56 protein-coding genes and 2 pseudogenes (2 of these 58 cut by a window edge) are annotated in these 54,944 nt (G+C 70.2%); 35 read left to right on the top strand and 23 right to left on the bottom strand.

Annotated elements, in window-relative coordinates; genetic code table 11:
- The 5 genes from AB0M59_RS05605 to AB0M59_RS05585 all read right to left on the bottom strand — a co-directional run.
- Positions 1-515, bottom strand: the 5' end (the start) of a protein-coding gene (locus AB0M59_RS05605; protein ID WP_364609231.1) for a 3-hydroxyacyl-CoA dehydrogenase NAD-binding domain-containing protein. 991 nt of this gene lie to the left of the window's left edge; only the first 515 of its 1,506 coding nucleotides appear in the window; the start codon lies at positions 513-515; its stop codon lies beyond the left edge, outside the window.
- Positions 516-618: 103 nt separating this feature from the next.
- On the bottom strand, positions 619-1,878 hold the full coding sequence (locus tag AB0M59_RS05600) for a CoA transferase (RefSeq protein WP_364609228.1): 1,260 nt from the start codon (positions 1,876-1,878) through the stop codon (positions 619-621).
- Entirely contained in the window at positions 1,878-2,651 is a 774-nt protein-coding gene (locus AB0M59_RS05595) for an SDR family oxidoreductase (RefSeq protein ID WP_364609225.1), read from the bottom strand. The genes AB0M59_RS05600 and AB0M59_RS05595 overlap by 1 nt, the downstream gene beginning before the upstream one ends.
- A 34-nt stretch (positions 2,652-2,685) precedes the next feature.
- Positions 2,686-3,903 carry an acetyl-CoA C-acetyltransferase gene (locus tag AB0M59_RS05590; protein WP_364609222.1) on the bottom strand — a complete coding sequence of 406 codons (1,218 nt, stop codon included), beginning with the start codon at positions 3,901-3,903 and terminating at the stop codon, positions 2,686-2,688.
- A gap of 21 nt (positions 3,904-3,924) precedes the next feature.
- Positions 3,925-4,668, bottom strand: a complete 744-nt coding sequence (locus AB0M59_RS05585; RefSeq protein ID WP_364609220.1) for a 3-oxoacyl-ACP reductase family protein — start codon at positions 4,666-4,668, stop codon at positions 3,925-3,927.
- 336 nt (positions 4,669-5,004) lie between these two features.
- Between AB0M59_RS05585 and AB0M59_RS05580 the strand changes: the two genes are divergently transcribed.
- The 9 genes and pseudogenes from AB0M59_RS05580 to AB0M59_RS05540 all read left to right on the top strand — a co-directional run bounded on the left by AB0M59_RS05580 (position 5,005) and on the right by AB0M59_RS05540 (position 12,730).
- Entirely contained in the window at positions 5,005-5,781 is a 777-nt protein-coding gene (locus AB0M59_RS05580) for an enoyl-CoA hydratase-related protein (protein ID WP_364609217.1), read from the top strand.
- Entirely contained in the window at positions 5,778-6,770 is a 993-nt protein-coding gene (locus tag AB0M59_RS05575) for an acyl-CoA dehydrogenase family protein (protein WP_364609214.1), read from the top strand. Before AB0M59_RS05580 ends, AB0M59_RS05575 begins: the two co-directional genes overlap by 4 nt.
- A gap of 108 nt (positions 6,771-6,878) precedes the next feature.
- Positions 6,879-7,640 (top strand): FadR/GntR family transcriptional regulator, encoded by a 762-nt coding sequence (locus AB0M59_RS05570; protein WP_364609212.1) that lies wholly within the window; start codon positions 6,879-6,881, stop codon positions 7,638-7,640.
- The gene (locus tag AB0M59_RS05565) at positions 7,633-8,838 is read left to right on the top strand and encodes a CoA transferase (protein WP_364609209.1); all 1,206 of its coding nucleotides are present in this window, start codon (positions 7,633-7,635) and stop codon (positions 8,836-8,838) included. The genes AB0M59_RS05570 and AB0M59_RS05565 overlap by 8 nt, the downstream gene beginning before the upstream one ends.
- On the top strand, positions 8,826-9,608 hold the full coding sequence (locus AB0M59_RS05560; RefSeq protein ID WP_364609206.1) for an enoyl-CoA hydratase/isomerase family protein: 783 nt from the start codon (positions 8,826-8,828) through the stop codon (positions 9,606-9,608). The genes AB0M59_RS05565 and AB0M59_RS05560 overlap by 13 nt, the downstream gene beginning before the upstream one ends.
- Positions 9,605-10,765, top strand: a complete 1,161-nt coding sequence (locus tag AB0M59_RS05555; RefSeq protein ID WP_364609202.1) for an acyl-CoA dehydrogenase family protein — start codon at positions 9,605-9,607, stop codon at positions 10,763-10,765. Before AB0M59_RS05560 ends, AB0M59_RS05555 begins: the two co-directional genes overlap by 4 nt.
- A gap of 24 nt (positions 10,766-10,789) precedes the next feature.
- On the top strand, positions 10,790-11,989 hold the full coding sequence (locus AB0M59_RS05550) for an acyl-CoA dehydrogenase family protein (RefSeq protein ID WP_364609199.1): 1,200 nt from the start codon (positions 10,790-10,792) through the stop codon (positions 11,987-11,989).
- A gap of 197 nt (positions 11,990-12,186) precedes the next feature.
- Positions 12,187-12,282: pseudogene (locus tag AB0M59_RS05545) on the top strand (hypothetical protein); the annotation flags it as partial.
- 34 nt (positions 12,283-12,316) lie between these two features.
- The gene (locus AB0M59_RS05540; protein ID WP_364609191.1) at positions 12,317-12,730 is read left to right on the top strand and encodes a hypothetical protein; all 414 of its coding nucleotides are present in this window, start codon (positions 12,317-12,319) and stop codon (positions 12,728-12,730) included.
- 72 nt (positions 12,731-12,802) lie between these two features.
- On the opposite strand, the pseudogene AB0M59_RS05535 reads toward AB0M59_RS05540, so the two are convergent.
- The 6 genes and pseudogenes from AB0M59_RS05535 to AB0M59_RS05510 form a co-directional block, all read right to left on the bottom strand.
- Positions 12,803-12,973: pseudogene (locus tag AB0M59_RS05535) on the bottom strand (hypothetical protein); the annotation flags it as partial.
- A gap of 738 nt (positions 12,974-13,711) precedes the next feature.
- On the bottom strand, positions 13,712-13,891 hold the full coding sequence (locus AB0M59_RS05530; RefSeq protein WP_364609188.1) for a hypothetical protein: 180 nt from the start codon (positions 13,889-13,891) through the stop codon (positions 13,712-13,714).
- Between the two features lie 140 nt (positions 13,892-14,031).
- Positions 14,032-14,766, bottom strand: a complete 735-nt coding sequence (locus AB0M59_RS05525) for a TetR/AcrR family transcriptional regulator (RefSeq protein WP_364609184.1) — start codon at positions 14,764-14,766, stop codon at positions 14,032-14,034.
- The gene (locus tag AB0M59_RS05520; protein WP_364609181.1) at positions 14,750-16,009 is read right to left on the bottom strand and encodes an FAD-dependent monooxygenase; all 1,260 of its coding nucleotides are present in this window, start codon (positions 16,007-16,009) and stop codon (positions 14,750-14,752) included. Before AB0M59_RS05520 ends, AB0M59_RS05525 begins: the two co-directional genes overlap by 17 nt.
- Before the next feature lie 213 nt (positions 16,010-16,222).
- Complete coding sequence (locus AB0M59_RS05515) at positions 16,223-16,594, bottom strand: antibiotic biosynthesis monooxygenase family protein (RefSeq protein ID WP_364609178.1); 372 nt, start codon at positions 16,592-16,594, stop codon at positions 16,223-16,225.
- Between the two features lie 80 nt (positions 16,595-16,674).
- Positions 16,675-17,577 carry an NADP-dependent oxidoreductase gene (locus AB0M59_RS05510; protein WP_364609174.1) on the bottom strand — a complete coding sequence of 301 codons (903 nt, stop codon included), beginning with the start codon at positions 17,575-17,577 and terminating at the stop codon, positions 16,675-16,677.
- 132 nt (positions 17,578-17,709) lie between these two features.
- On the opposite strand from AB0M59_RS05510, the gene AB0M59_RS05505 reads away from it, so the two are divergent.
- The 9 genes from AB0M59_RS05505 to AB0M59_RS05465 all read left to right on the top strand — a co-directional run bounded on the left by AB0M59_RS05505 (position 17,710) and on the right by AB0M59_RS05465 (position 29,168).
- Complete coding sequence (locus AB0M59_RS05505; RefSeq protein ID WP_364609171.1) at positions 17,710-18,984, top strand: LuxR C-terminal-related transcriptional regulator; 1,275 nt, start codon at positions 17,710-17,712, stop codon at positions 18,982-18,984.
- A gap of 146 nt (positions 18,985-19,130) precedes the next feature.
- Entirely contained in the window at positions 19,131-20,249 is a 1,119-nt protein-coding gene (locus AB0M59_RS05500; RefSeq protein WP_364609168.1) for a zinc-binding dehydrogenase, read from the top strand.
- Between the two features lie 60 nt (positions 20,250-20,309).
- Complete coding sequence (locus AB0M59_RS05495) at positions 20,310-21,128, top strand: PaaX family transcriptional regulator C-terminal domain-containing protein (RefSeq protein WP_364609165.1); 819 nt, start codon at positions 20,310-20,312, stop codon at positions 21,126-21,128.
- A gap of 130 nt (positions 21,129-21,258) precedes the next feature.
- Positions 21,259-22,353, top strand: a complete 1,095-nt coding sequence (locus AB0M59_RS05490) for a cupin domain-containing protein (protein WP_364609162.1) — start codon at positions 21,259-21,261, stop codon at positions 22,351-22,353.
- On the top strand, positions 22,350-23,162 hold the full coding sequence (locus AB0M59_RS05485) for a fumarylacetoacetate hydrolase family protein (RefSeq protein ID WP_364609159.1): 813 nt from the start codon (positions 22,350-22,352) through the stop codon (positions 23,160-23,162). Before AB0M59_RS05490 ends, AB0M59_RS05485 begins: the two co-directional genes overlap by 4 nt.
- Positions 23,162-24,709 (top strand): FAD-dependent monooxygenase, encoded by a 1,548-nt coding sequence (locus AB0M59_RS05480; protein ID WP_364609156.1) that lies wholly within the window; start codon positions 23,162-23,164, stop codon positions 24,707-24,709. Before AB0M59_RS05485 ends, AB0M59_RS05480 begins: the two co-directional genes overlap by 1 nt.
- A 70-nt stretch (positions 24,710-24,779) precedes the next feature.
- On the top strand, positions 24,780-26,840 hold the full coding sequence (locus tag AB0M59_RS05475) for an acetate--CoA ligase family protein (RefSeq protein ID WP_364609153.1): 2,061 nt from the start codon (positions 24,780-24,782) through the stop codon (positions 26,838-26,840).
- Complete coding sequence (locus tag AB0M59_RS05470; RefSeq protein ID WP_364609150.1) at positions 26,821-28,476, top strand: AMP-binding protein; 1,656 nt, start codon at positions 26,821-26,823, stop codon at positions 28,474-28,476. Before AB0M59_RS05475 ends, AB0M59_RS05470 begins: the two co-directional genes overlap by 20 nt.
- The gene (locus AB0M59_RS05465) at positions 28,473-29,168 is read left to right on the top strand and encodes a maleylpyruvate isomerase family mycothiol-dependent enzyme (protein ID WP_364609147.1); all 696 of its coding nucleotides are present in this window, start codon (positions 28,473-28,475) and stop codon (positions 29,166-29,168) included. The genes AB0M59_RS05470 and AB0M59_RS05465 overlap by 4 nt, the downstream gene beginning before the upstream one ends.
- A gap of 3 nt (positions 29,169-29,171) precedes the next feature.
- Here the strand turns inward: AB0M59_RS05465 and AB0M59_RS05460 are convergent, their stop codons facing one another.
- Genes AB0M59_RS05460 through AB0M59_RS05450 form a run of 3 tightly spaced genes read right to left on the bottom strand, consistent with a single transcriptional unit; the run spans position 29,172 to position 32,780 of the window.
- Entirely contained in the window at positions 29,172-30,143 is a 972-nt protein-coding gene (locus AB0M59_RS05460; RefSeq protein WP_364609144.1) for an amidohydrolase family protein, read from the bottom strand.
- A gap of 8 nt (positions 30,144-30,151) precedes the next feature.
- The gene (locus AB0M59_RS05455; protein ID WP_364609140.1) at positions 30,152-31,729 is read right to left on the bottom strand and encodes a Na+/H+ antiporter; all 1,578 of its coding nucleotides are present in this window, start codon (positions 31,727-31,729) and stop codon (positions 30,152-30,154) included.
- A gap of 16 nt (positions 31,730-31,745) precedes the next feature.
- Positions 31,746-32,780 (bottom strand): zinc-dependent alcohol dehydrogenase family protein, encoded by a 1,035-nt coding sequence (locus tag AB0M59_RS05450; RefSeq protein ID WP_364609137.1) that lies wholly within the window; start codon positions 32,778-32,780, stop codon positions 31,746-31,748.
- A 180-nt stretch (positions 32,781-32,960) separates the two neighbouring features.
- Between AB0M59_RS05450 and AB0M59_RS05445 the strand changes: the two genes are divergently transcribed.
- Positions 32,961-33,353 (top strand): nuclear transport factor 2 family protein, encoded by a 393-nt coding sequence (locus AB0M59_RS05445; RefSeq protein WP_364609133.1) that lies wholly within the window; start codon positions 32,961-32,963, stop codon positions 33,351-33,353.
- A gap of 16 nt (positions 33,354-33,369) precedes the next feature.
- Positions 33,370-34,068 (top strand): type 1 glutamine amidotransferase domain-containing protein, encoded by a 699-nt coding sequence (locus tag AB0M59_RS05440; protein ID WP_364609130.1) that lies wholly within the window; start codon positions 33,370-33,372, stop codon positions 34,066-34,068.
- A gap of 23 nt (positions 34,069-34,091) precedes the next feature.
- Here the strand turns inward: AB0M59_RS05440 and AB0M59_RS05435 are convergent, their stop codons facing one another.
- Positions 34,092-34,994, bottom strand: a complete 903-nt coding sequence (locus AB0M59_RS05435; RefSeq protein ID WP_364609127.1) for a helix-turn-helix transcriptional regulator — start codon at positions 34,992-34,994, stop codon at positions 34,092-34,094.
- A gap of 167 nt (positions 34,995-35,161) precedes the next feature.
- Between AB0M59_RS05435 and AB0M59_RS05430 the strand changes: the two genes are divergently transcribed.
- From AB0M59_RS05430 to AB0M59_RS05420, 3 genes are all read left to right on the top strand, one after another.
- Positions 35,162-35,584 carry a PPOX class F420-dependent oxidoreductase gene (locus AB0M59_RS05430; RefSeq protein ID WP_364609124.1) on the top strand — a complete coding sequence of 141 codons (423 nt, stop codon included), beginning with the start codon at positions 35,162-35,164 and terminating at the stop codon, positions 35,582-35,584.
- Between the two features lie 47 nt (positions 35,585-35,631).
- Entirely contained in the window at positions 35,632-37,155 is a 1,524-nt protein-coding gene (locus AB0M59_RS05425; RefSeq protein WP_364609121.1) for an FAD-dependent oxidoreductase, read from the top strand.
- A 104-nt stretch (positions 37,156-37,259) separates the two neighbouring features.
- Entirely contained in the window at positions 37,260-37,727 is a 468-nt protein-coding gene (locus AB0M59_RS05420) for a MarR family transcriptional regulator (RefSeq protein WP_364609117.1), read from the top strand.
- 2 nt (positions 37,728-37,729) lie between these two features.
- Here AB0M59_RS05420 and AB0M59_RS05415 read toward each other — a convergent pair whose 3' ends face one another.
- Positions 37,730-38,221: a MarR family winged helix-turn-helix transcriptional regulator gene (locus AB0M59_RS05415; RefSeq protein ID WP_364609114.1), complete on the bottom strand. Its 492-nt coding sequence runs from the start codon at positions 38,219-38,221 to the stop codon at positions 37,730-37,732.
- Between the two features lie 72 nt (positions 38,222-38,293).
- On the opposite strand from AB0M59_RS05415, the gene AB0M59_RS05410 reads away from it, so the two are divergent.
- Together AB0M59_RS05410 and AB0M59_RS05405 are read left to right on the top strand one after the other, a co-directional pair.
- Entirely contained in the window at positions 38,294-39,085 is a 792-nt protein-coding gene (locus AB0M59_RS05410) for an SDR family NAD(P)-dependent oxidoreductase (protein WP_364609111.1), read from the top strand.
- A gap of 34 nt (positions 39,086-39,119) precedes the next feature.
- Positions 39,120-39,689 (top strand): PadR family transcriptional regulator, encoded by a 570-nt coding sequence (locus AB0M59_RS05405; RefSeq protein ID WP_364609104.1) that lies wholly within the window; start codon positions 39,120-39,122, stop codon positions 39,687-39,689.
- Here the strand turns inward: AB0M59_RS05405 and AB0M59_RS05400 are convergent.
- Genes AB0M59_RS05400 through AB0M59_RS05380 form a run of 5 tightly spaced genes read right to left on the bottom strand, consistent with a single transcriptional unit; the run spans position 39,677 to position 43,874 of the window.
- Positions 39,677-40,666: an aldo/keto reductase gene (locus tag AB0M59_RS05400; protein WP_364609101.1), complete on the bottom strand. Its 990-nt coding sequence runs from the start codon at positions 40,664-40,666 to the stop codon at positions 39,677-39,679. The two genes, AB0M59_RS05405 and AB0M59_RS05400, sit on opposite strands and share 13 nt — an antisense overlap.
- A gap of 35 nt (positions 40,667-40,701) precedes the next feature.
- Positions 40,702-41,688, bottom strand: a complete 987-nt coding sequence (locus tag AB0M59_RS05395) for an aldo/keto reductase (RefSeq protein ID WP_364609093.1) — start codon at positions 41,686-41,688, stop codon at positions 40,702-40,704.
- A 17-nt stretch (positions 41,689-41,705) separates the two neighbouring features.
- Positions 41,706-42,029: a carboxymuconolactone decarboxylase family protein gene (locus AB0M59_RS05390; RefSeq protein WP_364609088.1), complete on the bottom strand. Its 324-nt coding sequence runs from the start codon at positions 42,027-42,029 to the stop codon at positions 41,706-41,708.
- Between the two features lie 47 nt (positions 42,030-42,076).
- Entirely contained in the window at positions 42,077-42,451 is a 375-nt protein-coding gene (locus AB0M59_RS05385) for a DUF2255 family protein (protein ID WP_364609081.1), read from the bottom strand.
- Positions 42,452-42,467: 16 nt separating this feature from the next.
- Positions 42,468-43,874, bottom strand: coding sequence for an MFS transporter (locus AB0M59_RS05380; RefSeq protein WP_364609074.1), 1,407 nt, complete (start codon positions 43,872-43,874; stop codon positions 42,468-42,470).
- Between the two features lie 180 nt (positions 43,875-44,054).
- Between AB0M59_RS05380 and AB0M59_RS05375 the strand changes: the two genes are divergently transcribed.
- Positions 44,055-44,933, top strand: a complete 879-nt coding sequence (locus AB0M59_RS05375; protein ID WP_364609067.1) for a helix-turn-helix transcriptional regulator — start codon at positions 44,055-44,057, stop codon at positions 44,931-44,933.
- Between the two features lie 31 nt (positions 44,934-44,964).
- Here AB0M59_RS05375 and AB0M59_RS05370 read toward each other — a convergent pair whose 3' ends face one another.
- Positions 44,965-45,729, bottom strand: a complete 765-nt coding sequence (locus AB0M59_RS05370; RefSeq protein WP_364609061.1) for an SDR family oxidoreductase — start codon at positions 45,727-45,729, stop codon at positions 44,965-44,967.
- Positions 45,730-45,762: 33 nt separating this feature from the next.
- On the opposite strand from AB0M59_RS05370, the gene AB0M59_RS05365 reads away from it, so the two are divergent.
- Positions 45,763-46,236, top strand: a complete 474-nt coding sequence (locus tag AB0M59_RS05365; protein WP_364609053.1) for a helix-turn-helix domain-containing protein — start codon at positions 45,763-45,765, stop codon at positions 46,234-46,236.
- Between the two features lie 9 nt (positions 46,237-46,245).
- On the opposite strand, the gene AB0M59_RS05360 is transcribed toward AB0M59_RS05365, so the two are convergent.
- Entirely contained in the window at positions 46,246-47,040 is a 795-nt protein-coding gene (locus tag AB0M59_RS05360; protein WP_364609045.1) for an IclR family transcriptional regulator, read from the bottom strand.
- A gap of 158 nt (positions 47,041-47,198) precedes the next feature.
- Here AB0M59_RS05360 and AB0M59_RS05355 point away from each other — a divergent pair, with 158 nt between their 5' ends.
- The 8 genes in view from AB0M59_RS05355 to AB0M59_RS05320 are tightly spaced (at most 42 nt apart) and all read left to right on the top strand, a layout consistent with a single transcriptional unit that may run on beyond the window.
- Entirely contained in the window at positions 47,199-48,452 is a 1,254-nt protein-coding gene (locus AB0M59_RS05355; RefSeq protein WP_364609040.1) for an aromatic acid/H+ symport family MFS transporter, read from the top strand.
- A gap of 29 nt (positions 48,453-48,481) precedes the next feature.
- Entirely contained in the window at positions 48,482-50,065 is a 1,584-nt protein-coding gene (locus AB0M59_RS05350) for a bifunctional 3-(3-hydroxy-phenyl)propionate/3-hydroxycinnamic acid hydroxylase (RefSeq protein WP_364609031.1), read from the top strand.
- A 16-nt stretch (positions 50,066-50,081) separates the two neighbouring features.
- Positions 50,082-50,999 (top strand): VOC family protein, encoded by a 918-nt coding sequence (locus AB0M59_RS05345; protein ID WP_364609029.1) that lies wholly within the window; start codon positions 50,082-50,084, stop codon positions 50,997-50,999.
- The gene (locus tag AB0M59_RS05340) at positions 50,996-51,877 is read left to right on the top strand and encodes an AraC family transcriptional regulator (protein WP_364609026.1); all 882 of its coding nucleotides are present in this window, start codon (positions 50,996-50,998) and stop codon (positions 51,875-51,877) included. The genes AB0M59_RS05345 and AB0M59_RS05340 overlap by 4 nt, the downstream gene beginning before the upstream one ends.
- Positions 51,877-52,596: a methyltransferase domain-containing protein gene (locus tag AB0M59_RS05335; protein WP_364609024.1), complete on the top strand. Its 720-nt coding sequence runs from the start codon at positions 51,877-51,879 to the stop codon at positions 52,594-52,596. Before AB0M59_RS05340 ends, AB0M59_RS05335 begins: the two co-directional genes overlap by 1 nt.
- A gap of 42 nt (positions 52,597-52,638) precedes the next feature.
- Positions 52,639-53,631 (top strand): hypothetical protein, encoded by a 993-nt coding sequence (locus tag AB0M59_RS05330; protein ID WP_364609021.1) that lies wholly within the window; start codon positions 52,639-52,641, stop codon positions 53,629-53,631.
- Positions 53,628-54,728, top strand: coding sequence for an alcohol dehydrogenase catalytic domain-containing protein (locus AB0M59_RS05325; protein WP_364609018.1), 1,101 nt, complete (start codon positions 53,628-53,630; stop codon positions 54,726-54,728). Before AB0M59_RS05330 ends, AB0M59_RS05325 begins: the two co-directional genes overlap by 4 nt.
- A 31-nt stretch (positions 54,729-54,759) precedes the next feature.
- A protein-coding gene (locus AB0M59_RS05320; RefSeq protein ID WP_364609015.1) for an NmrA family NAD(P)-binding protein crosses the window boundary here: on the top strand, positions 54,760-54,944 show its 5' portion. It continues 664 nt past the right edge of the window; only the first 185 of its 849 coding nucleotides appear in the window; it begins with the start codon at positions 54,760-54,762; the stop codon falls past the right edge of the window.

The raw sequence follows: 54,944 nt of genomic DNA, 5'->3' as shown, positions 1-54,944 counted from the left end.
GTCGTCGCGATCGCGGGATCGGTTCCGACCCCGCTCACGACCTCCACCAGCCGCATGACCGGGACAGGGTTGAAGAAGTGCATTCCCACCACTCGTGCGGGTTCGGGGATGCCGGCGGCGATCTCGGTGATCGACAGCGACGACGTGTTCGTGGCCAGGATGGAGTCCGGACCGAAGTGGTTCGCCGCGGCTGTGAGGATTTTCTGTTTGACTTCGAGGTTTTCCAGGGCCGCTTCCACCACGATGGTGTCTGCGGGCGACGGCGCCTCCGAGATGTCCTGGGCCTGGACGAGCCGCTCCTTCGCGGCGATCGCCGCGTCCGGGTTCTTGCGGCCGAGCCGCGCGAGGATGTCCGCCTCGGCTGCGGCCAGCTGCTTGGCGTCGGGATCGACCAGCGTGACGTGGTGTCCGGCCGCGAGAGCCACCTGCGCGATCCCACGGCCCATGGTCCCCGCCCCGACGACGCAGACCGGGCGTATTGGCGCCTGCTCGGCGGGATGAGATTTTTCGGGCATGGTCAAGTCTTCCTTTCTGCGGCAGCCGTCGCCGGCAAGTACACAGGTCGTGACACGAGAAGGCAGGGCCGTGACGCGCGAAAGGGCGTGGCGGCCGGCTGCCTCAGCCGCCGGAGGGGCCGCCGATGATCCCGCGGTCATGTAAGCGCCCGATTTCGGCGTCGGCGAGGCCGAGAGCCCCGGCCAGCACCTCGTCGGTGTGCTCGCCGAGACGCGGTGCCGGGACTGCGGGACTGCCGGTGCCGTTCCAGCGCAAGGGCGAGCCGGTCGCCAGCATCGGTCCGATCCCGGGCTGGTCGATCTCGGCCGCGACGGAGCTCGTTTTGGCACGAGCGGCCGCCGCGGCTTCGGTGAGGCTCAGGTAGGGACTCCACAGCACGTGGGCGCGATCGAGGACCGTACGCACCGTGGCGAAGTCCTGCTGGGAGAACCAGGGGCGCAGTACGGCGACGATCGTCTCGCGAAGGCGATAACGGTCCCCTTCGTCGTCCAGGTCGGCGCCGAGCGTCTGCTCCAGGGCGGAGAAGACGGCGCCGGTACCCGTTGCCCTCAGCAGGGCGTGCCACTGGCCCTGGGTCAGCGCCACGACCATCACCCGGCGGGCGTCCGCAGTCGCGAAGTCGGCGCCGAACGAGCCGTAGAGGTGGTTGCCCTGCCGCGGTCTCGGCTTCTCGGCGAGTTCGGCCTCGGCCAGCCACCCCATGCTGCCCACGCCCGTGAGTGCGACGTCCGCCAGCGCGAGGTCGATCCGGGCGCCCGCACCGGTGCGGTCCCGGCGGAGGATCGCGGCCAGGATCGCGCTGACGGCGGTCATCCCGGTCAGCAGGTCCCACGCGGGGAGCACGTGGTTGACCGGCGCGCCGCTGTCCGGTGGGCCGGTCAGATACGGCACGCCGACCTCGGCGTTGACCGTGTAATCGACGGCCGGTGTGCCGTCAGCACGGCCTTCGACGTGTGCGTGGATGATGTCGTGCCGCCGCTGTCGCAGGTCTTCGTAGGTCGGGCGACGCTTGCCGACCATGTTGTCGAGGAAGATGCCTGCTTCGGGCCCCGGCGCCGCGGCAAGCGAGCGCAGCAGCTCGATGCCTTCCAGTGTCCGGTGGTCGATCGTCACCGAGCGTTTGCCCTTGTTGAGGTTCGCCCAGAACAGGCTGCGCCCCGAGGGGGTCACCGGCCACCGGCCGAAGTCGCTCCCGCCGCCCGGCGGGTCGACGCGGACTACGTCGGCGCCGAGCTGCACGAGCGCCATGCCCGCGGACGGGACGGCGACGAACGACGCCGCTTCCACGACGCGCCGGCCCGCCAGGGGATGGGCCGACGGTGCTCCCTCGGACAGCGGGGCCGTGTGGGTCCGAGCGGTCATCAGCTCGGCTGCCGCGGCATCGTCGCCAGCGACACGCCACCGTCGACGACCACCGTCTGCCCGTTGATCGCCGCGCTGCGTGGCGAACAGAAGAAGGCCATGACTTCGGCGATTTCCTCGGGCGTCGTGAACCGCCCTTCCGGCGTCAGCGCGAGCCAGTTGCGCTCGTAGGCGTCCCATTGGTCACCGGCGTACGTGCGGAAGGAATCGGTGTCGATCGGGCCGGGGCTCAGCCCGACCGCGGTCACACCGGCGGCGCCCAGTTCGAGGGCGAGGTACTTGATCATCGACTCCAGAGCCGCCTTCGCCGCGCCCAGGAGGCCGTGGCCGGGCAGCATCCGGAAGCTGTCCCAGCCCGAGACGGCCAGGATCCGCCCACCGCGCGGCATGTGGGGCAGGCTGCCCTGCACCAGGTCCAGAAAGCCCTGCAAGGTGATGGCCATGGTCTTCTCGACGTGATGATGGCGGATCTCGGACAGCGGCTTGAAAGCGCTGGCGGCCGCGTTGGCGACCACGACGTCGATCTTCCCGAATGCCTCGACCGCACCCTTCACCAGCGCGGCGACCTGGTCCGGCTCGGCCATGTCCGCCTGCACCGCCGCCGCCCGGCCGCCGGCGGCCACCACCTCGTCGACGGTGCGGGCGGCCGCGTCCGCGTTCTTCTTGAAGTTGACGACGACGTTCGATCCTTCGCTGCCCAGCCTGCGGGCCAGGCACTGCCCGATGCCCCGCGAGCCGCCGGTGATCAGCACTGTCTTGCCGTCGAGATCCATTCCCGTTCCTTCTCTCGGATGAGTCCCGGTGAGCTCACGCGGGGATGCGTTCGAAGACGGCGGCGAGTCCCTGGCCGCCGCCGATGCACATGGTTTCGATGCCGTAGCGGGCGTCTCGGCGGTCCAGTTCGCGGAGCAGGTTCGCGAGGATTCGCCCGCCGGTGGCGCCGATCGGGTGCCCGAGCGAGATCCCCGAGCCGTTCACGTTGACCCGCTCGAGGTCCGCATCGGCAAGATCCCACCCGCGGAAGCAAGCGAGTACCTGCGCGGCAAAGGCTTCGTTGAGTTCGATCAGGTCGATGTCCGACCAGCCGAGCCCGGCCCGTTCGAGGGCACGCCTGGCGGCCGGTACCGGACCGATGCCCATGCCGTGCGGCTCCACGCCGGCCAGCGACCAGCTGGCCAACCGGGCGAGTGGCCGTAGCCCGAGCGCTTCGGCCCGCTCGGGCGTGGTGACGATCGCCGCTGCGGCGGCGTCGTTCTGCCCGCTGGAGTTCCCCGCGGTCACCGTCGCGTCCGGGTCGGTGGCGGCCATGATCGGCTTCAGCCGGCTCAGCATCTCGGCGGTCGTTCCCGGTCGCGGGTGCTCGTCCGTCGTCACGACCTGTTGCGGCTGCTTGCGCGTGGCAGGCAGCGTGACGGGAATGGTCTCGTCCTTGAACAGACCGCCCTCGATGGCGGCCACTGCCCGCTCGTGCGAACGGGCAGACCACTCGTCTTGCTCCCGGCGGCTGATTCCGTACTCGCGACGCAGGTTTTCGGCGGTTTCGATCATTCCGCCCTCGACCGGGAACCGCTCGCCCCCGGAGTTGCGGCGCGGCTCGGCCAAGCGGTCGAGAAGCCGAGGCTGCCCGCCGTTGTTCCAGCGCACGCCCGGCAAGTAGAACTCGGTCTGGCTCATGCTCTCCGCGCCGCCGGCGAGGACGAGGTCGGAGCCACCGGTCGCGACCTGCATGCACGCGTAGAGAACCGCCTGGAGGCCCGAGCCGCACCGGCGGTCGATCTGCAACCCGGGCACGTTGACGTCGAGCCCGGCGTCGAGCGCGGCGATCCGTCCGATCGCTGCCGCTTCGCCGTTCGCGTAGCCCTGGCCGAAGATCACATCGTCGATATCCGCCGAGGTGAGGCCGGTCCGGTCCACCAATCCCTTGACCACGGTCGCGGCCAGGCGAGCGACCGGTACGTCTTTGAGCACTCCGCCGTAGCGGCCCACCGGCGTGCGGACGGGCTCGCAGATGACAGCGTCGATCACGTACTTCTCCTCAGTTGTCGGTCAAATGCTGGACTCGCCGCCGTCGATCGCGATCGTCTGTCCGGTGAGGAAGTCCGGCGCCTGGAGCGCGAGGTAGGTCACGAGGTTGGCCAGCTCCGCGGGATCTCCCATGCGGTGTGCCGGAATCCGCCGCAGCACCTTGTCCGTGGCCGCGATGTCCGCGCGGAGCTCGGCGTTGATGTCGGTGGCGAAGTAGCCAGGCGCGACAGCGTTGATCTGGGAGCCGAACCGCGCCCACTCCGCGGCCGCCGCACGAGTGAAGTTGATGACCGCGCCCTTCGAAGCGCAGTAGGCGGTGAAACCGGGGCGGCCGAGCAGGCCGAAGACCGACGCCACGTTGATCGCCCTGCCGCGGCCGGCGTCGGCGAACAGTTCGCCAGCCGCGCGGGTACACAGGAACATGCCGTTCACGTTCGTGTCGAAGATCCGGTGCCATTCGGCGTCGTCGAGATCGGCGAGTTTCGTTTGGCCGGTCACACCTGCGTTGTTCACCAGGACGTCGAGCCGGCTGAACCGGTCGACGCTCGTCTGGAACAGCCGACGCACCGAATCGGGGTCGGTCACGTCGGTCGGCACTGACAGTGCCGTGCCGCCGTGGTCGAGGATCTCCTTCTCGACCATCGTGAGGTGGTCCGGGGTTCGGCCCGCGAGCACTACGGAAACCCCTTCGGCGGCCAGACCCGAGGCGATTGCGCTGCCCAGGCCCCGGCCGGCGCCCGTCACGATCGCGACCCGTGAGCTCACGAGCACTCACTCCTTCGTGCTGATGTCGAGTTGTCCTGCCCTGGTGGGAACAGTCGTATTATTGTTTGACAACTAACATCTTGTCAAACTAAGCTGGTCAACAAGCGGCAACCAGGGGTTCGAGCAGCTCGGGTTGACCTTGACAAATATGTAAGACAATCACCACACTTGTGAAGTGATAGTCCTAGGCTCCTCCTCTGTCGATGCCCCGGCAAGCGGCAGTGGCGAGGCCCGGGCCTTGCCGGGGTCGTGGCGCCCATCGGGTCCGCGGCCCGGTGCGACCGGCCGGTGCATCAAGTCCGGTCTGCGGACGCACGACGACAAACCAGGAGTGTTATGACGTACGACGACATCTCGGTGACGTCCGCGGACGGGGTGGCGGTCATCCGCATCAACCGGCCCGACCAGGCGAACAAGCTCCGGTTCCAGACCGCCAAGGAACTGCTGAACGCCTTCCGTGAGGTACGGGAAGACCCGGCGATCGACGTTGCGGTGCTCACCGGCACGGGCGACAAGTTCTTCTGCATCGGTGGCGAACACGAAGAGCTGACCGCGCTGGACTACTCGAGCGTCATGCCGGTCATCGACCTCTACGAGTTCATCGACACGATGCCCAAGCCCGTCATCGCCGCGATCAACGGGTTCGCGGTCGGCGGCGGCAACGTGCTCCACGTGGTGTGCGACCTGGCCGTCGCTGCTCCGCACGCCGTGTTCCGCCAGGTCGGCCCCCTCGTCGGCAGCTTCGACGCCGGGTACGGCACCTGGTATCTCGAAGAGACGATCGGGCGTCGCCGGGCGAAGGAGATGTGGTACCTCAACAAGAAGTACTCCGCGCAGGAAGCGCTGACGATGGGCCTGGTCAACGAGGTGGTCGAAGATGGCTCAGTCGTCGACCGCGCGGTAGAGGTGGCCCAGACGCTGCGGCAGCGCGGCCCGTTCGCGATCGCTGCCCTCAAGACCGCGTTCTCCGGCCGGCACACCGGCGTGGCCGGACAGGCCCGGCTCGCGCACGACCTCTTGCTGACCGCCTACCGGGGTACCGCCGAGTCGGCAGAAATGTCCCGGGCCTTCGAAGCCCGCGAACAGCCCGACCGCAAGAAACTGAACCGATGAGCGTGGGGGACCCCGAACTGCGCCAGTTCCTCGAGGCTGTGCGCAAGCTCGTGGCCGATCACACGGATTCGGGCCGGCTGGCCGGCGCTGCCGCGGATGCCGGCAAGCTGCGAGCCGCCCTGGACGGCGCGGACGTCACCGACCTCGCCCTGGAGACCCACGGCATGGACACCGCCGGTCGCTGGTTGTCGGAGGTGGTGAGAGAAGTCGCGCGCGAGTGCCCGTCGCTCGGCTTCGTCTTGGCTGCGCGTTACACGGCGCAGCGGGCGATCGCGGAACTGGGCGGCGCGGACGGCGGACGCGAGGCAACCACCGCATTTCTGGATCCGCTGCCCGGAGTTCCCGTCGAGGACGAGGAACCCGCCGGGGCGGCGCCATTCTTCTTCGAACCCGATTCGGTGCTCGTCCTCGATTCATCCTCTTCGGACGCGACTCTCATCCGGCAGAGGGCGTTCGAGGACTTGGGCGATGCGCCGGCACGGTCCGGTCTGGCCGACGCGAAGCTGCGCCTGGTGCGGGTTTCTGACTCCACTACGCCGATCGATCGGGCCATCGCGTCCGGTCTCCTGCGGGATTGGCACATCCTGGCCGGCTCGGTTTCGATCGGAATCGCCGAGAGGGCGCTCAGCGCCGCGGAGTCGTACGCCGGCGAGCGCAGTCAGTTCGGCGCCAAGCTCACTTCATTCGTCGGCATCCGAGCGATGCTGGCCGAAATGCACATCCGGTTGACCGGTGCGCGCGCGATTCTCGACCAGCAGATCGGCGCCGAGCGCGACACGGCGGATTCCGCCACGGCTGCCGCCGTCGCCGGCCGTGCCGCGGTCGACATTGCCCTCGATGCCGTCCAGGTGCACGGGGGATACGGCTACATCGACGAATACCCGGTCGCGCGTCTGGTGCGGGACGCCGTGAGCATGCGTGCCCGGAGTGGCTCTCGTCGCGCGGCGGTGGCGCGGATCGCGGAACACCGGCTCGGCACGTTCGCGTAGGGGGTGGGTCGTTGATTCCGGGAACCGGGCCGCTGCCGCTGGTGCGGCGAGGCACTGATAAAGACTGTCATCGACTCGGATCCATGACATTCAGAAGGGGGCTTCGAGATGAGCAATGACTGGAAGCGGCGTACCGAAGTGGACGACTTCAAGGCCCAGCAGGTCGTACGTCCACGAGCTCAGGTGGAGCGGCAGCTCAAGGACGCGATCCTGACCGGCAAGCTCACCCCGGGAGACAAGCTCCCGACCGAAACCGAGCTCGCCCAGCAGTTCGGGGTAAGTCGGCCCACCGTCCGGGAAGCGCTCGGGGGCCTGGCCAGCGCCGGGCTCATCCGGAAGATCCCGGGCGTCGCCGGTGGCAGCTTCGTCAACAGTGTCAACCCCGACTCACTGAGCCAGACTCTGCGGGAGTCGGTCGGCACCATCTTGCGGCTCGGGACGTTGCACATCGACGAGCTCACCGCGGTCCGGCGGGTGCTGGAAATCCCATCCGCGCGCATGGCGGCGGAGAACCGGAGCGAAGAGGACCTGGAGAAGCTGCGCTCGATCGTCGAGCGGCAGCGGACCACCACGATCGACGATCCCGAAATCCCGAACTACGACCTCTCCTTCCACGCGACCATCGGCCAGGCATCGGGAAACCGGCTGCTCGCCGCCTTCATCATGGCGGTCCACGGCGCCACCCACCCAGCCGAGTACCTGGAAGTGACCGACGAGGTCGCGCGCAAGACCGTCAAACAGCACATCGCGATCGTCGCGGCCCTGGAAGCCGGAAACCCGGCCAGTGCCGCCGAGGCGATGGAAACGCACCTCGACTACGTCCTTCGGTACTCGACGGACTATCCCAAGAATGCGGGGGCTCATGAGTAGTGGCAACAGGCCGTTGAGCGGCGTCCGGGTGGTGGACATCTCGTCCTCGTACGCCGCTCCCACCGCCTCGATGTACCTCGGTGACATGGGCGCGGACGTCATCAAGGTGGAGCCGGTGCGCGGCGACGACGCGCGCGGCTGGGGCCCGCCCTTTCTGAACGGCGAGGCGGTGTGGTTCCTCTCGGTCAACCGGAACAAGCGCAGTTTTTGCCTCGACATCAGGACCAGCGAGGGGCGTGACCTGCTCTTCCAGCTCCTGGAGTCCGCGGACGTCTTCATCGAAAACCTCAATCCGGCGAAGCTGGAAAAGCATGGCCTCACCCCCAAGACCTTGACCAAGCAGTTCCCGAAGCTGGTCGTGTGCGCGTTGTCCGGGTTCGGTCTCGACGGCCCGGATGCTGCCCTGCCCGGGTACGATCTCATCGCTCAGGCGAGGTCCGGGATGATGAGTGTCACGGGCGTCGATGACGTCCCCCAGCGGGTCAGCACCGCGTTGTCCGATGTGGCCGCCGGGACGGTGGCCGCGTTCGCGATCGCCGCGGCGCTGGTGCGGCAGCAGGCGACGGGCAAGGGTGAGGTCGTCGACGTGTCCCTGCTCGAGGCGGATCTCGCCTTCATGTCGCCGCGCATCGCGAGTTACCTCGCCGGCGACACGGAGCCCCGGCCATGTGGCGGTACCGATTCCGTGGTGGCCATCTACCAGACGTTTCAGACCATCGACCGCACGATCGTGGTGGCGATCGGCAACGACCGGCATTGGCAGAGCGCGTGCGGGGCGCTGGGGCTGGGGTACCTGTTCGAGGAGCCGGACCTCGCCACGAACGCCGGACGGCGCGCGCGGCGAGCCGAGGTCGTGGACGCTTTCCAGGCCGTGTTCGCCACGATGACGGCGCAGAAGGCGCTCGATGCACTGCAGGCCGTGGGCGTTCCGTGCGCGCGGATCAGTTCGCTGTCCGAGGTCGTCGCCGACCCGCAGGTGATCGCACGCAACTCGATCCCCGAACAGCAGCACCCGACTGCCGGCACCTTTCGCGGCGTCGGCTCCCCGTGGCAGCTGGCTTCCGACGGCGGGAGCGGGGTCAAGGCCAGCCCGGCGCCGCTGCGAGGCGAACACGGCCGTGACGTCCTCACCGAGCTGGGCGTGCCCGACGAGAAGATCGAGACCCTGGTCCAGGACGGTGTCGTATGGGTGCCCTGATCGAGGTCGACGACGACGGCCCGGTTCGCTCCCTGACGCTCAACCGGCCCGACCGGCTGAACGCCCTGAACAGAGCGGTCCTCGACGAGCTCGACCGGCTGCTCACCGAGGCCGCGGCGACGGACACCGCGAAGTGCATCGTCATCCGCGGCGCCGGCGACCGCGCTTTCTGCGCCGGGGCGGATCTGGAGGAGATCCGCGGCCTGGGGCCGGCGCAGGCCCACGAGTTCATCCGCCGGGGCCAGCGCACGATGTCGGCGATCGAGTCTTCGGTGGTCCCGGTCATCGCGGAGGTCGACGGGTTCGCGCTCGGCGGCGGTTTCGAACTGATGCTCGCCTGCCACGTGGCGGTTGCGTCGGACCGCAGTTCGTTCGGCCTGCCCGAGGCGCGTATCGGGTGTATCCCCGGATTCGGTGGCACGCAACGACTTTTCACCGCGGCCAGCCGGGCGACCGCGTTCCACCTGTTGCTCACCGGGGATCGCGTCGACGCCGAACGCGCTTGGCACGTCGGTCTGCTGTCGCTGCCACCGGTGGCTGCTGCCAACCTGCCGGGTTCCGCGCGCGAGGTTGCGCAGCGGATCGCCGCGGGCAGCCGAGCCGGTACGCGCAACGTCCTTGAGGCGGGACGGCGCGCGCTGCGCAGGCCGGCCCTCGAGCACGAGGCCGCGCTGGCGGCGATCGCGATCTCGTCAGCCGACGGGCAGGAAGGCATCACCGCGTTCGCCGAGCGGCGTTCGCCGGTGTTCGATCGGGAGCGGACCTCATGACCGGGCCAACGAAACAGGAACACGCGAACGCCGAGCTGCTCGCCAAGCTGGATGAAGTGCTCACCACCGTCGTAGCGCCGGAGGCCGAACACACCGACCAATCCGGCGAATTCCCCTGGAAGTCCGTCCGCGCGCTCGCCGCCGGCGGGCTCGGTGGTCTGCTGATGTCGCGGGAACTCGGCGGCCAGGAGATGCCGACGGTCGTTTATGCCCAGGCGGTCGAACGGATCGCCGCCGCGTGCGGAGCCACCTCGACCGTCTACATGACTCAGATGCACTGCGCGCACCCCATCGCGCTACAAGGCCGTGCCGATCAGCGCGAGCGGTGGATTCCCCGCCTGTGCTCAGCCGACGCAATCGGGGCGATCGCCTTGACCGAACCGAACGCCGGTTCGGACGTCGCGACGATGACCACGGTCGCACGCCGTGCTGGGGACTCATACCTGATCAACGGTGGCAAGACGTTCATCTCCAACGGCGACGTCGCCGACGTGATCGTGCTCTTCGCGACGGTGGACCGCTCTCGCGGCAAGAACGGCATCACCGCGTTCCTCGTCGAGACGACGGAGCTACCGGGCTTCCGCGCGGGCACGCCGATGAAGAAGCTGGGGCAGAAGGGCGCCTCGACGGTCGAGCTGCACTTCGACGAGTGCCGGATCCCGATGACCGCGCGACTCGGCGACGAGGGAATGGGCTACCCGCTGCTGCTGCGGTCGGTCGCGAAGTCCCGGATCAGCGCCGCCGCGCAGGGCGTCGGATTCGCGGCGGGCGCGTTCGATGCCACCGTGCGGTATTGCGCGGAGTACGGCCTCCTCTCGTCACGTACCCGGGAAGCGCAGGACCTCCAGTTTTCCCTCGCCGCGCTGCGCTCGGAGATCTTCGCGGCGCGCGCGATGCTGCACTCGGTCTGCGACCTGGTCGACCACCGAGCGGACGACCCAACGGCCGAAGTGTCGATGGTCAAGCTTCACTGCACCGCGCTGGGCGTTCGGGTGTCGTCCGCCTGCGCCGAACTCCTCGGCGCCGACGGTGACCGGCTCGACCTCGGCGTCGAACGCCGGCTTCGGGACGCCAAGATCACCGAAATCTACGACGGCACCAACCAAATCCAGAGCATGCTGATCGCCCGCGACCTCCGGCTGGCCACCAGCCACTGACCGACCACGGAAAGCAGGAAGAACATGGGCCGGTTGTGCGAGACCGAAGGTCTCACCCCCGACCAGACTGACATCCTCGACACCGTCCGGCGGTTCGTCGACGAGCGGATCCTCCCCGTCGCCACGGAGCTGGAACACAAGGACGAGTACCCGACGGCGATCGTCGAAGGCCTGGCGGAACTAGGGCTGTTCGGGCTCACCATTCCCGAGGAGTACGGCGGACTCGGCGAGTCGTTGCTGACCTACGCCCTGGCGGTCGAAGAGCTTTCCCGCGGATGGATGAGCGTGTCCGGCATCGTCAATACGCACTTCATCGTCGCGTGGATGTTGCTACAGCACGGAACCGAAGAGCAGAAGCGGAAGTACTTGCCGCGCATGGCGACCGGTGAGGTCCGCGGCGCGTTCTCGATGTCCGAACCCGGGTGCGGCTCGGACGTGTCGGCGATCCGGACCAAGGCCGTGCGCTCTGAATCCGGCGGCTACGTGATCAACGGCCAGAAGATGTGGCTGACCAACGGCGGCTCGGCCAACCTGGTCGCGGTACTGGTCAAGACGGAGGAAGGAGCGGATTCCGTCTACCGGAACATGACCACGTTCCTGGTGGAGAAGACCGCGGGCTTCGGCGAGACCGCTCCCGGCGTGCATGTACCGGGCAAGATCGAGAAAATGGGGTACAAGGGCGTCGACACCACCGAGCTGGTGTTCGATGACCATCACATCGACGCTGAGCAGGTGCTGGGCGGGACGCCGGGGCGCGGCTTCTACCAGATGATGGACGGCGTCGAGGTCGGCCGGGTGAACGTTGCCGCTCGAGGTTGCGGGGTGGCGATGCGCGCCTTCGAGCTGGGGGCCGCCTATGCCCAGCAACGGGAGACCTTCGGCAAGCGGATCGCCGACCACCAGGCGGTGCTTTTCCGGCTCGCGGAAATGGCCACCAAGGTTGAAGCGGCCCACCAGATGATGGTCAAGGCCGCGCGAAAGAAGGACGCCGGCAACCGCAACGACCTCGAGGCCGGGATGGCGAAGTATCTCGCCTCCGAATACTGCGCCCAGGTTGTGGAGGACGCCTTCCGCATCCACGGCGGTTACGGCTTCTCAAAGGAGTACGAGATCGAACGGCTGTACCGCGAGGCGCCGATGCTGCTCATCGGTGAAGGCACTGCCGACATCCAGCGGATGATCATCGGGCGTCGTCTGCTCGAGGACTACCGGCTGGCTGTCTGAGTTGTCACCGCGGGAACCCGCCGCGTCGAGATCGCGCGACGGGAACCGTCCTGCCCGCACTTTCCTCGATCGTCGCTCCAATGGTGAGCGACCCGACCCGTGGAGTGGATCAATGCCGGCGCTGCTGGTAGGTGTGCCCCAGGAGACGCGGACCGGTGAGACCCGGGTAGCGATAACCGCAGGCTCCGTCGAACCAACTGATCAAACTTGGCTACCAGGTGGTGGTGGAGACTGGGGCCGGGCTCGGCGCGGACATCGCCGACAGCGCTTACTCGGCCGCCGGGGCTGCGATCGCCGAGCCGCGAGAAGGCGTGGAGCGCGGACGTCGTGGTCACCGTCAACGCTCCCGGCGCCGAGGAGATCGCGCTGTTGCGCAAGGGCGCTACCCTGATCGGCCTGCTCGCCCGGGGCTTAGTCCCGAACTGCTTGAGGCAGCGGTTCGAGGCGGGGTTGTCCAGCCCTACGACCTGGCTCGTTCGCCGCTTCGAGCACTGGACGACCGTCATCGAGCAAGCGGCCATCGTCGCTCAGAACATCCTGGCCGGTGTCGCCCGCCTGCGCATCGCGTACGAGTCGGTCCCGTATTTCTGGAGCGATCAGCTCGGGGCAAGATCCAATCGCTCGGATCACCCGACGCCGACATCGAGATCATCTCGGTGGGGGAACGGGCCGCCTGGCGATCTACGGCCGCGCCGGGTGTCGCGGTGGCTGCCGTCGGCTTCTCGTGCGCACGTGCCCTGATGTCGTTGCGGGCCCCAATGTGGCATTCACGGACTTTGGCCACGAAGGTCACGATGAACCGGCGGCCCGGGCTCAGTCCGCGTCCAGGCCCGTCAGGAGCAGCCGGCAGAAGATCTCGGCGAACTCCGCCACGCTGAGCCGGCCTGACGGGTAGTACCAGCGGGCCGCCGAGTTGAACATCCCGACCAGCGTCCGGCGGACGAATCTCGCGTCCGGTCCGGCGAACTCGCCCGAGGCGAAGCCCTCGTCGAGGACGTGGAAGCCTGGGCTGCTGCGACGGAGGTCTTGCTGGCCCCGAGTTTCCCCGCACGACGATCAAGCTCGTCGAGGTCGATCCCGTGGCCGTCACGTGTTGCACTGTAGGACGTCGCCGGACGTTTCGCGGGTGAGACTTCGTCTGCGAATTGCTCGACCAGTCGCACCTGGGCATCCACCAGCGGGATCACGTGCTCGGCGCCGGCGTCGTCTTCGAGCCGGGCGTACGACGGCGAGGACGTCGGCGAGCGTGCCGAGGGCGGTCTGGCCGACAGAGCGGGGATGGTCCAGCACGTTCGCTGAGCAGCTCAGCTTCCCGGACCACTTGCTCGGCGTGGCGAAGCTGGCCGGTGCGGCGCCCCGGCAGCCATCGATCGATGGCGGTTACTCTCAGTCCCACGACGGACGATCGGAGCTCCACCGTGCGGCGCAGGAAGTTTCTCGCCGTGCTGGCCGGCACCGGGTCCTCCCGGCCGGAGTTGCCGCTGATGCGGGCCGCGACCCGCAGCTGGATGTGGACTTGTGGAGAGCCCGGTGCTCGGAGACGGGCACGCCGGGTTCGGGAGGCGGCTCGAGGAAACCCACAGGTGGAGACACCAGCAGGGCGCCCCGAGTCGACCTCACCCAGACCCTCCCGCTCGGTCAGCTCCTCGACCGCACCGACCCGCGCGTAGCCGGCGTTGTTCACGACGACGTCGAGGCGGCCGAAGTGCTCGGCGGCCCGCTTCACCTCCGCGAAGACGGCGGCCTCGCCGGTGACTCCATTTCGAGGGGCAGCACGGCATCGAGGGGCAGCACGGCGTCGCCGTAGCCGGCGACCAGCTCGTCGAGGCTTGCGGCGCTCCGGGCGGCCGCGGCCACCTTGTCGCCGTGGGCCAGCGCCGCCTCGGCGCAGCAGCGGCCCAAGCTGCGCGAGGAGCCGGTGACGAACCGGATCTTGCTCAGGATGTCTCCGTGGTGTTCCGGGTTGTTCCCGGCCGACCACGAGACACCGGCACCCTGATCCCTTGTGACAGCGAGCCTTGGTGACGCGTGCCACTGGCCGGCTACCGGTCCGGAGCCTGACCGCCGGGTGTCGCGAGGCTCGGCGCCGCGATGAGCTCGAGGGCGGTTGCGCGGCCTTCGGAGAGGGAACGAAGGCCTTCCGCGGCCGCGGCGCGGATCTGGCCGAAGGTGGCGTTCTCCGGTCCGAGCAGCGCGGTCACCGACGTCGCGAGCACCCGCTGCGGGTCGGCGGGTGCCAGGCGGAGGCGCCCGTGGGTGGTGACCGCCAGGAATCCGGTGAGGAGTGCGTGCAGGGCCAGTGCCTGGTCGGCGAACGCCCAGTCGGTCCTCGCCAGGTCGTGGCGGCGCCAGATCGGCAGCACCTCGTACATCACCGCGTCCGGGCCCAGCGTGTCGAGCAGCTTGGCCGACCGGGGGTCCTCCGTGAGCGCGCCGAGCAATTCGTCGTCGTCGCGGCGAAGCGCACTGACGAACGGGTGCCGGGCCGCCGTGCTCAGCATGTGGGGGACGAGGCGGGAGGGCCGGGCGAGGTCGGGATCGGCGGCGACCGCTTCACTGACGTCGTCGGCGAGGGCGAGGAAGTCACGGGCGATCAGGCCGAGCAACAGGTCTTCCTTGGTCTTCCAGTACAGGTAGACGGTGCCCTTGCCGATGTGCGCCTTGGCGGCGACGTCGGCGATCGTCACACCGCGGCTGCCGCGGCCGAGCAGCAGTTCGCCCGCGGCGGCGAGGATGCGCGCCGCCTTGGGCGAGGTGTGTTCAGGCAGTTCCGCCACCACGTGTCCTTCCGGCCGGCGTGGGCTCCAGCGCCTTGCCGACGATATCGGCGTTCTTGAACTCCACGATGTCGTCCAGCCGCATCATGCGCTCCATCAGGCGGCCGCCGAGCCGGGTCCGGGCCAGCTTCGGCAGCGTCCGCCGGACCAGGATCTCCAGCCGGTTGTCCGCCATGAAGATCTTGCGGTCGCCGGCGGCGCCGTCCTGATAGTGATCGATGTAGGGGCGCAGCGCCCGTTCCCATTCCGTGAATGCGGTCCCGATGTCGTCGTGGCGTTCGAGCATGGTGCCCAGCATGTCGGCACCGGTCAGTCCGGAGGAAACGCCCATGCCCGCGTAGAGCGTCACGCACCAGGCCGAGTCGCCGACCAGGACCACGCGCCCGCGGTGCCAGCGCGCCATCCGCACCTGTTCCACCGAGTCGAACAGCACTTCGCCCGCCGATTCGAGGCGGTCCACGACGTCGCCGAGCGTGCGGCCCAGTGGCTGCGGGCCGAACGCGGCCCGGACGCGCTGCGCGGGCGGCTGCGCGAACTCCGCGTCGACGTCGCCGGTGCGGTAGGTCAGCATGATCGTCGGGTTGTGGTCGGCGAAGGTGAAGACCCACATCGAGCGGCCCGGCTCGAGCAGCGTCGCCCCCTCCCCCGGAACGAGGCCGGCCGGGGTCCCCTCGTATTCGAACGCGGCGACCATGTAGCCGAGCCGGCGCAGGTGGTCGGCGTGCGGGCCGAACACCAGCGACCGCACGGTCGAGCGCAACCCGTCCGCGCCGACGACGAGGTCGAACCGCTCGGTGACCGAGGTGCCGGTCGCGCTGTCCAGCAGGGTGACGTCGACGCCGTCGGCGTCCTGCTCGATCGCGGTGGGCACGGTCGAGTACCGGATCTCGACGTCTTCGGGCAGCATCGAGTAGGCGGCCCGCTCGGCGTCAGCGCGCAGCATCAGCCACGGTTTGCCCGGCAGGTCGACGAGCCCCATGCCCGGCCGGACACGCCCGTGCCGGTCGATGGTCAGTGGTGGCTTCGCCGTGGCGCGGTCGTGGAGGTGGGCGTCCATCCCCAGCCGTGTCGCGGCCGCTTTGCCGGCACCGAACAAGGCCACGAAGTAGCCGCCGGAGCGGCGCTGGGCGGCGCGTTCGATGAGGACGGGCGTCCACCCCGCCGTGTGGAGCCTCGCCGCGGTGGACAGCCCGCTGACACCCATCCCGACCACGAGGACCCGGCCTGCGCTGGAGTTCGCCATGGCATCGACCATACTGACCAGATCGTTCAGTTGGTCAATCTGTTATCCGGGTCACAATAGCTGGGTCGCCAGGTCACCGGCAGCGACGTGACGCCGTGGATCGGGGACAAAGTCTGGAATTCGAGCTGCTCGAACGGGACGGCCAGACGGAGGGCCGGCGCCGGCGCGATGGCCGTCCACGCTGGGAGCATCGTCTCGACCGGGTGGCATCTGTCATTCGCCTCCGCAGATGCCCTCGACGGCGACCTTCTGGTACAGGTGCGGGTAGGCGAGGGTGCCGGCAGGGTACTGCTCGGCGTGCTTGGCGAATTCCGGCGTGTTGAACGCGGCCCGTAGGGCTGCAGGGGACTTCCAGACTGCAACGTTCGTGAACAGCCGGCTGCCGCCGATGCCGCGGTACAGCTGCACCGCGAGGAGGTCCCCCGTGTCCTTCATGTACTGCGCGTCGGCCGCCCAGGCGGCCAGGACCTCGTCGGTCTTGCCTTCGGGCGCGACGAACGTGTTGATGATGGTGACCGGTCCGGTCTCCACGTTGTGCTGGCTGACGAACGGGGTGGAGTCGTCGAGGTTCTTGAGGGTGAGCATGCTTCCTCTATCGGTGTTGGCCCTGATTTGTTCAAGGACGTCGTAGTGCGGCGGTCGAACTACCAGCCGGCCCTGTTTCGCTACGGGACCAGGACTACCTTCCCGCCCGCGTGGCCGGTCTCGCTCAGCTCGTGGGCCAGGCCGGCGTCGGCCAGCGCGAAGGTCGCGACGACGCGGACACTGAGCGCGTCGTCCGCGACGAGCTGGGCGTACTCGGCGAGCTGCGCCCCGAACCGCCTGCCACCGCCGGAGAACACGATGCCCAGGTCGAAGGCGCGAAGGTCGGTGATCGTCACGATCCGGTCTGTGCCGCCGCGCAGCTCGATCGACACGTCGAGGGCGTCCTGCCCGGCGGCGTCGAAGACCGCGTCGACACCCTGCGGCGCGAGAGCACGGACCCGATCGGCGAGTCCGTCGCCGTAGGTGACCGGGAGTGCGCCGAGCGAGCGCAGGTAGTCGTGGTTGCGCGGCGACGCGGTGCCGATGACGGTGACGCCGCGGGCCACCGCGAGCTGGACGCCGAACGCGCCCACCGCTCCGGCCGCGCCGTGCACCAGCAGCGTCTCCCCATCCGTCGCCACGAGGGTGTCGAGCACGCGGTCCGCGGTCTCCAAGGCCACCGGCAGCGCGGCGGCGGTCTCCCAGTCGAGGCCGGCCGGTTTGCGGGCGAAGTCCTCGGCCAGGGCGTACTCGGCGTAGGAGCCGGTCACGGTCCAGGCCAGCACCTCGTCGCCCACCGCGACGCCGGTGACGCCCGCCCCGACCTCATCGACCACGCCGGCCGCTTCCACGCCGGGGATCGCCGGCAGGGACGCGGGCGCCATGTCCGGCATCCAGCCCCGGCGGATCTTGTAGTCCACCGGGTTGACGCCGGCGGCCACGACCTTCAGGCGCACCTGTCCGGGCCCGGCGTGCGGCTCCTCGACGTCCTCCAGCCGCAGGACCTCTGGGCCGCCATACTCCGCGTAAACGATTGCCTTCATCTCTCACTCCCATGATCCGGTGATGACTCCAGTTTGGACACCGACCGGCTCCACCCTGGCCATCCGTTCGGCCAGTTCGACCTGGCCGGAAGGACGGGCGGACCGTGTGCCGCACCGTCTACGCTCGAAGTCATGGACCTGATGTCGGCTGTCGAGGTGATCCGGGCGCCGCTGAGCGAGACCCAGGCGCTGCTGTCCGCGGCGTTCGCCGAGGCGATTCCCCACCGGACGCTTTCCCAGCTGGCCGCCAACTGTCCTTTCGCGCCGTTCAAGACCCACGGCGAGTCGCCCGGCGCGCCGGGGTCGTCCGTCACGGTCGCCGACCTCGCCGCGATCCGGCCGCTGATGCCCGCCCGAGGCACCTGGCAGGGACGGGCCACGATGGCGGGCGTCGAGGTGCCCGTGCTGGCCCTGGCCAGCGACGCCACCGAGCAGGGTGCGCTCCTGGTCCTCGTGCGGACCGAGGACACCCCGGTGCCGGAGGAGCACCTGGCGGCCGCCCTGGCGCTGTGGGACTTGGTGACCGCCCACCGGGAGGGCCTGCGGAACGAGGCCGCACCCGAATGGCTGGCCTTGTCTAGGGCGGCCGCAGCGGCCCGCGCCGTGGCCATCTCGGACCTCGGCGACGCGCACGGGGCCGCGCTGACCGCCCTGCTCGGCGTCCTGCGCGACCGTTCTCTGGGCGACGGGGATGCCCGGACCCGTGCGGTCGACCTCGCCGTCAGCGCCCTGGCCGACCTGCGTTCCCGGGCCGACCTGGACCACGTGATGGCCGAGGAACGGGTCGGCGAGGCATTCGACCGGCTGGCCAAGTCCCTGAGCCGCGTCCTGCATCCCCGCGGCGTGCAGCTCGAACTAGGCACGCCCGGCGCGGAGGAAGGGGTGGACCGGGTGTTGCCCGCCGACGTCGCCGCCACGGCCCGGGCGGTGGTCCGGGCCGTCGTGCACACGATGCTGGACGACCAGCGGCAGGTGCGGCGGATCCACATCGGCTGGAAGATCGACGCGGCCGAACTGCGCGCCACGGTGCGGGACGACGGCCCCGGCGCGCTGTCCCGAGGTGCTCTGGACGCACGCCGGGTCGGGGAACGGCTGGGCCCGCTGGGCGGGCGGCTGGAAGTGGACGCGGTACCGGGCTGGGGCACGGCGGTGACCGTCGGCGTTCCGCTCGGACCGCCGGACACCCCGCGCGAGGACCCGCTGACCGTGCTGGGCGCGCGGGAGCTGGAGGTGCTGGCTCAGCTGGCGCGCGGCAGGCGCAACCGGGACATCGCCCGCGAACTGCACATCAGCGAATCCACCGTGAAGTTCCACGTGGCGAACATCTTGGAGAAGCTGGGCGTCGGCTCTCGCGGGGAGGCGGCCGCTTTGGCTCACGAATGGGGTGCGACCGCGCCGCGCACGTAACGGAGATTTGTTCCGCGGCTATCCGGATCTGGCAGCCGGATAGCCACTTCTCGCAGAACATTGGCGGGTGCCCTTGATCGCGACCTACCGTGGGCGGCGCGCCGTCGCGAGTGGTGGAGCGTCGGCGAAGCTATCGAGGAGCAGAGATGACAGTATCCCCGGCGACCGTGATCGAGGCGCCGGCAGCGATCCCCGCGACGATGCACGCCGTGCGGTTGTACGAGTACGGCGGTCCGGAGGTGCTCAGGTACGAGGAGGTCCCCACACCGTCGCCGGGTCCGGGGGAGATCCTGGTCCGGATGCGGGCGATGGCGGTCAACGGCTGGGACATCCGGTGGCGGTCCGGTCATGCTCCGCAGGTGCCCGGGCGGCCCGCTCCCTCGCTGCCGTTCCAGCTGGGCCGTGAGGGGGCGGGTGAGATCGTGGCGCTCGGCGAAGGTGTGTCGGACCGGGCTGTCGGCGAGCGGGTGGTGCTCTTGGCCGCTCCGGCGTGCGGGCGGTGCATGTATTGCGACCGCGGTGACGGAGCGCTCTGCGTCGGAGTCGAGTTACCCGGTCACACCCGTTTCGGGTGCAACGCCGAGTACGTGACCGCGCAGTCCGGCGACGTCCTGGTGGTACCCGAGGACGGGCCGGGCTTCACGGAGCTGGCTCCGATCCTCTGGGCCTACGCCACCGCGCAGCACATGGTGAAACTGGCCCGGACCGGCGTCGGCGACGTCGTCGTGGTGACCGCGGCGGCGAGCTCTGTCGGCGTGGCTGCGATGCAGCTCGCTAGCCTTGCCGGAGCGGATCTCGTGATCGGGCTGACCCGCTCCGCGGACAAGCACGACGAGATCCGGGCGGCGGGAGCCGACATCGTGCTCGATCACCGCGATCCGGACGCCGTCGACCGGATCCGCGGGTTCTGCGGCGGCCGGATCGGAGCCGACGTCGTGCTCGATGCCTACGGCTCGGAGGAGCTCGTCCGGTTCGCCATCCGCGCCGCCGACCTCGGCGGCCGGATCGTGCTCGCGGCGACCCCCGCGGCCGACGTGCTGACCGACACGATCGCGCTTCCCCTCGGTCTCGTCTTCACCAAGCACCTGTCCGTGCTGGGATCGCGGGGTTACAGCCGTGGGGACCAGCGGCAGGTCCTCGACCTCGCGGTACGGGGCAAGATTTCGATGCCGATCGCGAAGACGTTCCCCTTCGATCAGATCGCCGCGGCCCACGAAGCCCAGGCCGCGGCCAAGCACGTCGGGAAGATCGTGCTGACCGTCTGATGTGATGCTAAATTCCCACGAGCGTCATATCAGCGCTACATGTGAAGGTGGGAGGCACGGATGCGGGCACGGTCGGTGGTGTTCGACCTGTTCGGCGACTACCTGCGCTACCGGGGCGGTGCGGTGCGGCTGCGCGCGCTGGTCGCCCTGCTCGGGTGCTTCGACGTTCCGGAGCCGACCACGCGCGTCGCGGTCGCCCGGCTGCGCAAGGAAGGCTGGCTCGCGGCCGAGCGGCAGGGGCGGGAGACGGTGTACTCGCTCACCGACATGGCGTGGGAGATGCTCGACGAAGGACGGGAACGCATCTTCGGCCGCGCCACCGCACCCTGGGACGGGGTCTGGCACACGGTGATCTACCAGGTTCCGGAGTCCGACCGGGCGGTGCGTGAACAGCTGCGCAAGAAGCTGGCCTGGCTGGGGTTCGGGCCGCTGGCGCCGGCCGTGTGGGTGAGCCCGCACGCCCGCGGCGGCCAGGTCCGGGCCGCGTTCGCCGACGAGCCGTCGGTAAAGCTCGACCTCTTCCAGTCCCGTTCGGAAGGGACCGACGCCGACCGCGACATCGCCGCGCGGGCGTGGGACCTGCCGGAGCTGGACCGGGCGTACGCCGGCCTGCTGGCCGCCTACCGGCCTCGGCTGCCGCGTTACCGTGACGGCGACCTGCGGGGAGCGGAGGCGCTCGTCGAGCGGATGACGCTGATCCACGACTACCGCCAGTTCCCGTTCCGCGACCCGGACCTGCCGTACGAACTGCTCCCGGCCGGCTGGCACGGTCGCACGGCCCACGAGGTTTTCCTCGAGGCGCATAGCCTGCTGCGCGGCCCGGCCGAGGCTTGGGTGGACGCACTGCTCGAGCCCACGGCGTCGTCCGTCGTGAGCTGACCCGGCCAGGACGCTGTCCGGACCTTTCGGCTGCGCACCGGCGTCGGCGCAATACGTGTCAAAATATAGACGACCGTCATATTGTTGTTGTAGTGTTGACAGTACGGATCTTCGAGGAGGAACGGACAACATGACCTCGACCGATATCACCCCGGAGGAGAAGGAACAGCTCGAAGAGCTGTACGCCGGTTTCGCCGCGGCACACATGACTCCGCTGTGGACGCAGATCGGCGATCTGATGCCGACGTCCCCGCGGCCGGACGCGGTCCCGGCGCTGTGGCGCTGGTCGACCCTGCTGCCGCTGGCCGAGCGCGCGGGCGAGCTCGTCCCGGTCGGCCGGGGCGGCGAGCGCCGCGCCATCGCGCTCGCCAATCCGGGGCTGCCCGGGACTCCTTACGCCACCCCGACGTTGTGGGCCGCGATCCAGTACCTGGGTCCGCGCGAAGAGGCACCGGCGCACCGGCACACGCAGACGGCGTTCCGCTTCGTCGTCGAGGGCGAGGGCGTCTGGACCAATGTGGAGGGTGACCCGGTCGCGATGCGCCGCGGCGACCTGCTGCTCACCCCGGGCATGCACTTCCACGAGCACCACAACACCACCGATCACCCGATGGCGTGGCTGGACGGCCTCGACATTCCGCTGGTGCGCCAGCTCGACGCCGGGTTCTTCGAGTTCGGGCCGGACGAGCTGGGGACCCGGGAGACACCGGTGACCTCGCGCAACGAACGCCTGTGGGGCCACCCGGGCCTGACGCCGGTCGGCGCGCCCGCGACACCGGCGTCTCCGCTCAAGGCGTACCGCTGGGAGCACACGGACGCCGCTTTGCGCGCCCAGCTGGAACTGGAGCAGGAAGGCCAACCGGGGGTCGTCGAGCCCGGGCACGCCGTCGTGCGCTTCACCAACCCGGCCACCGCGGGGGACTGCCTGTCGACCATCCGCTGCGAGATGCACCGGCTGCGGCCCCGGGCGCGCACCGCGATCACCCGCACCGCGGGCTCGGCGGTCTGGCAGGTCTTCGAAGGCGCCGGCTCGGTTTCCGTCGGGGACGAGACGTACGACGTCGCCGCCGGCGACGTGTTCGCGGTCCCGTCGTGGGCGCCGCTGACGATCCGCACGGACGCAGGTTTCGACGCCTTCCGCTTTTCCGACGAGCCCGTGTTCGAAGCACTGGGCCTGGCCCGCATTTCCTTAGAGGACGCTTCCCGAGAGGACGCCCCAGCATGAAGCTCGCCACCATCCGCACGGCCGCGGGCACGGCCGCGGTCCGCGTCGACCAGCACGACGCCGTCGAACTGGGCGCGCCCGACGTCGGCGCCTTCCTCGCCGACCCGGCCTGGCGCGACCGCGCGGCCACAGCCGACGGCCGACGGCACCCGGTGTCCGGGCTGGAGTACGCGACCCTGGTCCCCAAGCCCGAGAAGGTGTTCTGCGTCGGGCTGAACTACCGGACCCACATTCTGGAGATGGGCCGGGAACTCCCGGAGTACCCGACGCTGTTCGCCAAGTTCGCCCGCGCGCTCGTCGGCGCGTCCGACCCCATCGTCGCGCCCGCCGGCTCGCCCAAGGTGGACTGGGAAGCCGAGCTCGGCGTCGTGGTCGGCGCCGAGGTCCGGCACGCGACCCTGGAGCAGGCGGCCGCCGCGATCGCTGGGTACACCGTCGTCAATGACGTCACCGCCCGCGACTTCCAGAATCGCACGGTGGAATGGCTGCAGGGCAAGACGTTCGAGCGCAGCACCCCGGTCGGGCCGTGGCTGGTGACCGACGCCGAGCCGGGTGAGATCTCGTGCGAGGTCGACGGCGACGTCGTCCAGAAGGCCGACACCAGCGACCTCGTCTTCGGCCCGGCGGAGCTGATCGCCTACATCTCGCAGATCATCACGCTGGTGCCGGGCGACCTGATCGCCACCGGGACGCCCGGGGGAGTGGGCCACGCCCGCAAACCGCCGCGCTACCTGGCACCGGGGTCGACGGTCGTCACGCGGGTCGAGGGCGTCGGTGAGCTCCGCAACGTCGTGGTCCGGGAGGACTGATGCGCGTCGCCGTCGTGGGTGGCGGCCCGGGCGGGTTGTTCTTCGCCACCCTGCTCCGCCGGGCCGACCCGTCGGTCGAGGTCACGGTCTTCGAACGCAACGGCGGCGATGACACCTTCGGGTTCGGCGTCGTGTTCTCCGACCGCACCCTCGCCGGGATCCACGACGCCGACCCGGTGCTGCGCGAGGCCCTAGAAGAGCACGGCAGGCACTGGGACGACATCGAGATCAGGCTCAAGGGCGAGCGGATCCGCTGCGGCGGCAACGGCATGGCCGCCGTCGTCCGGCGGACGCTGCTGGCCCTGATGCAGGCCCGGGCCCGCGACGTCGGCGCCCAGCTGCGCTTCTCGACCGAGGTCACCATCGACGACCTCGCCGGCTACGACCTCGTCGTCGCCGCGGATGGCACCGGCTCGAAGATCCGCGGGCAGCTGGAAGCCTCGCTGGGCGTGGAGGTGGAGACGGCGACGGCGAAGTTCATCTGGTTCGGCACCGACTACCTGTTCGACGGCTTGACCTTCGTCCACGAGCGCGGCCCGGACGGCGTGTTCGCCGTGCACGGCTACCCGATCTCCGACGAGGCGTCGACGTTCATCGTCGAGACCGACGAGGCTTCGTGGCGGCGCGCCGGGCTGGACGAGTTCGACGTCGCCCAGCCCCCCGGTCCGAGCGATCTGGTCAGCAAGGACTACCTGGAGAAGCTGTTCGCCGAGCAGATCGACGGGAAACGGTTGCTGACCAACAACTCCCGCTGGGGCAATTTCCGCACCCGCCGCACGCGCCGCTGGCACACGCTTTCGCCGCGGCCGGTGGCGTTCCTCGGCGACGCCGTGCACACCGCGCACTTCTCGGTCGGCTCCGGCACGAAGATGGCGATGGAGGACGCGGTCGCGCTGGCGACCGCGCTCGCCGGTGGCGGCGACCTCGGTACCGCGCTGACCGCGTACGAAGCGGCCGCACAGCCGTCTGTCCGGAAAATCCAGGACTCGGCACGGCCCAGCTTGGCCTGGTGGGAGCACTTCGGCCGCTACCACGACGAGTTCGAGCCCTGGCAGTTCGCGTACCACTTCCTGTCCCGCAGCATCACGGATGCGCGGCTCGCCCGTCGGGACCCGGGTTTCGTGGCCGCCAGCCACCACGGCTGGGTCGACGCGCACGGCGCGGAGCCCTTGGAGACGGCGTTCTCTCGGCGCGGCTGGGCGACTGGCGGCCGGCTGGTCCGGATCGACGGCTCGGCCGTGCTCGGGACGGGCGAGCCGCTGCCCCTGGCGACCGGCTCCGGTCCTCGGGCAGCGTTGGTTTCCGCTCCGGAGAACGAATCCGGCCTCCCGGCGGTGTTCGCGACGCTGGCCGAGCTGGCCCGCGACGAGAACGTGGTGCTCGCCGCGGTGCACGGTGGAACGCCTCTGACGCGGACGCTGGTCTGCGAACAAGCCCGCATGGCGGAACGGTTGCCGGCTTTGCTGATCGAGCCGGACGCCGACCGGGACCGGGCATTGACCGCGATCCTGTCCGGCCGCGCCGATCTCGTGGGGAGTCCGGCGTGACAACCGCCGCCCGAGGTCGGGCGGTGACCGCGGTCCTGCCGGGCCGCGCCGATCCGATGGGGAGCCCGACATGACGACCACCGTTCCCGGCCGCACCACTCGCGCCGCCGGGCTCGAGCCGATGTTCGCCCCGGCGGGCATCGCCGTGGTCGGCGCCTCCCGCAGCCCCGGCAAGCTCGGCGCTGTGCTCGCCCGGTCGCTGGCCGGATTCGGCGGGCACCTCGCCCTGGTCAACGGCCGCGACGAAACGATGTACGACTCCGTCCGGGCCGCCGCCGCGGCCGGGCCCGTCGACCTCGCCCTCATCTGCGTGCCGGCCGCGGCATGTCCGGCTGTCCTCGCCGAGGCCGCGGCCGCCGGGGTGCGTGCCGCCGTCGTCTGCGGTGGCGGGTTCGCCGAAGCCGGCGGTGAAGGCGTCGAACATCAGCGGCAGCTCGCCAAGATCGTCGCCGAGACCGGGATCCGGTTGCTTGGCCCGAACACGAGCGGTTTCCTCGCACCGCACGCGGGCGTCACGGCCAGTTTCGTGCCCGGTGTCGCCGAAGTCCGGCCCGGCCGGGTCGCGGTCGTCGCCGCCAGCGGCGGGGTCAACCACGCGCTGGCCTTCCTGCTCGCCGAGGCCGGGCACGGGCTCAGCCTCGCGGCCGGCCTCGGCAACGCGGTCGACGTCACCGCGCCCGACGTCCTCGACCACCTGGCCGACGACGCGGACACGGCCGCGGTCGCCCTGCACGTCGAGTCCGTTGCGGACGGGCCGCGGCTGGTCGCGAGCGTGCGTCGGCTCTCGGCCCGCAAGCCGGTGGTCGCCCTGGTCGTCGGGCAGCACGACGTCGGCGCCTTTGCCGCGTCCCACACCGGCGCGCTGGCCACCTCCTGGCGGACCACCCGCGCCGCGCTCGCCCAGGCCGGGGCGGTGCTCGTCGGCGATGAGCGCGAGCTGGTCGACGCCGTCGGTGCGCTGTCGGTCACCCGGCTGCGGCCGGGCGCCGACCCCGGGATCGGCGTCGTGACCGCGCAGGCCGGTCCCGGGCTGCTGCTGCTCGACGACCTGCGCGGCCGCAGAGCCCGCGTGCCCGAACTGGTGAAGTCCACTCAGGACACCCTCGCCACCCTGCTGCCGCCGCTGACCTACCAGCGGAACCCCGTCGACACCGGCCGTCCCGGCCCCGAACTGGGCCGGGTCCTGGCCACGGTCGCCGCCGATCCCGGCGTCGACGTGCTCGCCGGATACGCACTGCACGAGCCCGACGCCGTCGACCTGCCAAGTGCTCTGCGCGAAGCGAGCGGGATCCCGGTCGTGTTCGGCGTCGGCGGCACCGGGCCCGCCGTCACCGCGACCCGCCGGGCGTTGCTCGACGCCGGGATCGCGGTGGCCGCCGACCCGCGCGGGGTCGCCGCGGCCGTCGGGGCCTTGCTCGCCGACGCCCGCCGCCAAGCCGTGCCCCGATCGCCGGAAACCCGAGACCAGGCCCCGGTCGTTGCTGCGGGGCCGTACGACGAACACCAGGCCAAGCAGGTGCTCGGCAGGCTCGGCGTCCGGACGATGCCGGGCCGGGCGTGCGCGAACCGGGCCGAGGCCCACGCCGCCTTCGATGCCGTGGGCGGTCCGGTCGCCGTGAAGATCCTCGACGCGGCGATCCTGCACAAGACCGAGATCGGCGGTGTTCACCTCGGTGTCGCCGGCCACCCGGAGCTCGACCAGGCCCTCGACCGGCTGCGTGGCGCCCGGCGGTTCCTGGTCGAGGCGATGGCCCCACCCGGCGTCGACCTTGTCCTCGGGGCCCGCCGCGACCCGGTGTTCGGGCCGGTGCTGCTGCTCGGGTTGGGCGGGACGACCGCCGAAGCCCTCGCCGACGTCGCCATCCGGCTCGCCCCGGTGTCCGTCGCCGAAGCCGCGGCGATGCCGGCCGAACTCGCCGGGCGAGTCCTGCTCGCCGGCTGGCGCGGCGGGCCCGAACTCGACACCGCCGAGCTCGCCCGGGTCGCCGCCGGCCTCGGCGACCTGCTCGTGGCCAACCCCGGCCTCGACGAGATCGAGGTCAACCCGCTCCGGCTCACCCACGATGGTCTCGTCGCGCTGGACGCCGTCATCATCAGCAAGGAGGCTGACGATGCCCACCCCGATCAGTGAGCACACCGTGCCGTGGCCTGAGGAGAACGCCGCCCGGTTCGTCGCCGCCGGCTACTGGCGTGGTATCCCGCTCGGTCACCTCGTGTGGGACGTCGCCGACCGCGTCCCCGGTGCCACCGCCGTGGTCGACGCGGCCGACGGCACCCGCCTCACCTACGCCGAGCTCGCCGGGCGGGCCGACGCCGCCGCGGCCCGGCTGCTCGACCTCGGCTTGGCCGCCGGCGACCGGATCGTCGTCCAGCTCGGCAACGGCTGGGAGTTCGTCGTGCTCACCCTCGCCTGCCTGCGGGCTGGGATCGTGCCGGTGATGGCCCTGCCCGCGCACCGGCGGCACGAGCTGAGCTACCTGGCCCGGCACGCCGAAGCCGCCGCCATCGCGGTGCCCGACCGGCTGCGCGACTTCGACCACCAGGCGCTCGCCCACGAGCTGGCCGCCGACGTCGAAGGCCCTTGGCACGTCCTCGTCGCCGGCACCGACCTCCGGCCGGACAGCGTCGACCTGCGAGCGCTCTGTGGCCCCGGCGAGGCGATCGACCCCCCGGCACCGGACAGCCGGGACGTCGCGGTGTTCCTGCTCTCGGGCGGGACCACCGGGTTGCCCAAGCTGATCGCCCGCACCCACGACGACTACGCCTACAACGCCACGGCGTCCGCCGAAGTCGCCGGGTTCGACGGCGGCACCGTGTACCTGGTGAGCCTGCCGGCCGGGCACAACTTTCCGCTGGCCTGCCCCGGGATCCTCGGCACCCTGCTGGCGGGCGGCACGGTCGTCATGCTGCCCTCGCCCGAGCCCGCGCGTGCTTTCGCCACGGTCGCGGCGGAGGGCGTCACGCACACCGCGGTCGTCCCGGCCGTCGCCGGCCGCTGGCTCGAGCACGCCGTCGAGCACGGTGCCGGAGACGTCGCGAGCCTACGGGTGCTGCAGGTCGGCGGCGCCCGGCTGGCCGACGAGCTGGCCCGCCGCATCAAGCCCGTCCTCGGCGCGACGCTGCAGCAGGTCTTCGGGATGGCCGAAGGGCTGCTGAACTACACCCGGCTCGACGACCCGGATGAAGTTGTCTGCACTACCCAGGGCCGTCCGTTGAGCCCGGCCGACGAGGTCCGGCTCGTCGACGAGCTCGACCAGGACGTCCCGCCCGGTGACCCTGGCTCGCTGCTCACCCGCGGGCCGTACACCCCGCGCGGCTACTACAAGGCCGCCGAGCAGAACGCCCGCGCCTTCACCGCCGACGGCTGGTACCGCTCCGGCGACATCTGCCGCATGACCCCGGACGGGAACCTGATCGTCGAAGGCCGCGACAAGGACATGATCAACCGAGGTGGCGAGAAAGTCTCGGCCGAGGAGGTCGAGAACCTCGTCTACCAGCTTCCCGCGGTCAGCCAGGTCGCCGCGGTCGCGATGCCCGACGCCGTGCTCGGCGAACGCGTCTGCCTCTACGTCGTCCCGCGGCCCGGCGCCACCGTGACGCTCGAGGAGATCCGGGCGGCCATGGAGGACCGCGGAGTCGCCCGATTCAAGCTCCCCGAGCATCTGGTGCTGGTGAACGAGCTGGTGTCGACGAAGGTGGGCAAGATCGACAAGAAGGCGCTGCGAGCCGACATCGCCGCGAAGCTCGGCGTTCAGGTGACCGCATGAAGCACGATGTCTCCCTGACCCTGCCCTGGATGCGTGAAGGCACCAAACACTTCCTCGCCGTCGTGGAGTCTCTTTCGGACAGTGACTTCCGGACGGACAGCCGGCTTCCGGGGTGGAGCAAGGCGCATGTCGTCGGTCACGTGGCACGCAACGCGGAAGCGCTGACGCGGCTCGCGACGTGGGCTCGGACGGGCATGGAAACCCCGATGTACGCCGACCGCTCCCAGCGGGCCGCCGAGATCGAGGAGTCCGCCGCCCTTCCGCCGCAGGAGCTGCGAAAGTCCCTGGTGGACTCCGCGCAACGGCTCGACAGTGAACTCGGCCGGCTGGAACCCGGTGGGTGGACGGCTCAGGTCCGCAGCGCGCTGGGTCGCACGATCCCGGCCGCGGAAGTGCCGTGGATGCGGATCCGCGAGGTGTGGCTGCACGCGACCGACCTCGGGAGTGACACGCTTTTCGACGGAATCCCGGAGGGCGTAGTGGATCTGCTGCTGGACGACGTCTGCGCGAATCTGTCCGGCAAGGACGGCTGCCCGTCGGTCACAGTCGCTCCGGCGGACCGGAACACCGAATGGCGGCTCGGCGCCGGCGATCCGGGCGCGACCGCCCACGGGCGCGCGGCCGGGCTCGTCGGCTGGGTGACCGGCCGGTTGCCGCGGCCGGACCTGCCACCGCTTCCGGGATGGCTTTGACCCTCATCGGGCGAGCCGGGGGAACAGGCGCCGCGCGTTGGCCGTCGTCAACGACCGCCAGCCGACGCCGTCGACCGGCGGCGTGGCGGCGTCGACGGCGGCGATGTGCGCGGCGGCGACTGGAGGCGACGTCCAGCAGTAGTCGCTGCCGAACAGCAGCCGGCCGGGGTCGGCCAGTTCGAGCAAGGCGGGAACTTGGCGGGGGAAGGCCGGGCCCGCGATGTCGTAGTGGAGCCGGCGCAGTTGCTCGATCGCGCCGGGGGTGCCGACCTCCTCCGGCGAGCCCAGGAACATCTTCCTGAACTCGTCGACGCGGTCAGCCAGGACGGGCAGTGCGCCGCCGCAGTGCGGGACGATCACCGACAGGTCCGGGTGGCGCTCGAACACCCCCGACATCAGCAGATCCGTCACGGTCCGAGTGGTGTCGAAGAGGTACTCGATCATCGGGCGCGGCCGGTCCAGCGCCGACCGCTCCCAGCCGGCCGGTGAAGTGGGGTGTAGGAAGACGACGGTCCGGCGGCGGCCCAGTTCGGCGAAGATCGGGTCGAGGCTCCGGTCGCCGAGGTAGGTGCCATGGATGTTCGTCATCAGCACGACGCCGTCCGCGGCGAGTTCGTCCACGGCATAGGCGATTTCGTCAAGGGAACCGTCCACATCGGGCACGGGGAGGGACGCGAAGAAACCGAACCGGCCCGGGTGGCGGGCGGCGAGCCCGGCGGCCTCCTTGTTGACCTCGCGGGCGAGCCGCCGGGCGGCGGCGTCGTCTCCGAAGTGCACGCCGGGGGAGGACATCGACAGCAGAGCGGTCTCGATGCCGTGGCGGTCCATCAACTCGAGGTGTTCCTCGGCCGACCAGGTCGGCCACCGGTCCATCCCGTCGGGACGCGCATGGCCGGCCGCGGTGGCCTGGCGGATGTAGGAGTCGGTGACGAAGTGGGCGTGGACGTCGATCAGGCGGGATTCAGGGTGCGTCATGGCGTCGGTCATTCCACGGGTTCGGTGGGGGACAGGCGGACTTCTTCGAGGTCGAGCGCGGCCTGCAACTGGCGCAGCACGGTGTCGTCGATGTCGCGTTCGTCGCGCAGGCGTACGACAGTTTCGCGCTTGTGGGCGATCAGCGCCCGGTAGAGCGTCGTGTAGTGCTCGTCGTGGCGCACGGCCGGGTGGTCGGCGGTGCCGTGTGCCCGGAGGATCTGGAGGCGCTTGTCGAGCTCCCGGCGCAGGCGGTCCACGACGTCCGGGTCAGTGCCGAGGTCAGCGGCGAGCCGGGGCATGGCGTCCAGGGCCTCTTCGGTGGCGCGGGTCTCGGCGAGTTGATGTTCGGTCTCGACGGCAGTGTCGCGGGGCAGCCGGGCCCACCGCACGACGCCTGGGAGCACCAGGCCCTGGAGCAGGGTGAGCACGATGACTCCGCCGGTCACGAACACGATCATGTCCCGGTCCGGGAACGGCTCGCCCGAGGCGAGCTGCTGCGGCACGGCCAGCGCGGCGGCCAGTGACACCGCGCCGCGGAAGCCGGTGAACGCGCTGACCAGCCGAGGCCGGTGGTCGACCCGGCGCACCCGCTGCTGCGGGCGGCGGTCGAGCAGGCGGACCAGGTACGGCACCGTGAACAGGAACACCAGCCGCGCGACGATGACCACTGCCGTGACCACGGCAACCGTCACCAGGGCACGCGGCAGGGCGGTGCTGCTCAGGCCGCGTACGGCGGACTGCAGCTCGAGCCCGACCAGGACGAACAGGGTGGCGTTGAGCAGGAACGTGGCCACTGTCCAGAACGCCTGGGCCTGCACGCGCATCTCGGCGCGCACCACCCGTGGGCCGGCCTGGCTCATGATGAGCCCGGAGACCACCACGGCCAGCACACCCGACGCGTGGATCGTCTCGGCGAGCAGGAACGCGGTGAACGGGATCAGCAGCATGGTGACCTGCCCGATCAGCGGGTCGGTCTGGCGGCGGCGCACCTGCGCCGCGACCCAGCCGGTCACCGCCCCGGCCGCGGCGCCGCCGACGTAGGAGAGCAGGAACAGCCAGCCCACATGCGCCGCACCCAGCTGCTCCTCGCCGACGGTGACGCCGACCGCGAGCCCGTAGATCACCAGTGCGGTGCCGTCGTTGACCAGGCTTTCCGCGCGCAGCACGGTGACTTGGCTCCGGGGCAGCAACCGGGCGACGACGCCGACCGCGGTGGCGTCGGTCGGGGCGACGGCTGCGCCGAGCACCCACGCCGGTCCCCACGGCAGGCCCAGTGTGTGCGCCACGACCGCGACCGCCGCGGCCGTCGCGATGACCAGCACAGTGGCGAGCAGGACGATGCCGCGCAGGTTGGCGCGGATTTCCCGCAGCGAGGTGGTGAGGCTCTCCCAGTACAGCAGTACCGGCAGGAACAGCAGCAGCACCAGCTCCGGTGGCAGGTGCACGGCCCGCAGCGCGGGCACGAAACCGAGCAACGCGCCGGCGGCCAGCAGCGCGATCGGCGGGGCGACCCCGAACCGGGCGCTCGCGGCCCGGCCCAACAGGACCGCGAGGCCGAGCAGCACGACGAGTTCGAGGCCGAGCATCGGGGTGACTCCTGGTTCAGGGCTGGACGAGGACCTTCAGCGCCTGCCGGTCGGCCATGGCGCGGTAGCCGTCCGGGACCTCGTCCAGGCCGACGGTGCGATCGAACACCCGGCCCGGCTGGACGACACCGTCGAGCACGTCGGGCAGCAGTTCCTCGATGTAGGCGCGCACCGGGGCGATCCCGCCGGTGAGGGTGATGTTGCGGCCGAACACCGGGAAACCGAGTGGCACCTCGGAGTACTGCGGGGCACCGACCCGGCTGACCGTGCCGCCATCCCGGACCACCTCGAAGGCCGTCTCCACGGTGGCCAGCGTGCCCACGCACTCCAGCACCGTGTGCGTCCCGAAGCCACCGGTCAGCTCGCGCACCCGTGCGCTGCCCTCCGCGCCGCGTTCGGCGACGACGTCCGTGGCGCCGAAGTCCCGGCCGAGAGCGGTGCGGCCGGTGTGCCGTCCCATCAGGATGATCCGTTCCGCGCCGAGCCGCTTGGCAGCCAGCACGGCGGACAACCCGACCGCGCCGTCGCCGATCACCGTGACCGTGGTGCGCGGGCCCACTCCGGCCGTCACCGCGCAGTGGTGGCCGGTCGGGAAGACGTCGGCGAGCGTGACCAGGGACGGCAGCAGCTCCGAATCCTCCCCGACGGGCAGCTTGACCAGCGTGCCCTGCGCGAAGGGCACCCGCACGGCCTCGCCCTGGCCGCCGTCCACACCCTGGGCGCCGAAGAAGCCGCCGTGCGGGCAGGAGGTGTACAGCCCGGCACGGCAGTATTCGCACGTGTTGTCGGCATAGGCGAACGGCGCGACGACGACGTCGCCCGCCGTCAGCCCGGAGACCTCGGAGCCGGTCTCCTCGACCACCCCGAGGAACTCGTGGCCGATGCGGTCACCCTCCTCGGTGGCCGGACGGGAGCCGTAGGGCCACAGATCGCTGCCGCAGATGCACGCCCGCAGCACCCGCACCACAGCGTCGGTGGGCTCGATCAGCTTCGGATCGGGCACGTCCTCGACCCGGACGTCACCGGCGCCGTAGATCAGTGTCGCTCGCATGTTCCTCCTCCCGCGCACGGCGGGAATGCTCGTCCTGATGGGAATCCGACGCCAGAATTTCATCCGCGACGGCATGCATGCAGGGGAGAAAACCCTCCCCCTCAGCGCGCGAGCATTCCCCACGCCTCGCTGCGAAGCTGGCAATAGAACCCCACTATGTCAGTCCACAAAGGAAGCACAATGTCCGAATCACCCAATATTGCCCTCGCTCGCCGACTGTACGACTCGAACGCCGACCCGGCGGTGACCGAGCAGATCATGGCCCCGGACATCGTCTGGGACATCACTCCTGGCTTCCCGTTCGGCGGGGTCTACCACGGCTACGACAGCATGATGAACGACTTCTTCGGCTCGCTCCTCCCGCATTTCGAGTCGTTCGGGGCCCAGGCCGAGGAGTACTACGCCACCGACGACGAGCACGTCTTCGTGTCCGGGCATTACCACGGGGTCACCAAGGCGGGCGAAACCGCGGACGCGCGGTTCATCCACCTGTGGACGATCCGCGACGGCAAGCTCGCGCAGCTGCGCCAGGCCGCTGACAGCCACGTCCTGCAGCAAGCCCTCAACGGCTGATCGAGGAGTCACCACGATGACGAAGATCCTTTACCTGATCACCGCGGCCACCCACTGGACGCTGGCCGACGGAACCAAGCAGCCGACCGGGTTCTGGGCCGAGGAAGCACTCGGACCGTACGAGGTGTTCACCCGGGCGGGTTACGAGATTGCGGCGGCGACCCCGGGCGGTGTCCCGCCGACGGCCGACCCCGCGAGCCTCACCCCCGAGTTCAACGACGGGCCCGAAGGCGCGGAGCGGATGCAGGCCGCGCTGCGCGACGCGACCGAGCTGGCCCGTCCGATGCGGATCGAGGACGTGCGCATCGACGACTACGACGCCGTGTTCGTCCCCGGGGGGTGGGGACCGATGGAGGACCTGCCCGACGACGTCGCGTCCGGGAAGCTCCTCACCGCATGGCTGGCCTCGGGCAAGCCGCTGGCCCTGGTCTGCCACGGCCCGGCGGCCTTGCTGGCCACTGTCGACGGTGACGGGAAGTCTCCCTTCGCCGGTTACCGCCTGACCGGTCTGAGCAACGCCGAGGAGAAGCTGAACGGTCTCGCGGACCGGGCGAAATGGCTGCTGCAGGATCGGCTGATCGGCGATCTGGGCGTCGACTACCGCGAGGGCGAGCCATTCGGACCGCACGTCGAGGTCGACCGCACCCTCTACACCGGACAGAACCCGACCTCGGCCGTCCCGCTCGCCGAGGAACTCGTGAAAGTCCTGAGCTGACCGAGCCGGCCGGACGATGCCGGCTACCGCATCGGTTGCCGGGCGGCGAGCGGCCCCTCGTCGCTCGGGCCGGCACCCGGCACGTGCTCGCCGTCCCAGGAGGCCAGGATGCGCAGCGCGTCGTGCGACGGTGTGCCCGGCTCCGCGGTCAGCACGATCACGTGCTGGTCCGGGGCCGTGTCGCAGATGAGCGTGTCCCAGTCGAGCGTGAGCTCGCCGACGACCGGGTGGTGGAAACGTTTCGTGCCCTGGCCCTTGCTCGTGACGTGCTGACCGTGCCACCAGTCCCGGAAGTCGGCGTCCCGGGTGGACAGTTCGCGCACCAGTTCGGCGAGCCGGGCGTCGTCCGGGTGCCGGGCGGCGTCCATGTGCAGGTTCGTGACGGCTTTGCGGGCGACGTCCGCCCAGTCGGGGTAGAGGGTGCGCATCGCGGGGTCGGTGAACACCACTCGCACGTAGTTGCGCTCATGTTCGGGGATCCGGGCGAAGTCGGTGATCAGCGCGGCGGCGAGGCGGTTCCAGGCGAGGATGTCCATGCCGCTGCCGAGCACCAGCGCGGCCGCCTCCGGCATCTGGTCGAGCAGCCGGCGCAGCTGCGGACTGATTGTCCCGGCCTGCGTGGCACGCGGCTTGCCGGAGGGCTTCCCGGCCAGCTCGAACAGGTAGGCCCGCTGGTCGTCGTCAAGCCGGAGCACCTGGGCCAGCTGGTCCAGCACCGGCCCGGACGCCGCCATCCGGCCCTGCTCCAGCCGCCGGTAGTAGTCCGTGCTGATCGCCGCCAGCCGGGCCACTTCTTCCCGGCGGAGGCCAGGCACCCGCCGGGCCACCGGGCCGGCGTTCAGTCCGACGACCTGCGGGCTCAACTCGGCGCGCCGAGCCCGCAGGAAGTCCCCGAGCTCCTTCAGGTGGCCGTTGTCGCTGCTCATGACCTTAGTGTGCCCCCTTGGCGCGGACCGCGCCGCCGCAGTTCCGGCAAGTCGGGCGACCGGCGGTCGCGACGACATGAACGGGTCGTTCATGACATACGACGTCGATCCGGACGTTCGGCGAAGTCAGGTAGTCTGCTGATAGACAGCACGCTTACTAATCGCGGATGGAGCTGCACATGGTCAGGTTCAACGAGCGGGAAGTCGCTTTTCTGCAAGGGCAGCGGCTTGGCCGGCTCGCGACGGCGAGTGCGTCCGGCAAGCCGCACGTGGTGCCCGTCAGCTACGTCTTCGATCCCGAGCGAGAGGTGATCAAGATCGGGGGGCGTGTGCTGGAAGGGGAGCGGATGTACATCCGTCACCTCAAGGTCAACCCGCAGGCTGCCCTCGTCGTCGACGACGTGGCCGACGAGGAGACGTGGCAGCCCCGCGGGATCCTCGTCAAGGGGAACGCGATCCTGCACGACGAGGGAGGCGAGGTGCTCATGCCGGGGTTCGGCCCGAACTGGGTGGAGATCGTGCCCAACTGGGCGACGGCCTGGGGTGTCGACGAACCTGCGCTGCCGTCCTCCGCTCACAGTGAGCGCTGACTGCTGTCACTACCTTGACGTTCATTGGATTGAAGTAAGGCGAAAGGGTGCTGACAGTGGACGTCATCGTGGTCGGCGGCGGGCCGGTCGGGCTGATGACCGCCGCGCTGCTCGATGCGGCTGGGATCCAGGTGGCGGTGTACGAGCGCGATCGTGAGCCCGTCCACCAGTCTCGCGGCTCTGTCCTGCACCCGCGCACCCTCGAGGTGCTCACCGCACTCGACAACGGCGACGGCCGCAGGGTCAGCGATGTGCTGTTGGCCGAAGGAAGGCAGGTCCCGCGTACGCACTATGCGACGCTGCCGGACCTGGTCGGCTACCGCGACCTGGACACCCCGTTCCCGTTCGTGCTGATGATTTCGCAGTGGCGCACCGAGCAGGTCCTTGCTGACCTGTTGCGCGCTCGTGCCGTTCCGGTGCACTACGGCGCGGAGGTCACCGATGTCGTCCAATCGGCAGGCGAGGTACGTGTCCGTGTCGGCGGAGCCTGGCACACCGCCCGGTATGTCGTCGGTGCGGACGGGGCGCGCAGCGTGGTGCGCAAGGCCGCGGGCATCGATTTCCCCGGCACCACGCCGGATCAGGTCGGTTTCGTCGCCGACGTCCGATTGGCGGAACCGATCGAGCACGCCGTGCACTACTGGAATCAGGACGGTCACGCGACTCTGGCGCCCCTGACGCAGACCACCACCCGCGTTTTCGGTGTCAAGGCCACCGATGCCGGACTGACCGCCGAGGAGGTGCGGCGCCGGCAAGCGGAGCCGCTCACCCTCGCGGAACTGGCCGAGTCGCTGGCCGGCATCTGCGGCCGGGACTTCGGGGTGCACAGCCCGTCCTGGATGTCCAAGTCGAGCAACACCGGCCGGCACGCCGTGACCTATCGCGCCGGTCGCGTCCTGCTGGCCGGTGACGCCGGGCACGTGCACCTGCCGGCCGGCGGTCAAGGCCTCAACGTCGGCCTGCAGGATGCCACCAACCTCGCCTGGAAACTGGCAGCCGAGGCGCAGGGCTGGGCGCCGGACCTGCTGATCGGGGGAGAAGCCGGCTACGACGCCGAGCGGCGCCCGATCGCAGAGCAGCTGGTGGCCAGCACGCAGGCCCAGGACGTGCTGATGCACACTTTCAGCCCGGGTGGCGCGGCACTGCGCGAGCTGTTCAGCGGGTTCATCGCCGGGGGCGGCGAGGTCGCCCGGCACCTGGCCGGCACGCTGTCCGGTCTGGCCGTGGCCTATCCGCGTCCGGATGGGGCCCACCCCCTGGTCGGTACCAGGGCACCGGACCTGGCGCTGACGTCGGGCAGCCTGCTGCGCGAGCTGCGCCCCGATCGGTTCCTGCTCGTCGATTTCACTTCCGGCGCATCGCTCGCGGAGCTCGCGTCCGCGCACGTCGCGGTGCGCGCCGCGCCCCGGCCCACCGGTCCTCGACGCACGGACTGGGACGGTGTGCAAGCGGCGCTGATCCGGCCGGACGGGTACATCGCGCACGCCGCGCCCTCGTCCACGGGGCTTGCGCAGGCGATCACGACGTGGACCGAGCCGGACCACCGCACCACTTCCGTCCGGAGCGGGTGAACGTCAAGTTCCGCTACAGCCGGGCACGGGCCGCCGGCCGTCCTCGCGTGATAGACAGGGAGCTGACTATCACGCGCTAGTGGCATCTCGGGGGAGCTGGAACGTTGCCTGATACCAACGACGGCCCGGACACCGGCCGGATCGGTTCGGGTCTGGGCGGTCTCGGTTACCGGCTCGCCCTGGTGGCGCGCCATGCCCGGGTGGGATTCGAGCGGCGCCTCACCGAGGCCGGTGCCAGCTTCGCAACGTGGACCGTACTCGAAGTGCTCGCCGTTCAGGGGCCGGTGATCCAGCGGGATCTCGCCGGGTATCTGGAGGTCAGCGGGCAGACGATGACCCGGCACATCGACCGGATGGTCGCCGCCGCGTGGCTGCGCCGACGCGAGGTCGAAGGGGATCGGCGTGCCACGCTGATCGAGACCACGAAGGCAGGCAAGACGCTGCATCGGAAGCTGGGGGAAGCCGCCCGCCAGGCCAACGCGGACTTGGCCCGAGGTCTGTCGGCCAGGGAGCTGTCGGTGCTGGACGGTTTGCTGGATCGCCTGGCCGTGAACATCGCGCCGGATGTGTGACCTTACGGACGCGGGGTCGGGGGGCTCCACTTCGGAAGGTCGTCGATGACCTGGCCCAGGAGGGCGCGGAGCTGCTTGTACCGTTGCGCGCCCAGGGAGTCGCGCACGTGCCGTTCGAGGTCGCTGATGATGCGCTCGGCCTTGCCCAGCTCCGTCCGGCCCGCCTCGGTCAGGTGCAGTTCCTGCACGGTGCGGTGACGCGGGTGGGCGCGTCGCTCGATCAGGCCTTGCTCGAGCAGCTTCGCCGTCAGCAGGGCGACCGCCTGCGGGGTGATGCCGACCAGCCGCGCCAGTTCTGCCGCGGTGATCCCGGGAGTGGTTTCCAGGTTGATCAACACTTGGTATTGGGAGCTGGGCACGCCGACCGCGCGCAGCGGTGGTTCCTTGGCCGCCTGCATGGCCAGGTCCGCCCGGCGCAACGCCCATGTCACTCGATCGAGGGATTCCTCGCGGGATGCTTCCTGGCCCGAACCGGGCACGATTCTGCTGCTCACGCCCGACATCGTACAGGTCCTTGCCGTATGCCTAGTTATTGTCGGTAGCCAAGAACTTGATAGAGTGATGGCATGACGAATCGACCTTTGGCCTTGGTCACCGGCGCGAGCAGCGGCATCGGCGCCGCGATGGCTTTGACCTTCGCCGAGCGCGGCCACGACCTCGTGTTGCTCGCGCGGCGGCGTGATCGCCTCCAGGAGGTTGCCGCGAAGGCCGGCGAGCGGGGTGCCGCGGTGGAGACGCTCGCCGCCGATCTCTCCACGCCCGAAGGGCTGGCCGTCGCCGCGGAGCGGGCAGCCGCCGGAGATGTGCGGTTGCTGGTCTCCAACGCCGGGGCGTCCGGTTACGCTCCACTCCAGGACGTGTCAGCTGGTGATCTCGACGCGTTGTGGCGGCTGAACGCCACCGCTCCGGTCACCCTCGCGCACGCCGTGCTGCCCTCGCTCCTCGCCAGGGGAGAGGGCGGCATCGTGGCGGTCGCGTCGCTGCTGGCCTTCAGCGCGGGCCTGACCGGTCCGCTGCCGGCCCGCACGCTGTATGCGGCCGCGAAGTCCGCGACCGTCGCGTTCACTCGGACCTTGGCCGGCGAACTGGCCGGCAGCGGGGTCCACGCCACGGTGGTCTGCCCGGGCCAGGTGGCGACCGAGTGGTCGGGAGGAGCCAACCGGGATCGCCCGGACGCGATGTCACCCGAGGAGGTCGCGACGGCGGCCGCGGTCGCCGTCGCCCGCAAGGAAACGGTGTGTGTGCCGGGATTGGCCGGACCTGAGGCCCTGGACCGGCTCCAGGCAGCCGAACGCGCGCTGATCGCCGAAGGCAGCCGGTCGTCGCTAGCCGAGCGATATGCCACCGCGACGCCCTGAGCTCCCACCGCCGGCGCCGCTCACCACGCCGGCCATGGTGATCCTCGAACTCCTGAGCCACCGGCCGATGCACCCGTACGAGGCGACGCAGGTTGCGCGCCGGCGTCCGGGGAACCGAAAGGTCAAGCTGAGCCCGGGATCGATCTACCACACCGTGGAGCGGCTCGAGGCCAAGGGGCTGATCGAAGTCACCGGTACGCACCGGGAGGGGCATCGCCCCGAACGGACGGTGTATCGAGTGACCGAGCGCGGCCGGGCGGTGTTCACCGCGCAGGCCCGGGACATGATCTCGACTCCTGCACCGGATCACCTGCCCGCCTACCCGGTCGCCCTGTCGGCGGGCCCCGCGCTCGGCCACGACGACTTTCTCGAACAGCTCAAGACGCGCGTGACGAATCTGCGTACGCAGATCGCGGCCGACGACGTCATCGTGGCGGAATTGCGCGAGGGCCGGCTGCCTGAGGCCTCCTGGTTGGACTTCGCGTGCGCGCACCATCAGCGTCAGTCCGAAGCGGACTGGACCACGAAGCTGATCGAAGACCTGGAAACCGGCCGCATCCGTTGGCCCGAAGGCGAAGACCGTGACCGTCGCTACCAAGCGTAGGCTTGCGGGGCTTCGCCTCCTGGGCCTGGCCAGATGCCGTCCAGCTCCCGGAGCGTTTCCTCGGAGAGGGAAATCTCCAGCGCACGCCGGCTGCGGCTGAGCTGCTCGGTGGTTCGCGGCCCGACGATCGTGGCGGTCACGACCGGGTTCCGCAACAACCAGGCCAGCGCGACGTCGGCGGGCAGCTCGCCGAGTTCCGCGCACAGCGCCTCGTAACGCTCAAGCTGGGAGCGGCGCTGCTCGATCTGCTGCTGCATCTGCTCGCCGGCGCGGCGGCCTTCGTTCGCCTTCCGCAATACCCCGGCGAGAAGTCCGCCGGCAAGCGGACTCCAGGGGATGAGCCCGACGCCGTAGTGGCGAAGGGCCGGGATCACCTCGAGCTCGACGGTCCGGGAAGCCAGGTTGTACAAGCTCTGCTCCGACACCAGGCCGAGGACGTTTCGTGCGGTGGCGGCGTTCTGCGCGGTGGCGATGTCCCAGCCGGCGAAGTTGCTGCTGCCGACGTAAGTCACCTTGCCCTCGCGCACGAGCTGGTCCATCGCCTGCCAGATCTCCTCCCACGGCGTGGACCGATCGACGTGGTGCATCTGGTAGAGATCGATGTGGTCGGTCCGGAGCCGGCGCAGGCTCTCCTCGCATGCCCGGCGGATGTGGTAGGCCGAAAGCCGTCGATCGTTGGGCCCGGTGTCCATCGGCTGGTAGACCTTGGTCGCCAGCACGATCCGCTCGCGCCGGCCGCCGCCCTGGGAAAGCCAGCGACCGATGATCTCCTCCGAGACCCCGTAGCCCTTCTCCATGTCCGGCGACTGAGGTCCGCCGTACACGTCCGCCGTGTCGACGAAGTTGATCCCCATCGCCAGAGCGGTGTCCATGATTCCGAAGGCACCGGGCTGATCGGTCGTCATGCCGAAGTTCATCGTGCCCAGGCAGAGCCGGCTGACCCGCAGGCCGGAGCGGCCGAGATGCTGATAGTCCATTCTGCTTCCTCCGAGCTGGTCGAAAGATCTCCGCCTCAGTGGCCGGTCATCCGCTCCAAGTTTTCCGGGTAACGGGCCCCTTGAACGTCGATGCCGGCGGCGACGGTTTCGATTTCGCCGAGATCCTCTGTGGTCAGTTCGAGCTCGGCCGCGGCGAGGTTTTCTTCAAGGCGGTGCAGCTTGCGGGTACCGGGAATCGGGACGATCCACGGCTTGCGCGCGAGCAGCCACGCCAGGGCGACCTGTGCCGCAGTCGCCTGCTTCCGGGCGGCGATGGTGCCGAGCAGATCCACCATGGCCTGGTTGGCCTGCCGGGCCTCGGCGGTGAAGCGGGGGATGGTGCTGCGGATGTCGGCGCTGTCGAACGAGGTCGTGCTGTCGATCGCGCCGGTGAGGAAGCCCTTGCCCAGCGGGCTGTACGGCACGAACCCGATGCCGAGCTCTTCCAGCGTGGGCAGCACCTCGGCTTCCGGATTGCGCCACCACAGCGAGTATTCGCTCTGGACGGCGGTGACGGGCTGGACGGCGTGCGCGCGGCGGATCGTGGCCGCGGCGGCCTCCGACATCCCGAAGTGCCGGACCTTGCCGGCTTGGATCAGGTCCCCGACGGCGCCGGCGACGTCTTCGATCGGCACGTCGGGGTTGACGCGGTGCTGGTAGAACAGGTCGATGGTGTCGGTCCGCAGCCTGCGGAGGCTCGCGTCGGCGACCTGTTCGACGTGCTCGGGCCGGCTGGACAGGCCGGTTTGCCGGCCGTCGGCGTCGAACGCGAAGCCGAACTTGGTCGCGATCACGACCTGCTCGCGCACCGGTTCGAGCGCCTCGCCGACGATCTCTTCGTTGGTGAACGGGCCGTACACCTCGGCGGTGTCGAAGAACGTCACCCCGCGTTCGACCGCGGCGCGGATGAGCGCGATCGCGTCGCGCCGATCGGGCAGCGGCCCGTAGCTCTGGCTCATGCCCATGCAGCCGAGTCCGATGGCCGAGACACGGAGATCCGCGCCGAGAAGCCGGGTTTCCATAAAAACTCCTCCGGGTTTCAGTTGCCTTCGAAGACCTGCTTGGCCACGGCCATCGCGGACATGGCTTTGGGCCAGCCGGCGTAGAAGGCCAGGTGGGTGATGGCCTCTTTCAGCTCGTCCTCGGTGGCGCCGTTCTCCTTGGCTAGGCCGAGGTGATAGGTGAGTTGCTCGGTGTTGCCGCCGGTGATCAGCGCGGCCACCGTGATCAGGCTGCGGTCCTTCGGTGAGAGCTGCTCACGCGGCCAGACCTGCCCGAACAGCACATCGTCGGTGAAGCTGACGAGGGCCGGCGCGAAGTCGCCGAACATCTTCTGCGCGCCGGACGGCTCGGTGTTCGCCATGGTGATTCCTCCTTTTCGGGTCCCCCTGTCCGGGGGCGTCGATTGGGTCAGTCGTGGGGCCGAAGCCGTGCCGTGGTGGCGACGGCCCGGTCGGACAGCATGGGCGGCAGGTGGCTGCCGGCGTAACGGGCGTACTTCCCGCGGTAGGCGTCGTCGATCGCGGGTGTGTCTTCGCCGGCGGGCTCGACGGTGACGTCCCGTTCGACGCCGGCCGCGCGGACACGGGCGGTGCCATGACTCGCCGCATGCCGGTACCAGGCGCCCTCGGTGCCGCGGTAGGAGCGCACGTACAGGCCGTCTCCCACTCGCACACTCCAGATCGGCACCCACGCACGTAGCGACCCGTCGCCGCGGCGGGTGGTGATCTCCAGTTCCTCGGCGGCGCCGATGCGGTCCAGTTCCTGGTCGGTCCAGTCGGTCATCCGATTCCCTTCATCGTCAGGTGCCCTTCAGCGTCGTGCGGACGGTGCGCAACCGCAGGGCGGCGATCGCGGTCGTGGCGGCGACCGCCGCGGCGAGCAGCAAGCTGGTTCTCACTCCCTGCTGGAACGTGGCCGGGTCGGCCAACAGCGCGCCGAACACCGCGATGGCGAGCGCGCCGCCGACTTGACGGCTCGTGTTGAACACGCCGGAGGCGGTCCCGGTGTCCTTGGCGGCGACGGCGTCGAGCAGGACGGTGGTGGCGGGCGGGGACACCAGTGGCCCACCGAGCCCGATCAGCATCATCAGAGCCGACAACGCCCAGAGCGGGGTCGAAGCCGGAACCAGGCTCAGCACAACCAGGCCGACCGTCATCGACAGCAGCCCGGCCACGATGAGCACCTTGTGGCCGGCGCGTTCCGCCAGCCGGGCGGAGAACGGGGTCAGTGCCGCGCCGATCAGCATCATCGGCAAGAACGCGACGCCGGTGGCCAGCGCGGACAGCCCTCGAACCTGCTGGAACCAGAGGCTGAACACGAACGGCGACCCGAAGTAGCAGACCATGAACGCGAACCCGGTCGCCACGATGATCACCACGGTGCGGGAGCGGAACAACCCGGGCGGCGTCATCGGATGTGCCACCCTCCGCTCCGTCACCACGAACAGCGCCAGCGCCACCACGGCGAGCGCGAACGCGCCCAGCACCCGGGGCGCCGTCAGGCCGGCCACCCCGGCCTCGATCGCGCCGTAGGTCAGGCCGCCCATCGCGAGCGCCCCGGTGACCTGGCCCATCGCGTCGACCGGGGCGGGACGGCGGGCCGAGCGGGGAACGTGGGTGAGCAGCAGGAGCGCCAGCGCGCCGACGGGCACGTTGACGAAGAAGATCCACCGCCAGTCGATCGCGTCGAGCACCCCGCCCAGGACGGGCCCCGACGAGGACGCGACCGCACCGCCCATCGCCCACCCGGCCAGCGCCCGCCCGCGCGTCACCGGCTCGGGAAACGCCTGACGGATCAACGCCATTGACGACGGCGTCATCACCGCCGCCGCGGCGCCCTGCACGAACCGTGCCGCCACCAGCGCCGCCAGCGTCGGTGAGAGGCCACAGGCCACGGACGCCAGCACGAAGCCCGCCAGACCGGCGCCGAACGTCCGGCGCGCCCCGATCCGGTCGGTCAGCGAGCCCGCCGTGAGGAGCAGTGCGGCGAACAGCACGGTGTAGGCGTCGATCACCCACTGCAGCCCGGCCACGCTGCCGCCGAGGTCGGTCCGGATCGACGGCAGCGCCACGTTGACCACGACCGCGTCGAGGGTGATCACGAAGAACCCGAGCACGGCCGCGATCAGTGCCGGGCGTGCCGGCGCCGGAGCGACTCCGGGGCCGGTGCAGCATTCAGCGCTGTCGGCTGTGACCGGAATGGACATGCGGAAAGGTCTCCTGGTACACGAAAGGTGGAATTCGGGCTTGGTTGTCTGACGTTCGCCGGCCGAACCGCGTGGCCACCCTCGATGAAACCTATCGCCGGGCCTGCGTGGGAGGACGAAGTTATCGGGGGAGAAATTCGACCCCCTTTCCGGCGCGCGGAGCGACGTACGGTGGCCTATATGGACCACCGAGCGGAGATTCGGGACTTCCTCGCGACCAGGCGAGCCAAGATCACCCCGGAGCAGGCGGGCCTGCCGCCGGGCGGCGGACGGCGGCGCGTGCCCGGACTGCGCCGCGAGGAAGTCGCCATCCTGGCCGGGGTGAGCACCGACTGGTACATACGGCTGGAAAGAGGGCACATCGGCGGGGTGTCCGAAGAGGTCCTCGACGCGGTCGCCCGGGCCCTGCAACTGGACGAGGCCGAACGAACGCACCTGTTCAACCTGGCGCGGGCGGCCAAGAACGCCAAGGCGCCGCGGCGGCGCGCCAAGCCGGCGCTGCGGCCCAGCGTGCATCGCCTCCTGGACGCGATGACCATGACCGCGGCCTTCGTGCGCAACGGCCGCCTGGACATCCTCGCCATCAACGCGCTCGGGCGTGCGCTCTACTCCCCGGTGTTCGACGATCCGTCGCACCGGGCGAACATCGCGCGCTTCAACTTCCTCGACCCCCGCGCCCAGGACTTCTACCCCGATTGGGACGACGCCGCGAACACGACGGTCGCCTTGCTGCGTACCGAGGCCGGCCGCGATCCGCACAGTCGCGAGCTGTCCGAGCTCATCGGCGAACTCGCCACGCGCAGCGACGCCTTCCGCATCGGGTGGGGCGCGCACAATGTCCGGTTGCACCGCGCGGGCGTCAAATCCTTCCGGCACCCGGTGGCCGGTCCGATGGGGCTCGACTTCGACGCGATGGATTTGCCCAGCGGTACCGGCGAAAAGCTCACTCTGACCGCCTACACCGCGGAACCCGGGACCCCGTCCGGTGACGCGCTGGCCCTGCTCGCCAGCTGGACCGCCACCCACATCGACGCCTCGGCCGACGAGAACGCCCGCTAGCGGCTGGTTCGGCCGCGAGCGGGCAGCTCCCTCAGTGAGCCAGCATGATGCCGCCGTTCACCGGCACCACGACGCCGGTGGCGTAACTGCAGTCCTCACTGCCGAACATGGCGATCGCACGACCGATGTCGACCGGGTCCGCCACCCTGCGCAGCGGGGAGTGCTCGGCGATCCGCGTTTCGATGCCCCTGAGCGCCGTGGTCGCCGCGGTGGCGTCGGTGCGGACGTAGCCGGGCGCCACGACGTTGGCGATGATGCCATGCGGCCCTTCTTCGTGCGCGATGTAGCGGGCGAAGGTGTTCAGCGCGGCTTTCGCCGTACCGTGCCCGATCATGTCCGGGGCGCCCGGGCCTTCCGCCATGCCGCTGGACACGTACACCAGGCGGCCGTAACGCTGCTCTCGCATGATCGGCAGGGCGAGTTGCGTGACGTGGTACGAGGCGGCCAGTTCGTCGGTCACCTTGGCGGCGAAATCGTCCCATGGCAGGTCGGCGAACGCGGCCCGCTTGAGCGGGGTCGCAGCGTTGCACACCAGGGCGTCCACGCGGCCGAAGTGCTCGACCGCCGCATTGATCAGACCGGCAGCCTCGTCCCGAGCGCGCATGTCGCCGGGGACGGCGATTCCCTTGCCGCCGGCCTGTTCGATCGCCTCGACCACGGCGTCCGCCGCATCCTTGCGGCTGTGGTAGTTGACCACCACGGCATAGCCGCGCCGGCCGAACTCCACCGCCGCCGCCGCGCCGATTCCGCGGCTCGCTCCGGTGATCACCGCTACTTTTGTCATCGATGTCAGCACACTGTCAGGCTACCTGACGGTATGGTGGGAAGCATGCCGGAGCAAAGAACCGCGTTCGAAACCCTCGACCAGGACGGCCCGCTTCTCGGGCCCTTGGTCAGAAAGGCTTACCGGTGGTACCGGGACGGCGTGCAGACGCGACTCGCGCTGCGAGGGGAGCCGGCGCTGAGCATCGGGCAGTTCGAGATCTTCGCCCAGGTCGACTGGGATGGGACCACGATTGCGGAGCTCGCCCGGCGCATGGGCACCACGCGCCAGTCGGCGCACCAGGCGGTGCGCGAACTCGTCCAGGCGGACCTGTTGGAAGTCGGGCCGGATCCCTCGTCGGGGCGCAGCAAACTGGTCCGCCCGACCGCCAGGGCCGCCGACCGGCTGCGCGCCGCGCACGAGGTTCTCGTCGAGCTCGAAGGCGAACTGGCGAAACGCCTGGGACTCGACCGAGTCGGGCAACTGCGCGAAATCCTCGGCAGCGACTGGGGAACGCCGTCGCAACAGGATCCGGGCTAGCCGTGGTGTTCAGCCGCGCAGGGCCAGGGTCGCGCTGATTTCGGTTGCGGCGTCGCGAACGGCTTCCGCGATCACGGGGAGTCGGCTGTCGGGAACGCGGGCGGAGACCGCGGCGATGCTGATGGCCGCCACTACTTCGTCGCTGTCGTCGCGAATGGGTGCGGCGACGCCGAGCACGTCCGGGTCGAGTTCGCCGCGGCTGGCCGCGTAGCCGAGCTTCCGGGTGTCGGTCAGCCGGCGCGCGAGGTCTCGTTTGGTGGTGAGGGTGCGCTCGGTGAAGGCGGGGAACCGCACGCCGGTCAGCACCGCGTCGATCTGCTCCTGAGGCAGCCAGGCGAGCAGGACGTGGGCTGCCGCACCGGCATTGATCGGGAGGACTTCGCCTCGCTCGTAGGAAATGCGGACCGCGCGGGAGTTGGCGTCCTCTCGCTCCAGGCAGATCACCGCGGCGCCGGCGAGGCGGGTGAGCAGGACGACCTCGCCGACCTCGGCGGCGAGCCGTCGCATGACCGGCCGCGCCGCTTCGGAGAGACCGAGCCCGCGGCGAGCCAGCCGCGCCAGCTCGAGCACCCGGCTGCCGAGGCGGTAACCCCCGGTGTCGGCCTCCTCGAGGAACCTGGTGCCGACGAGGCTTTGCAGGTAGCGGTACGCGGTCGAGCGGGCGACACCCAGCTGCCGGGCCACGTCGGCCGCGGACAGCGTCAGGTGCTGGTCGTCGAACATCATGAGGATGTCCAGCGCCTTGTCCGCTGTGGAGTTGCGTTCGCGGTACGTGCCGCCGGAGCGCGCCGAATCCCCTGTCATACCCGACAACCTAACCGAACCGGCTGGCACCGGTGAACTCGGTCACGGCGCCGCGGCAGTCAATGAGTGTCCTGAGAAACAGGACTTGTGTTTCATAAAACAGGACCATAGCCTGGGGTCGAGATAGCGCCCCGGACCATCAACGACGAGGAGTCCTCATGCGCCTGCTCAGTCACCGTGTCGGGTCCCCGTGGGCGGTTGTCGCGCTGTGCTCCGTGCTGTTGGTCGCCGAGGGGTACGACCTGATCGTCTACGGCGCGCTGCTGCCGTCCCTGCTCAGGGAACCCGGCTGGGGACTGACCGGTGCGGCCGCGGGAACGATCGGCAGCATGGCCTACGTCGGCATGTCGATCGGGGCCCTGGCCGGCGGCCGGCTGACCGATCGGTTCGGGCGGCGGTGTTTCGTCGTGGGCTCGGTCGCGTGGTTCACCCTGTGGACGGCGGCCGGTGCGCTGTCCGGTGGGCCCTGGCAACTCGGTCTCTTCCGGCTCCTCGCGGGAATCGGCATGGGTGGGGTCATGCCGGCCGCGTTCGCGCTCGCGACGGAATACGCGCCGCGCGGCCGCACCGCCCTGGCGATCACGGTCATGACGACGGGCCTGCCCGTGGGTGGCACGCTGGCGTCGTTGCTGGCCCTGGGTGTGCTGGAAGCGCACGGGTGGCGGGCGATGTTCTGGATCGGTGCCGCGGCGTCGGTCGTGATCCTGGCCGTCGCCGCTGTGTGGCTGCCCGAATCGAAGTCCTTCGTTCGTGCGCGAGCCGAACGGACGCGCTTCGGCGAGTTGTTCGGCCCCCGTCTCCGGGTCACCTCGATCTTGTTCGCGCTGACGAGCTTCGTCAGTTTGCTCACGTGGTACGGCATGAACACGTGGGTGGCCACGGTGATGCGGGCGTTGAACTACCCGCTGTCGTCGGCCTTGACGTTCTCGTTGGTACTGAACGCCGGCGCCGTGGCCGGATCGTTCGCGTTCGCCGCCGCGGCGGATCGCTGGGGCAGCCGTCGCACGGGAGTGGTGTGCGCGTTGTTCGCGGCCGCCGGTATCACGGGCTACGTTCTCGGCACCACCGTTCTCGCCGTACTCCTGATCATGATCGCGCTCTTCGGCATGGGCGCGAACTCGGCGCTCAACCTCATCAACGCCTCGATCGCGGCCACCTATCCGACCCCCTTGCGAGGCACCGCGCTGGGCTGGTCGAACGGCATCGGGCGGCTCGGTGCGGTGGCCGCGCCCACCTTGGGCGGGTGGGTCCTCGCCGGTCTCGGCCCGCGGGCGGTGTTCGGCACGTTCCTGATCACCGCGCTGTGTGCCGCCGCCTTGTTCGTCGCGCTGGCGCTCACCGCTCGAAGGAGCCTGTCGGTGTCGTCTTCGGCCGGTGCCGGCCGTCCGCTGGGCGCCGAGGCCGGAACGTGAAAGCCGAGCTGTCGGAGAAGGGACAACGTGTGGGCAGGCAGGACAGCGATCGGGAGGGGACCGACGTCGTGGTCGTGGGCGCCGGACCGGTCGGGATGACGGCGGCCGCGTTGCTCGCCGCGCGCGGCGTCCGGGTGACCGTTCTCGAACGCCGCACCCGGACGAGCGACGAGCCCAAGGCGATCAGCATCGACGACGAGTCGTTGCGGGTGTACCAGTGGGCCGGGCTGGCCGAACGCATCTTGAAGATCATCGTGCCCGGAACGGGGACCCGCTATTACGACGCCGGCGGGCGGCCGGTGTTCCAGACGCGGGCGGCCCAGCCGTGCCGGTTCGGATACCCGTTCAAGAATCCCTTCGCCCAGCCGGACCTGGAACGCGAACTCGCGGCGCACCTGCGCGCTCAACCGAACGTCACGCTGCACCTGGGGACCGCGGTCACGGCGCTGGCGCAAGACGCCGACGGCGTCGAACTGCAGACCACGCGAGGGCCGGTACGGGCCCGCTTCGTGCTCGGGTGCGACGGGGGCCGCTCGACCATCCGGGAACGGCTCGGCATCGGCATGACCGGACGCAGCTACGGCGACGCGTGGCTGGTGGCCGACCTGCTCGGCGACCGGCACGACGAGCGTTACGGGATGCACCACGGCGACCCGGATCGCCCGCACGTCATCATCCCCGGGCGGAACGGGCGCTGCCGGTACGAGTTCCTGCTGCGGCCGGGGGAAGGCGAACCGGGCGTGCGGCCGGACCTCGGCTTGGTGCGCCGGTTGCTGGCGCCTTACCGTGAGGTCACCTCCGAGCAGGTCGAACGACTGGTCACCTATCGGTTCCACGCCGTGGTCGCCGACCGCTGGCGCGTGGGCAATGCCTTCCTGCTCGGCGACGCGGCCCACATGATGCCGCCCTTCGCCGGTCAGGGGCTCAACTCCGGCATCCGGGATGCCGCGAACGTCGCGTGGAAGATCGCCGACGTGGTGGCCGGACGGCTGGCGGAGTCCGCTTTGGACACGTACGAGACCGAACGGCGACCGCACGCGGAAGCCACCGTGCGGCTGTCGGAGCGACTGGGCCGCATCGTGATGACGACCCACCCGCGGTTGGCGCGGAATCGGGACCGGCTGATCAGCGCCGCGGTGGAGACCGACGCGGGGCGCTCGTTCTTCGAGCAGATGCGCTTCCGCCCGCCCCACGTCTACACCGACGGCCTGCTGTCGGGGCCGCGCGAACTGGTCGGAGTGGCGGTCGGGCAGCCGCAGGTGTTCGACGCGGACAGCAGGCGGATCCGGCTGCTGGACGACGCCCTCGGGCCGGGCTGGTCGCTGGTGGGTGTCGGAGTCGGCCCGGCCGACGTGCGCCGCGCGGCCGAATCGGTGGCCGTGCTGTCGCCGTCGTTTGTGCAGGTGCCGGTCGACGACCGCATGCCCGCGGCCGGCGACCTCCCCGCGTTGATCGATCTCGACGGCCGCCTGAACGCGGAGTTCGCCGCCTACCGCGGCCGGCTCGTGCTGCTTCGCCCGGATCGGTTCGTCGCCGCCACGTGGCCGGCCGGTCAGACACCTGACCTCACTGCTTTGCACCTGGCCGCGCGGGTCGCGACGGCGGCCGCGTAACACGAAAGGAACTGGCGTGCCACACCAAGAGCGGGTCATCCTGCCCGAACCGGAAACCGCGGGGACGTTGCGCAGAACTGCCACCTCACACCTCGGCCTGCGGGTGCCCGATGTCGCCGCGTGCAGTGAGTTCTACTGCCGCGTGCTCGGCATGGAACCGCAGGAGGATCTCGCGGGTGGTGGCGCGCGGCTGGGCTGGGGCGGCGGGCACCACGTCCTCGACCTGCTGCCGGGCGAACCGGCGGTGGACCACATCGCCTTCGAGGTCGCCGATCCCGGTGGCTTGGACGCGCTGGAAAAGCGGCTTCGCGAAGCCGGTCACCAAGTATCTCCCTTGGACGAGTCCTTCGTGGACGAGGCCGTGGCCGATCCTTCCGGGTTGGTGTGCACCGACCCTGACGGCACCACGGTGCACTTCCACGGTCCGGTGGGGCGCTCGGGCGAGCACGCCGCGGACACGGGGCGGCGGCCGATCAAGTACCAGCACGTCACGCTCGCCACGACCGACGTCGCCAGGATGGCCGCCTTCTACACGGGTGTGGCCGGATTCCGCATCTCGGACCAGCTCGCCGACGGCGGTTTCGCCTGGCTGCGCAGCAACCGGGACCACCACACGCTCGCGATCGTGCGGGGCCCGCGGCCGGGATTGGACCACTACTCCTACGACCTGGCGCAGTGGGAGGACTTCAAGGCGTGGTGTGACCGGCTCACCGAGGAAGAAGTCGACGTCGTGTGGGGTCCGGGCCGGCATGGGCCGGGCAACAACCTCTTCGTCTTCTTCGACGATCCCGCCGGCAACCACGTGGAGCTGTCCGCGGAGATGGAGAAGTTCCACGACGACCGCGTCACCTACGTGCCCCGCCGGTGGACACCGGTGCCGCGCAGCGTCAACCTCTGGGGCGGCCAGCTGCCGGGCTGGCGCAAGACATCATGAGCTCGGCTCTGCTGTCTCGCCGGCCGGTCAACGGATTCGCCGAGGACGGGTTCGCCGTCGGGTTCGCCGCAGCCGGCCCCGGGCTCGAAGCGATCGCCTCGGCCCAGCGAGAATCGTCCTACCTCGTGGTTTTCGGAATCTTCGGTGAACTCCCCATCGAGCGGGGCGGGCAGCGGCTTCGGGTCACTCGCTCGGTGGCCGCGGTCGTGAACCCCGGTGAGCAGATGGTGATCCATCCCGGCGGGGGACCGGCCGGGACGCTCGTCGTACGCCTGTGCCGCCGGCTGGTGGGGCGCGAACTGACCGCGTTGCTCGGCCGGGAACCCGGGACGGATACGCGGTTCGGGCTCGCCCTCGACCTCACGCGGCCCACCGGGCCGGGCATCCGCGACCTCGCGCACGGCCTGCTCGGCCGGCCCGCCGACCGCGAGGCGGAGGTGCGATCACTCGTGACGAGCCTGCTGCTCGCGCACCGCCACACGCATTCCGAGGCGCTCCGGGAAGATCCGGCACAGCTCGGGCCGCCGTACCTGGCTCGGGCCGTCGAGTACATCGAGGTGCACCTCGCCGAACGGATCGCGCTGGGGGACGTCGCGCGGGCGGCGGGACGCAGCGCCCGCACCGTCGACGCGGCGTTCCGCGAGCACCTCGGCGTGTCACCCATGGCGCACGTCCGCAACCTCCGGCTGGACCGGGTCCGCGCCGCGCTGCCGGCCTCTCGGCAAAAGACGAGCGTGATCGCCCTGAACGCCGGGTTCACCCATCTCGGCCGGTTTGCGGCCGCCTACCGCGAGCGTTTCGGCGAGCTTCCGTCGGCGACGCGCGCCGGCTGCCGGGTGCGTTCGAAGACCAATTCCGCAATGAAAGGTGAAATGTGATGGACACGGGTAATCCCTGGGACTACATCCAGCCGTGGGACGAGGAATTGATGGGGCCGGAGATCCGTGATCCCGAGGCGCGCCGGAAGTGGGAGCTCGCGGTGTCGATCGCGGGCGGGCTGCCCTACATCTGGCGCGAGCCGGCCAGGCCGGTGTCCGAGATCGTGTACGGGTTGCTGGAGCTGCGGCCGGGCGATCGCGTACTCCTCATCGGGGAAGGCGTCGGTCCGGCGGGCTGGGACAAGGAGATCCAGGCGCTCGTCGGTCCGGAAGGGACGGTCGACTCGACGGAGATCATCCTCGACGGCCGCCGCGCCGTGCTGTCCGGCACGAAGGGCCGCAACGGAGTGCGGGGGTGCTGGCGGTGGGACTACGCTGACGAGGCGGAGGACGAAGCCTACGACTGCGTCGCCGTCCTGCAGGCCACGCAGCACTGCGACGACTGGGCGGAGGCGGCCGGTGATCTCCTCCGCGTCCTGAAGCCCGGACGGCGGATCGTGCTGGCCGAAGCGGTCCTCCGTGGCCCGACCTTCGAATCGCGCGTCAACGCCGACGTGCACCTGAGCCAGTGGTTCCGGAAGATGTTCGAGTTCGTCCCGCCCGCCGAGATCCCCTACTACACGGGCGAGGAGATCCGGGCCGCCTTCGGTGACCGCGTGGCCGATCCGCGCGTGTTCGAATGGCGTGGCATCGAAATGTTCTGGGGCCGGAAGAAGTAAGGGCATCTCCCCGATGCCAGTTCGAGATGAGGAGGCCTCCCCGTGCGGGTAGTCGAAGACATCATCGCTCTGGGTTCCGCGGAACCGCTGCAGAGCGTCGTACGCGACGAGCACCTGTTGCTGTCGCCTCCGCACCCGCCGAAGGTGCCGGTGAAACTGTGGGGCGAGCATCCGCCGTTGTCGGTGGTGCACTACCCCCAGGAATACCAGGATCTGCCGTACGCCCCGCCACGCGGTGTCTACGAGAACGACGAGATCCGCGTCGAGTGGCAGATCCTGGAGGGCCGGCAGCCGTTCTACCACCGCAACTGCGACGTGGACGAGATCTCCTACCAGATCGCCGGCGAGCGTGCCCTGATGACCGAACTGGGTGTGCTCGACCACCGGCCGGGCGACTTCTCCCGCATCCCCCGTGGGGTGGCGCACGACAACTACTGCGTGGCCGACAGTCACCTGCTGTTCTACATCCCGGCGCCGGTCAGCGAGCTGGTGCCGGGCACGCGCGAATCCCAGGCGAGGTTCCCCGCGTTTCCCGGCTGGCGGGCAGGCGAGGCGAACGAGGCGATCACCCAGTGCATGGGGTCCGTCGGCCACGACATCACCGTCTTCCCGGCCGACGAAGAGGAGCTGCTCGGCCACGTCCACGGCGCGCGCCGCCGGATCCAGCTCCTGCGGCCCGATCCCGCCCAGGCCACCACCTGGCTGTACGGGACCGACCGCATCCGGCTCGGTCACGTGCGTGTCGCCCCCGGCGGCGAGCGGCGCTACCGGCGTACCCTCGACGCCGACGAGATCCAGTACCAGGCGCACGGCCGTCGGACCCTGCTCACCCAGCGCGGTGTCGTCGACCTCGAGCCCGGCGACTTCGTGCGCATCCCGCTCGGGATCGCGCATGCCAGCGCGGCGACCGAGCCCGGCGACTACATCAGCCTGCTCTCGCACCGCGAACTGCCGCAGATCGCCGAGACCGACCGCACCGCCGACGCCTACCGGCCCGAACGGCTCGCGACTCTCGACGCGGAGGTCCGCGCATGACCACGATGCTCGCGCTCCGAGCCCACCGGGGCGCGGAAACGCTTGTCCTGGAAGAGGTTCCCGTCCCGGAGCCCGGTCCGCTCGACGTGGTCGTCAAGGTCGCCTCGGCCGGCCTGGCCCCGGGCATCATGCGCCTGCTCCACCTGGGCGCGTTCAAGCACCTGCCCACCATCGTGGGTCACGAAGCCGCTGGCACCGTCGCCGCCGTCGGCCGTGACGTCAGCGGCAGCACCGTGGGCGATCGGGTCCGGGTGCACCCGATCCTGAACTGCCGTGAGTGCGTCCACTGCCGCACCGACCGCGACATGATGTGCGCCCAGAGCGCCTTGCTCGGACACGCAGCTCTCGGCCAGGGCGCCATGCCGCTCTACTCGGAGTACCACGACGGTGGGCTCGCGGAGTACATCCGGGTTCCGCACTGGCTGATCGACTCCCTGCCGGACTCGGTCAGCTTCGACGTCGCGGCCAAGGTGCACGATCTCGCCAACGCGGTGCGCGCGTTCAAGTGCGCCGAGCTGCCGGTCGGGTCCACCGTGGTCGTGACCGCCGCGACCGGCACCATGGGCACTGCGACCGTCAAACTCGCGGAGCACTTCGGCATCGCGCAGCTCATCCTGGTCGGCCGGGACCGTGAGCGGCTCGAGCCCGTCGCCCGGCTGGCCGGTGTGCCGACCAGTCTCGTCGCCCTTGACGACCTCCCCGAAGATTGGGCGGTGAGCGGCGCACTGACCGGCCGGCTCCGGGAACTGTCGCCCGGCGGAGCCGACGCCGTCATCGACTTCATCCCGGAAGGGCCGGCCACCGGGCAGGCCATGGCCGCACTGGCCACCGGTGGCTCGCTGGTCCACATGGGAGCCAACGCCACCCCGCTGGCGCTGCCGCCGGTCGCGATGATGATGCGCTGCTGGCGCTTCTTGACCACGCGCGCCTGCACTCGCAACGACACGCAGGCGGTCTTGCGGCTGCTCGAGACCGGCGCCCTCGCGTTCGACGAGCTCATCACCCACCGGTTCCCGCTCACCGACGCGATCAAAGCCGTGGACGCGATTCAGCAGCGCGTCGACAAGCCGATGTGGATGACCGTGGTCAACCCTTGACCAGCGGCTCACCAGAAGGGATGGATTCCGGATGACACAGCAGGTTGCCGTGATCGGTGCGGGCGGCCACACGGGGCGGCACGTCGTCGCCGATCTTGCCCGGCGCGGCGTCCCGGCCCGCGGCCTGGTGCACAGCGAACGCTCGGCCGAAATCGCCCGGGAGGCCGGCGCGGCGGACGTGGTCTCGATCGACCTCGACGAGCCGGACTCGGTGAG

This window comes from Amycolatopsis sp. NPDC051371 (assembly GCF_040682155.1).
GTDB lineage: Bacteria > Actinomycetota > Actinomycetes > Mycobacteriales > Pseudonocardiaceae > Amycolatopsis.
Note: the sequence above shows the minus strand (reverse complement) of the source record. Positions and strands in the feature narration are given on the sequence as shown.

What these genes read in the sequence shown, in the direction of transcription:
- AB0M59_RS05600 (WP_364609228.1), bottom strand. Translation starts at nt 1,878, where the DNA reads ATGACCGCTCGGACCCACACGGCCCCGCTGTCCGAGGGAGCACCGTCG.
- AB0M59_RS05595 (WP_364609225.1), bottom strand. Translation starts at nt 2,651, where the DNA reads ATGGATCTCGACGGCAAGACAGTGCTGATCACCGGCGGCTCGCGGGGC.
- AB0M59_RS05580 (WP_364609217.1), top strand. Translation starts at nt 5,005, where the DNA reads ATGACGTACGACGACATCTCGGTGACGTCCGCGGACGGGGTGGCGGTC.
- AB0M59_RS05575 (WP_364609214.1), top strand. Translation starts at nt 5,778, where the DNA reads ATGAGCGTGGGGGACCCCGAACTGCGCCAGTTCCTCGAGGCTGTGCGC.
- AB0M59_RS05570 (WP_364609212.1), top strand. Translation starts at nt 6,879, where the DNA reads ATGAGCAATGACTGGAAGCGGCGTACCGAAGTGGACGACTTCAAGGCC.
- AB0M59_RS05565 (WP_364609209.1), top strand. Translation starts at nt 7,633, where the DNA reads ATGAGTAGTGGCAACAGGCCGTTGAGCGGCGTCCGGGTGGTGGACATC.
- AB0M59_RS05560 (WP_364609206.1), top strand. Translation starts at nt 8,826, where the DNA reads ATGGGTGCCCTGATCGAGGTCGACGACGACGGCCCGGTTCGCTCCCTG.
- AB0M59_RS05555 (WP_364609202.1), top strand. Translation starts at nt 9,605, where the DNA reads ATGACCGGGCCAACGAAACAGGAACACGCGAACGCCGAGCTGCTCGCC.
- AB0M59_RS05550 (WP_364609199.1), top strand. Translation starts at nt 10,790, where the DNA reads ATGGGCCGGTTGTGCGAGACCGAAGGTCTCACCCCCGACCAGACTGAC.
- AB0M59_RS05520 (WP_364609181.1), bottom strand. Translation starts at nt 16,009, where the DNA reads ATGGCGAACTCCAGCGCAGGCCGGGTCCTCGTGGTCGGGATGGGTGTC.
- AB0M59_RS05515 (WP_364609178.1), bottom strand. Translation starts at nt 16,594, where the DNA reads ATGCTCACCCTCAAGAACCTCGACGACTCCACCCCGTTCGTCAGCCAG.
- AB0M59_RS05510 (WP_364609174.1), bottom strand. Translation starts at nt 17,577, where the DNA reads ATGAAGGCAATCGTTTACGCGGAGTATGGCGGCCCAGAGGTCCTGCGG.
- AB0M59_RS05505 (WP_364609171.1), top strand. Translation starts at nt 17,710, where the DNA reads ATGGACCTGATGTCGGCTGTCGAGGTGATCCGGGCGCCGCTGAGCGAG.
- AB0M59_RS05500 (WP_364609168.1), top strand. Translation starts at nt 19,131, where the DNA reads ATGACAGTATCCCCGGCGACCGTGATCGAGGCGCCGGCAGCGATCCCC.
- AB0M59_RS05495 (WP_364609165.1), top strand. Translation starts at nt 20,310, where the DNA reads ATGCGGGCACGGTCGGTGGTGTTCGACCTGTTCGGCGACTACCTGCGC.
- AB0M59_RS05490 (WP_364609162.1), top strand. Translation starts at nt 21,259, where the DNA reads ATGACCTCGACCGATATCACCCCGGAGGAGAAGGAACAGCTCGAAGAG.
- AB0M59_RS05485 (WP_364609159.1), top strand. Translation starts at nt 22,350, where the DNA reads ATGAAGCTCGCCACCATCCGCACGGCCGCGGGCACGGCCGCGGTCCGC.
- AB0M59_RS05480 (WP_364609156.1), top strand. Translation starts at nt 23,162, where the DNA reads ATGCGCGTCGCCGTCGTGGGTGGCGGCCCGGGCGGGTTGTTCTTCGCC.
- AB0M59_RS05475 (WP_364609153.1), top strand. Translation starts at nt 24,780, where the DNA reads ATGACGACCACCGTTCCCGGCCGCACCACTCGCGCCGCCGGGCTCGAG.
- AB0M59_RS05470 (WP_364609150.1), top strand. Translation starts at nt 26,821, where the DNA reads ATGCCCACCCCGATCAGTGAGCACACCGTGCCGTGGCCTGAGGAGAAC.
- AB0M59_RS05465 (WP_364609147.1), top strand. Translation starts at nt 28,473, where the DNA reads ATGAAGCACGATGTCTCCCTGACCCTGCCCTGGATGCGTGAAGGCACC.
- AB0M59_RS05460 (WP_364609144.1), bottom strand. Translation starts at nt 30,143, where the DNA reads ATGACGCACCCTGAATCCCGCCTGATCGACGTCCACGCCCACTTCGTC.
- AB0M59_RS05455 (WP_364609140.1), bottom strand. Translation starts at nt 31,729, where the DNA reads ATGCTCGGCCTCGAACTCGTCGTGCTGCTCGGCCTCGCGGTCCTGTTG.
- AB0M59_RS05450 (WP_364609137.1), bottom strand. Translation starts at nt 32,780, where the DNA reads ATGCGAGCGACACTGATCTACGGCGCCGGTGACGTCCGGGTCGAGGAC.
- AB0M59_RS05445 (WP_364609133.1), top strand. Translation starts at nt 32,961, where the DNA reads ATGTCCGAATCACCCAATATTGCCCTCGCTCGCCGACTGTACGACTCG.
- AB0M59_RS05440 (WP_364609130.1), top strand. Translation starts at nt 33,370, where the DNA reads ATGACGAAGATCCTTTACCTGATCACCGCGGCCACCCACTGGACGCTG.
- AB0M59_RS05435 (WP_364609127.1), bottom strand. Translation starts at nt 34,994, where the DNA reads ATGAGCAGCGACAACGGCCACCTGAAGGAGCTCGGGGACTTCCTGCGG.
- AB0M59_RS05430 (WP_364609124.1), top strand. Translation starts at nt 35,162, where the DNA reads ATGGAGCTGCACATGGTCAGGTTCAACGAGCGGGAAGTCGCTTTTCTG.
- AB0M59_RS05410 (WP_364609111.1), top strand. Translation starts at nt 38,294, where the DNA reads ATGACGAATCGACCTTTGGCCTTGGTCACCGGCGCGAGCAGCGGCATC.
- AB0M59_RS05405 (WP_364609104.1), top strand. Translation starts at nt 39,120, where the DNA reads ATGGTGATCCTCGAACTCCTGAGCCACCGGCCGATGCACCCGTACGAG.
- AB0M59_RS05400 (WP_364609101.1), bottom strand. Translation starts at nt 40,666, where the DNA reads ATGGACTATCAGCATCTCGGCCGCTCCGGCCTGCGGGTCAGCCGGCTC.
- AB0M59_RS05395 (WP_364609093.1), bottom strand. Translation starts at nt 41,688, where the DNA reads ATGGAAACCCGGCTTCTCGGCGCGGATCTCCGTGTCTCGGCCATCGGA.
- AB0M59_RS05390 (WP_364609088.1), bottom strand. Translation starts at nt 42,029, where the DNA reads ATGGCGAACACCGAGCCGTCCGGCGCGCAGAAGATGTTCGGCGACTTC.
- AB0M59_RS05385 (WP_364609081.1), bottom strand. Translation starts at nt 42,451, where the DNA reads ATGACCGACTGGACCGACCAGGAACTGGACCGCATCGGCGCCGCCGAG.
- AB0M59_RS05380 (WP_364609074.1), bottom strand. Translation starts at nt 43,874, where the DNA reads ATGTCCATTCCGGTCACAGCCGACAGCGCTGAATGCTGCACCGGCCCC.
- AB0M59_RS05375 (WP_364609067.1), top strand. Translation starts at nt 44,055, where the DNA reads ATGGACCACCGAGCGGAGATTCGGGACTTCCTCGCGACCAGGCGAGCC.
- AB0M59_RS05365 (WP_364609053.1), top strand. Translation starts at nt 45,763, where the DNA reads ATGCCGGAGCAAAGAACCGCGTTCGAAACCCTCGACCAGGACGGCCCG.
- AB0M59_RS05360 (WP_364609045.1), bottom strand. Translation starts at nt 47,040, where the DNA reads ATGACAGGGGATTCGGCGCGCTCCGGCGGCACGTACCGCGAACGCAAC.
- AB0M59_RS05355 (WP_364609040.1), top strand. Translation starts at nt 47,199, where the DNA reads ATGCGCCTGCTCAGTCACCGTGTCGGGTCCCCGTGGGCGGTTGTCGCG.
- AB0M59_RS05340 (WP_364609026.1), top strand. Translation starts at nt 50,996, where the DNA reads ATGAGCTCGGCTCTGCTGTCTCGCCGGCCGGTCAACGGATTCGCCGAG.
- AB0M59_RS05335 (WP_364609024.1), top strand. Translation starts at nt 51,877, where the DNA reads ATGGACACGGGTAATCCCTGGGACTACATCCAGCCGTGGGACGAGGAA.
- AB0M59_RS05325 (WP_364609018.1), top strand. Translation starts at nt 53,628, where the DNA reads ATGACCACGATGCTCGCGCTCCGAGCCCACCGGGGCGCGGAAACGCTT.